Genomic DNA, 52,688 nt, shown 5'->3' on the forward strand with positions numbered 1-52,688 from the left:
ACAAGGTGTGCGAAAGTTAACACCAGTCTTCCTCGTTTACAAGCAAATTTCCCGCGCTTCACCCCAGAAATGTGGGGGATCCTGAGCCTTCAGGGGGAGGGAGGATAGCGCGGACGGCGTAGCCGTCCTTGCACGCGTGAAAGCTGCTGGTAACATGATTTTATGCAACGTCTCCAATCCTTTAAATTCGAACTCATGCCGACCGGCGAACAGGCGCGCAAGATGCGTCAGTTCGCCGGCGCGTGCCGGTTCGTCTATAACAAGGCGCTGGCGTTGCAGAAGGAAAACCACGCGGCGGGCGGAAAATTCATCGGCAAGTTTGCGATGAAGAAGTGCTTCACCGAGTGGCGCAACAGCGCGGAGACGCCGTGGCTTGCCGGTGCACCGCGCCATCCGGTAGACGAGGCGATTCTTGACCTTGATCGCGCGTTCCAAAACTTCTTTGCCAAGCGCGCGGACTTCCCCCAATTCAAGCGCAAGGGCAAGTCGGCGGATAGCTTCCGCTATCCCGATCCCAAGCAAATCAAGCTCGACCGCCAGAACGGCCGCATTTCGTTGCCGAAGCTGGGATGGTTTCGTTACCGCAACAGCCGCTTGGTGCTCGGCGAGGTCCGCAGTGCGACCATTTCGCTGCGCGCGGGAAAATGGTACGTATCCATCCTCACGAAGCGCGAGGTCGAGCAGCCGGTGCCGCACGGTCCGGCCGTCGGTATCGACGTCGGCGTCGCCCGCTTCGCGACGCTGAGCGATGGTACGTTCGTCGCACCGCTCGCCAGCTTCAAGAAGCACGAACATCGCCTAGCGAAATATCAGCGCCGCATGGCGCGCAAGGTCAAAGGTTCATCGAACTGGAAGAAGGCGAAGGCGCGCGTGCAGCGCATCCACGCGCGCATCGCAAACGCCCGTTCGGACTTCCTGCACAAGACATCGAACACGATCAGCAAAAACCACGCAATGATCGCCGTCGAGGACCTGCAGGTGCGCAACATGACGCGATCGGCCGCAGGCACCTCCGACGCGCCGGGGCGCAACGTCCGCGCGAAATCGGGGCTTAACAAGGCAATCCTGAGCCAGGGATGGGGCGAGTTCCGACGCCAACTCGAATACAAGACGGCATGGCGCGGCGGTTTCTTCGTCGCGGTCTCGGCGGTCAACACGAGCCGCACATGCCCGTGTTGCGGCCATATCGCGGCCGAGAATCGCAAGACACAGGCGCTATTTGCCTGTGTCGCCTGCGAATACGAGAACAATGCCGACCACGTCGGCGCGATCAACGTTTTAGAGCGCGGACAGCGCTTGTTTGCCTGTGGAGGGATGGCGCAGTCGGGCCGCCCGTAGAAACAGGAACCCGCCGAAGCAATCGAAGCCATCGCGGCCTAGATGCAGTAGGAATCCTCGTCGTTCACGGCGGGGAGGATGTCAACGGTGCTGCGTAGGTGTTGGCATCGCCAGGTGGCGCTTGGGCGATTGCTACGCCGGCTCGGGATGGAAAACGCGGATGCGCGGCGCGATCTTGTCCTTTAGCTCGCGCGTGGCCATCCGCATGTCGTATTCGCCCTGCAGGTTGGTCCAGTACCGCGGCTCCATCTCGAAGAGGAGCCCTAGGCGCAGTGCGGTATCGGCCGTGATTGGACGGGTGCCATGCACGATCTCGCTAATGCGGCTTGGCGGCACGTCGATATCGGCCGCAAGCCTTCGAGACGTGATGCCCAGCGGCTTCATAAACTCTTCCAGGAGAATCTCGCCCGGATGGATCTCCGGTAGCGATTTAGTCGCTGCTGTTCGCAAGATGTAGTTCGGCGCTATTGATCCACGGCCGCAGGCTGGCCAATCTCAGAGAAATTCGCGATACGCACGTCCCCATCGGGGAAATGCGCCACGATCTCGAGCTCGCCGCCCATCGCGCGAATGTGGCTGCGCAACGTCGAGATGTACATGTCGGTGCGCTGTTCCAGCTTCGCAATACTGGGCTGCTTAACGTTGAGCACGGACGCCAGCGCTTCTTGAGATAGGCCGCGCGCACGACGCAACTCTCCCAATGCCATCTCGGCAATTAAACGCTGGGCTTTGGCGTCCGATCGCGCCCGAGACTCTACGGTCATTTTTGACCGCAACTCAGAGAACTTCTTAGCCATCGCCCTTCTCCTGTCGCAATTCTTCCAAATGTGCGTCGTATAGCGCATCCGCCCGCGGAAGATTCTCCGCATACCATCGGTCGTTGCCAGTCTTGTCGCCGCCCAGCAGCAAGATTGCCGACCGGCGTGGATCGAAAGCGTAGAGAACACGATACGGTCGGCCTTCGTGTTGGATGCGCAGCTCGCGCATATGGCCATGCCTTGAACCTTGGATCCCGCTGGCCAGGCCCGAATTGTTCCAGCAACGCGAGGAATATTCCGTCAAGGGTATAGTGCTTGCTCCCGTCCGCCGCCGCTGATACAAAGCCTCGAGTATTTGGATCTATCGTCCTAGGTTTTGTATCCTCGCGCCGCCCGCAACTTCGGGGCGGCGCGCTAGACGGCCGAATACTCGCCCGACGGCTGGATCTCGAACGGCTGTCCATCGGCGGCCCCAGTCTCCAGTAGGGCCCGCGCTTCACACGCCACCCGCAAGTGGGGGTATTTCTCCGAGATAGCCTCGAGGATGCGAAGGCGCAACGCCTTCCGCGCTTCCCTGATGCCTATGTGCCAGTGATAGAGGTCGATCTCGTACTCGAACACCCGCATTCTCCGCACCAGCGCTTCTACAGCGGCCTCGGCGTCCGATAGCAAGTACGATCGCCCAATGAGCAGCTTTTCCATCTCGAGCTGAGGCACATCGATGGCGATCTGCTGCGACACCTCCATGATGAGAGCGCGCTTGCGCTCGAGTGTCGGAGCGACTTTAGCTGCTCGCTCACGGGCCGTTTCTTTTGCTTTGGCGAATGCAGCCGACGCCTCAACATGCAGAACGCGATAGCGCCAGTAGATGAGCGACGGTCGGCCTGCATCCGTGAGGCGGAAGGCATCATCGGCATCGCCAAGTAGTCTCTGGATGAGTGACTTGTTCCAACCGCGCTCTACCAGTTGGGCGACCGTAAAGTACCGATCAGGAGGAGGTGGTGGGGGAAATAGCGATGGCATCTGGATAGTTTAAGGCGAGACTGCACCGTCTCGGCATCGATAGCTGCGCAAAATGTTCCGCGGGGAGAATACGCCCATCGCTTAGGCCTTTGGGGGCGAGCCGAATTCCGGCAAAAAATTGGCCAACTATTTGCCGGAATCTGCATGCAGCATAGAGATAGTGTATGCCGGCGCGAATATGCCGAGCGCACCGAAACCTGGGCGAAATGGCGCACTAGTCTATCTGACACCGGCCAAATTTGAGCAATCTTTTCGCCGTTGTGAAAACTCGTCCCCAATAGAATCAGTGAGTTAGCATACCAAAATGTTGCCCACGTGGGCAACTTGCTCGAGGCCAGCGCAACCGCGTTCTGCTTGCCTACTGCGGGCGATTCCGGCGAATAATTGGCCAACTATTTGCCGGAATCCTTGGCCTTGGCGGGGCGGGCGCGGCTATCGCTCAGGAGATCCCCCAGCGGTAGTAGCCGCGAGCATTCGCCATGATCGGATTCGAAACCTTGCGGATATCGTCCGGCGGGAAACGCTTGCGAAGCGCTTCCTCAAACAGACCCAGGCCGCCCCCGGTGAGGAGCACGTTGTCGAACGTAGAGGACCTAATGCGGTTCATGAACCCGTCAACCATTTCGTCGACCAGTTCCTTGGCTCGCACATGGAACGGCTGCATGTCGACACTACCTAGTCCAACAACGGACAACTGCTGGCGCGACAGGCACATCTCGGCGGTCCGATAATCAATGTAGGTTCCGAGCGCCTTGGTCATGTAGTCGGCCAGCACGTAGACGATCGATGTCACCCCACCTGGAACTGCGCCGGACTCGTCGTAGACCGGCTTTGTTCCTCTTGAGGCGTACCAATCGAACGTGCGGGCGCCAGGGTCAATCGTAAGGTTGTTGCGGTCGTCCTGAATCTCGCGACTTCGATCTTGTCCTTCGTCCACGGACCAGGCGATCAGACTGCCGACCGGTTGGGGGAGGATGTTGACCTCTTCGACCCTGACCGTCACCTCCCTTCCGTAAGTACCCTGCAGCGAGCTCGGGACCGGGACGGTGAGTGCCTTGTGCTGATACTGATCGAGCAGCTGATCGCGGTGGATCTTAAAGGTCGAAACCGGAAGGCCGAGGACCAGAACCGGGATAGTGCGGCGAAGAACGCCGGTCTTTCGAAACATGTGATAGAGGCCGCCGATCACCTGCGCTTTGTACTCCGGACGGTTGCAGAAATCGTCCGCGACCATCGGTTCCAAGGTGTGGAGATGCGTGTCTGGGCCAACGAGGTAGGTTTGCCCGTCGACGGTAACCCGTACTTCGTCCAGGGTATGTTCCTTGCGATTCAGACGATGCGAATCTCCCCTATGCGCAGCGCCCTCTGACTTGGTGCGTGCGGGGTACATCAGTTCGCCATCGCCCCAGCAAGTCTTCAGGTTTCCAAAGCCAACATCCATCCCTACCGCAAAGCGGTCGGCGTTGTGAGTCGACATACACTGCTCTCCTTAAAAATCGTGTTTCCCGATTCTGGATGCGGTTTGGCTTGCCGCAACTGGCGAATGCGCCGGGAAAACGGCGCTGTATGGAGCTTGCTCCAGGGTCTCGAAGGCGCGAATGAGCAGTGACTTGACGTACTGCGCGCGCTCTCGGCTGCCAGCGTAGCCTGGATACTGTTTCAGCCTGTTATGCAAGGGGCCATCGTTTGGACTAATGCGGATTTCGACGCAAATCGAATCGGTTTTCTTCATGCTTTCTCCTTGTTCGGAGCATGCTCGGAGCATGCTTAAAAATTAAGCAAAAATGGAGTGTCTAATGAAGTACAAACTGCTAATTAAGTGCTCATGTTCGGAGCATGCTCGGAGCAATATTTTTTCCTATCGATGCCACCTGGTCAAAAGCAATTACTCATCAAAAAACAGCACGTTTCGAACTCCACAAGGACTTGAAATGCGCGATCATTGGCGTACGCCCAACGTACGTCGGGCCCCGAATTCAACGTTGCTGAGCGTCATCAGCAGTAGTCCCTAGATCAAGGCATTGCCCTGCGCCCGTTGCGCGCAGCGTGCCTCCCAAAAAGCCAGTTCGTCGTTGGTCGGCACATTCGTGTCCGACTCCTTCGGTGACTGGCTTCTTTTCATTAGCTGGTGCGCCCTGTGGTTGCCAATACTGAGGACACCGGACACGCGATACCGCTTGGCTTAGCGGTCTGTTTTAGCAAATGCATCTGGATGAGACAGAGTTTCTCCGGACACGGACACGCCTAAAGGCACACCGAATACACACACATCCCGATCGCCAGAAGGCGGGGACACTGGTCACGAAGCCCGATGCGATGCGGCTGGATGGCGAGGTCATACGGGGTGGCCGCATGGGAATCACCCAGCGGTTCAGCCGACAACACAGGCCCAAGGCAGCCTGCACAGAATGCCCATCAGAATCCACGGCCAGCGGTAGGGGCGCGTGGGAGTGGTGACGGAGACGTTGCTGCGACGGTCAGGTTGCGTTGCTCCACGCGCTTGGCTCATCGGCGGAATCGCTAAAGGACGGAGCTTTTTGGATTTATTGCTGCACTGGATTGGATGGGGCCGAATGCAATCTGAAATACGAGTGCATTCGGTTGTAGCGCGGCCCGAATTTCATTGTATAAATAGTGAGCTACGCGCCGAAGGCGGCGCAGATGGCGCTGAGGAAGGACGCGCTCCTAAAGGCTTGGGAAGGGAGGTTACTTAGCTATGGATGAAGAGGTTTTTGATGCCAGGGGCCGAGATGATATGCAAAGGCGGCCTCGGGATGTCGTTCCGTTTCTGTACGAGAAGGAGATGGTCCGCTCGTTCGCCGACAACGACGGGCAGCCATGGTTCTCGGTGTTGGATGTGTGCAACGTTCTGGGGCACAGCAATTCACGTGCTGCGGTAGCCGCCCACTGTGAAGACGAAGGGGGGGTAATCCGCGAAGACGTCCTGACGAAGGGTGGCATACAGAAGCTGATGTTCATCAACGAGGCCAACCTTTACCTACTGATCTTCGGCTGCAAGCTTCCTGCCGCCAAGGTGTTCCGGCGGTGGGTGACGAGTGAAGTCTTACCCGCTCTTCGGGCGCGGGGTGTGTACACCATGGACGAAGGCAAAGCACGCCCGCCTTTGCCCGCAGCGAGCCCAGATCTCGAGGAGGCGCTATCCGATTGTCGTTCGCCCGCCAGGATGCGATTCGGTACCGACTTCAAGCGGAGGAGAAGGATCTGCGAATCGCCGAGCTGGAGCACGAGGTCAAGGTGCTTGAGCATCTCGCAAAGTGGCAGGAAAGCACGCGGAAGCTGCGGCATGCGCAGATGAAGCAGGCCGCAGAGCTTCGCGACAAGGGCAATACAGCAGCGCAAATCGGGCACCTGCTAGGCATCGAGGCAGATAAGGTCGACGCGCTTCAACTTGCCAACCAGCCGGCTTAGGAGCGCGTGGCCGATGGGACAGCTCCCTGAAGATCAACTATTGAACGCGACAGACGAAGCGGGGAACGAGCCAGTAGGTCGTCTTCCGTTCGGGAGGCAGGGCGCGACAGTGCGCGGGTTCATCGACCCGCAGGGGGAAAAGTGGTACTGCGCGATCGACGCGGCGAGTGCGCTCAGTTTGACGAATTTTCGGGCGACCATCACGCGTGTTTGTCGCGAGCCTGGTGGAATTGGCCATCGGATCACCGATACCGGTGGCAAGCGCGAGCCTCTCATGTACCTCAGCGAAGGCAATTTGCGAAGGCTGGTTGCGCGGTGCAAGAAGGTTGAGGCAGACGCGTATCTTGACTGGGTACTCGATGACCTGGCGCCGTCCCATCTCGGGCCAGAGGTGCGAAGCTCGGCCGCGCGGGAGAGCGAGCTCGGGGACGTCGAACGTCCTCGGGTAGCCGCCAACGTATGCCTCGCCGTTGTGCGCCATGAGAACAATTCGCTAGCGACCGGGGAGGCGCGAAGCAGTTCTGATCCTGGCGACGTTCGGCTTGTTCCTCTGCCACTCGGCAACGCTGGCGCCTTTGTACGCGGGTTCCGAGATACCGAGGGTGGTCGTTGGTATTGCGCGTCGGATGTTGGGAACTGTCTCGGAATGCAGAACAGCAGGGCGATGGTGGCTCATCATTGCCTTCCGGATGCGGGAATTCTTCGAAAGGAGATCCAGACCAATGGTGGCGGGCGAGTAGTCGTCTTTCTCAGCGAGTACAACCTTCGCCGGCTGATTGTCAGGGCCTGCAAGCCAGAGGCGGAGGCTTTCTTCGACTGGGCCCTGGGTCAATTGGTGCATGAGGGGGAGGAGCCCCGGCGACCAGAGCCTAGCCCTGCGCCGATTCCGGAGCCAGATCCCGCGCCGCGGCCCAAGGCCTGGGGCGCGGGCATGACAGCGTACGAGCAGGAACGACACTGGGAAGGCGTCCAGCTTGCGCCAAGGCCGGGGCGGCAATCGCAAGAGCCGCGTCCGTGGAGTTCAATCCGGCATTGCGAGTTCTAAATGTCGCGTACCCGATTCCGTTATGGCACGGATGCCGCGTCGCTCACGCCTTCGGTTGCGGCACGAATCGCTGCCGTCCGGGCTGGCCGGCCGACCTACGCCGGGAACGGCCTGCCTGCCGGATTCCGCCAGCGCCAGTGAGGTCGAGCGCCCTGCTGGGGCTTCGGCCAAGGTGACTGGCCACGGCGGGCAGCTCGGCGGCGCCGGCGCGAGTGGCGACTGGGATGGGGATGATTAGTTTACTTGCTGCAGCAGTTTCAAGAAAGGTGAGGAGGACGATGACGGGCGAGAAACCTGGAGAACGGCAAACCAAGGCGGTTAAATGGGTGGTGGCACTGTGCACGGTGATTGCAGCTGGCATGTTCCTGGTTGTCATGTACTGGCCCGAGAGGGCTGGAAGACTTGGGCCTCTCACGCTGCTGTTGGTCGGCCTCCTAGCGGCGCTATTCTTAGATCTCCATGAAGGAAAGATCGAGGCGCGGCGTCGCAGCGACCGTTCGAAAGAGGGCTGACCTGTGATCACCATCGACTACGCGGCGATCACAGAGCGATCAGGCTTGCCGCCCTCATTCATCGACGCATTCAAGCTGCTCGCCGCGGGACATTTGAAAAAGATTCGCAGCCCAAATCGGTTGAGCGACAAGCCGGTGTCGTTTGAGACCCAGTATCGGCGTGTCATCAACCTGCTGGCTTCGTTCCGGGAGTTGCGGGAAGACGGCTACAAGTTGACCAGTCCGTGGAACCTGAAGCAGAAGCACATCGAGCATCTTGTGCGCAAATGGGTGCTGGAGCTGAAGCAGGCGCCCGGGACGGTGGAGAACAAGCTGACGTATTTGCGCACAATTGCCGCCTGGATGGGCAAGCACAACCTGGTCGGTAAGCTTGACGACTACATTGAGCGGCGTCCTGATGACTACCGACGCACGTACTTTGCTGAGGTTGAGAAGACGTGGGACGCCAGTGGGGTAGATGTCGATGGGCTGTTGCGGAAGATCGAGCAGTCCGACCGGCACGTCGCGACGCAATTGAGACTTCAGGCCGCCTTCGGCCTTCGCAAAAAGGAGTCCTTCCTGCTGAAGCCGCATCGAGTAACGGCAGATGGGCAGTTGCGGGTGGACGATGGAACGAAGGCAAAGCGGCCACGCAAGGTGCAGCTCGAGACGGAGGCGCAGTACAAGCTGCTCGAAGATGCATGTCGGATGGCCAATAGCATGAGCGGCACCACGATTCCTATCGAGTACAGCCTAGACCAGTGGCGCAATCATTATGACTACGTCTTGAGAGTCCACGGGGTGACAAAGCGCGAGCTGCAGATCACCTCGCACGGCTTACGGCACCAATACCTCAACGGCTTGTACCACCGGGTTACCGGGGAATTCTCCGCGATCCAAGGGGGAACGAAGCCTTTGGACGCCCTGCACCGTGAGGGGATGAAGCGGGTTGTTGAGGCCGCCGGCCACTCCAGGGAATCCAAGAGCAACGCTTACCTGGGCAAGCATGCGCCGGCGCGCCGGCAACCGCCGTCACGAGAGGAGGTCAGGGCTGCGCTGGATAGCTGCGGCCAGGAGAAGAAGGCGGCCGCGGCCAAGCTGGGGATCTCACGGCAGGCGTTGTACCGCATCTTGGCGAAGGCCCCGAGCCATCGATCACCCGCTGGCGACTGATCGTCGCCGATCAACTTGGAGAAGGAAATGCGAGAGGACCGCGAATACTCGGCCGAAGAGGTTGCCGGAATCCTGGCAAAGGGCATCGGCCCAGAGGCGCTGGAGAACTGGCCGCTGACGTCGTTGCCGGAATATGTCATTGGCGTTGCAAGGGCCAAGGCAGCCGTCGAAGGCGGCGACGACTTTGGGCAATTGGACGATGCGCTTCGCCCGCGGCGTGCACTCCGGACCAAATGGGGGATGCTGGTGGTCGATCACTCCCAGGACAATGACGGCGACGGGGCCACCCTGGCGATTCTGGGCTATCTCAAAGCCGACCCCTATCTTGAGTTGCCTCACTTGAGAAAGGAGGCGGAAACAGTCGGGATCTATCTGAGCGACCTAATCAGCGATGCGCTCGTGACGTCGACCGTCCAGAGCCTTTTGGCCCATGGGATCGACTGGGCGGACAACGACGATACGGGACAGGTATTTTGCCTGATTGGCTTCGACGAACCGGGCGATCCGCTGGCGTTCGATGAACTAGGGAAGGCACTCGGTTGTTGGCTGGAGGCCGCAGGGATCGAGCGACTGGTGACGGCTTGTCAGAGACCGGACTACCTGCGCAAGGTCGATTGGTCTTCGGGATTGCCAGTTTCGCAGCTGCTAGTCCATTGAGCTCTCCCAGGCGGCCGCACTACCAACGCTGGTCGCCGCTTCTGTCGCACGGGCGCTTGTGGGAGATACACGGTGCAAGTTTGGCAATCTATCGTAGCCGCGGCCGCCATGGTGACAATTGTCTACGCAGCGCCGTCGAGATAAGCGCTATCCGGATCCGAAACCGGCGGAGGTGCGAAGTGCCTCATCTGAGATATCAACTGCATGCGAGTGCGTGCTCCAAGCCGGTTCAGGATTGCCGAAACATGTTCCTTGACGGTGTTCTCCGTCAACCCCACGTGCCGTGCGATTGCCTTGTTGGACAGTCCGTCGAGCAAATGGAGCAGCACTGTACCCTGGCGGCTCGTGAGGCCGAGATCCTTCGGCTTGATTGGCGGGCTGTTCGGCGCGGCGCCATCGGGCTGTTCATTCGTCGCGTTGGCGGCCTCGCCGGCATGCGCCTCATGCGAACGGAATGGCTTCATCCCAGATAGCAGCTGAGTTCGTGTGCGCGAGCCAAGGCGCTGCAAGATGGCGGAGACGTGTTCCTTGACGGTGTTCACCGTCAAGCCCAGGCGGCGAGCGATAAGCTTATTTGGCAGGCCCTCCAGCACGAGGGCGAGTACGGCCTGTTGACGTTCAGTCAGGTCTTGTCTTGCGGGCCTGCCGGGCGCGCAGTGGGTCTCGAAATCATCGCGCACCTGGGCCGGGTGTTGGTGTTGAGGACCAAGCCCGAGGAGCGTGGCGCGGGTAAGTTCTTGCTGCCACACTTCCCGATGGTCATGGAATCCAGTTAGCGTGTCAGTGGGAAGTCGAGTGGGTTCGGTGGACAGCTGGCGGATGCCTTCGGTGTGCATCGCATTGATCGTCGTCTGGAGCTCCTGGACCTGAGAATATACGTCCGAATACAGCGCCGTCACCGCTTCTCTCCTACTATCCCGGCATTCAGTTCGCCCGCCATCCTCTTCCTCGAAGTGAACCCTACAGCAGCGGCATTTGCATCGCGATATCGCAGCGAGTTCGTGCCGGCTTGGGCATCGCCATGACTCTACACGCGGGCTTCTCGCGAGAGAAGGAACGAACTGGCGGAATAGGAGATCAGGAAGGCGTTCGAATGCCTGGAGTCCGAACGTTAGTGACAGGCAGGGCACAAACCGGCAACTGGGTGGCGCCACCGGGTCACGTGAGTACTTCTTCTCATTTGTCGATCCACGTGCGTGGAGGGCCTCCTGGACACGCGCATTTAAGCCTCTTGCGGCATACAGCGAGAGAGTCTCTGGACCCACCTGAGTTGGGAGTTAGCGATCCGACTTCCGGTCAATCAAGGTTGCCACATGGATGTATTGAAAATACAACAAAAAGGGATCTGCAGGAGCAAAGTCCGGCGATCCGGGATCGCTTTTTTTGATCACGGACTGAGGCAGCTCGAACGTCCCTTATAGGGGTGATCGTCCTTTTCCTGCAGATTGATACGGTTATTAGTCAGCCGAGCCCTTTGTTGGCGCGAGTTGCAGCCCATCCCGGGGGCCCCTTGATTCTCATGCAGTTAACCGGGGTAGCCACCGCCAGCATTCAGGCGGGCTTCCGGGCGGGTGCCGAGAAAACACCGCCGGGCACTTATCCTCTTTGGGGGAGATACCGGACCAATCGCACCGCGAGCATGGGGCGTGGGTCTCGCTCGCATCGCGACCTGACACGCTACGCAGCGGCCCCGTTTGTCCTGCCGCCTCCGCTCCATGCGACGACGGACTGGCTGGAAGGACTGGGGCGGCAAATTGAGATCCTGCAGCCGCGCCTGCGGGAGGCGCTTGTCGTTCAGGCTCAGATAGCGCACCCTGATGCCTGCACCATTGAGCGCATGGCCGGGGCTATGGCCATCCAGGCCGAGGGCGACGACCGCTTCTGGCCCAGCCACACCGACGTTGCCCGTGCTGCTCACGATGCAGCCGGCGCAGCCCTCGCCCATGCTCCGGGCCCGGCGCTATGGGGTCGCAGCGACATCCTCAATATCGCGCATCCCGCAGTGCCAGGAAGACGCATTGTCGGCTTCGACGTCCCCGCAGCGCGAGCCAGGCCGTGGCACAGCGTGAGCTGTGTGCTCGAGCGCCTCATCGGCACAACTCCCGCCGCGGAAGGTGCAAAGGACGAACCGACCGGCGGTGGCGCGTGCGTATCTCCACGCACGAACCAGCGACCGCACGAGAACGATATCGATGCGGCGCTTACCGGCGTGTCCGAGATCGTGCCCGCATTTGCAGGAGGCGGGGCTGGCGGCACGGTTTCTTCCATTATGTTGTCGCCATGGGATGCGAGAGGGGCAGGCATCACCAAGTCCCCATCAGGCCGCCCAACTGATCGAGCGCCTCGGCGCGAAACCAGCTGGCCGACCCATCCGCCAACAGCAACGCGCGATAGTGCGCAAACAAGTCATGCATGATTGAGAGTTCCTTGGAAATTGAGTCAATGTCCGCGTTCCCGGCGAAGTTGCTGCACGCGAGCGCCTAAGCCGGCTAACAGGTCGTCGAAGTCTTGCAGGGTCTCCTCACACAAGCCGTTCTGGCTGGTCATGGCCACCGCGGTTGCGCCGTCGCGCTTGACGTGCGCGACCGCGTCGAGGTAGTCAAGCTCGCCGCTCATGATGAGATTCGCGTATACGAGCGCCAGCGCTTCGAGTACCAGGCCTTCGCTGTCGTGGACGTTACCGAACGATGTAGCCTCGGAGAGCGGGATCTTGATCCTGCTGAGCGTGCGCGGGCGAGCAGCAATCTCACGCTGTGCATTGGCCCAAGCCTGCATGTGCCCGATGCGGTAGTCCATGTCGCGCCCAGTGCGACGTTCAGCGCGTGCGTGGAAGTCCCAGGCCATCGAATCGATCGACGCGACGCGTGGATGGTGCGCAATCCTATCCAGGACCGCGCTTTTTACACCGAACAGATGGACCCGAACATGCGCGGGAAGCACTACGTCGACCGCTCCGAGGATTGCGAGGATTCCGTCAGGGCCTGCAACCTGCCGGCGGCATACCGAGCCGATCCCAACCAGATCGGGCCAATCGAGAAGCGGAAGCCATTCGGCACAGGTTGCATAATCAGCAGGATTCCAGCCTTGCAAGACGGGCATCGGTGGGGGCAGCCCACGACGAGCGGCTTCCGCGTTGCAGCGACCGAGCATTTGAGCGGTGGCCGCCATGCGAAGCAGGCGAAGGGGTCTGTTGCCGGCGATCTCGGGCTCGCAGCAATAGTCCATCGCGGCATACCAAGCCCATGGGTGCGATTCCACGAGGTCGAAGTAGTCTTCAACCGCCCAACGGTAGTCTCCATATCGAACCGCGGCGACGAAGCCTGCGGAGTCGAGGGTGGCATCGAGGCCGGCGAACTGTGTGTGGTCGGGAAGCCGAAAGGACTGGAAATGGCCGGCTCGCTCGTGGCCCCGCGAGTAGACGCGGCTGAAGGCGTTGGCGGAGAACAGCGTTGCATAGCTGCGACTGCGCGCTGCTTCTACCAGGCGTCCTCCGGCGAGGGGAATACCCACGCGGACCTTAACGGCGGGGCGCAGGGCGTGGGGGATGGTGGGTGGCGAGTGTTTCATCGGTTGCGGTCAGTGGATGCGAGTCCCATTCTCTGTCCCGCCATTGCCCGCGCAACCATGCAATTCCGCGATGATCCGTGTCCGTTGGCGCGCGTGGCCCTCTAACATGCGCCACTCCCGTGGTTGGCTAGATCCTTGTCGGCTTGAGGGCGCGCCCATCTCAAGCAGATAACCACGACCAGCACACCAGCGTTGGTGCCTAGCAGTAGCCCGCCAAGAAAGACCAGAAGCTTGACTTCCTCTCCGGGCTAACCCCCGGAGATTCCTCCAGCGAGCGCCTGAAGTCCCAGGCGGGCAATGTTCCGGGCCGCGTTCGTGTCGCGGTCGTGGACCGACCCGCACGAACAGCACGTCCACTGCCTTATTCCAAGGTCGGCCCTACCTTTCGGACTGCTCGCGGATATGACTCCGCAGCACGAGCACGTTTGGGTTGAATACGCTTCGTTGACCTCTGCGAACACCACACATTGCCTGATGGCCTTGTACTTGAGTTGTGTCCGGAACGTGGTCCATGCGGCGTCGTGTACGGACTTCGCCATACTCGTTTTTGCCAGCGCTTTCGCGTTCACGTTGCCTACGAAGATTCCTGCATGTCTTTTGACCAGCGCCGATGTTTCCTTATGGATGGCGTCCTTGCGCTGGTTTGCGATCTTGGCGTGGATTGCCTTCACGCGGCGCTTCTTGTTCGCTCGTTGAGCGATGCCGAGCGCTTGCTCAGACTCGCGATAGAAGCGCTTAGGTTCGAATTTCTCACCGTCGCTGTACGTCGCCAAGGTCTTCAGACCAAGATCGATGCCGATCACGTCCGAGCCATCCGGCACGCGTTTCTCTTCGACCTCCACCTTGACAGCGATGTTGACGTACCAACGCCCGCGCGAGTCCTCGTTGAAGCTGCCCGCGCCAAGCTCATACTTCGACAGGCCATACGAGTCCCACAGGGCCGATCTGAAGACCATTGAAGTGCAGTTGCCCGTTCTTGTACTTGATGCCTTCGCCCTTGAACGGAACCCATCCGAGCGAATACTTCGGCGACTTGCGGTTGCTCACGCGCCAATTGAGTTTCTGGCGCTTGAACTGTTTAAGCCGCGTCGCGAATTCCTTGCACGTCTCTTGAACCGTTCGGGAATCGACGCGCACGCCTTCGCATTTGCTGAAGCCCGCTGTGAGTTTCTGAAGGTCGAACCCTGACAGCCAGACCTTCGGGCGATTGCAGTAACGCTTCAGGCTGCGATACTGGGTTCCATTGCAGAAATTCCAAACCGTGTTCACGTCGCGCGCCATCGCAAGCATCGCCTTCGCGTGCTTGTCCTTGATGCGCAGCTTCAGTGTCTTTACGGTTTCCATTCCCGTATAGTACGCTTGGTCTTCGTGACCAAATATCGGCGCAACGTGTTCAAGAAGGAGCACCTTGACGCAATGCAGGCCATCCTGGCCAGGGTATGCAAGGACTTCGAGGCCGAGTTGGTAGAGTTCAACGGCGAGCACGACCACGTCCATCTGCTGGTGAACTACCCGCCGAAGGTCGCCCTATCAGCGCTCGTCGCATCGCTCAAGGGCGTGTCGAGCAGACTGCTGCGGAAGCAGTTCGGGGACTTCCATCCGTGGCTCAAGCGGCGGGGCGTGCTTTGGTCCCCGTCCTACTTCGCGGCGTCGTGCGGCGGGGCTCCACTGGATATCCTGCGCCAGTACATTGAGCAGCAGCAGACCCCTCACTAACCCCCACATTCCCGGCTTACCCCGGACTGAACTCCGGGGCTTGCACCGGTGCCTTGGTCATCGTTACCACCTTTTCTATATGACCTCGCAGATCTCCCTAGAACAGGGCAGCCTGGCGGGGATCGATTGTTGGCACAGGGGCAACCGGTGTGGCTTTGCTGCGTCCCGTTGCTTGGACAACATCCAGCACCCAGAACGAGTCTGGCTGCGGTGCTTGCGCCGCGTACAAGCGGTCAACGAGGTACCAGCGCAGGTCGACCTGGACTGGCTCTCCGTTCGTTGGGTCCGGCATAGTGGCGAGCATGGGTGCGACAAAGCGCTGGATAAGCATGGGCAGCGCTGGGCCACCTGCAATGGCGGCACCCACCGCTGGCCCGGCATCCAGCAGCGCAGGGTGCGCCATCACAGCCGCAGCAAAGGCGCGCACACTTGCGACCAGTCGCTCTTCGCTGGCATCGAGCTCGTTGTCCTGCTTCGTGCACAAGGCGACTACCGCGCGCTGCGCAGGATCGGCGGCAACAGCCTTTGCAGTGGGCCTCGTCGCCTTGCGAACTTTGCCCCCGACTTTGGCGGCAGGCTTGCGTTTCGCAGGCTTCGGCACGGCGGGGCTTGCGGCTTTGCTCAAGGCCATTCCTTTGAGAGTTGGGTCGGGGGCGCCACACCACTACGCCCCTCGCTTGATCGGGGGCAACACGACGCGTTCCAGCGCCTGGCCTGGCGGGATCCATTCCACAACCGGCGTCGGGAGGCGGGCATAGTGCTGGCGCTTCTCGGTGACCTTCCTGTCGTATTCGGCGTTGCCGACCATCCCGTAGACCTCAATCACCGTTTCCTTGCCGGTGTCGCGCAACACGAAATCCGGGTGCACTGCTGCCTGGTCGACGTGGCGCAATGGCTTTATAAAAGCGCGAGCCTCACGGATCAGCCGGTCCGCCATGGCGAGCTCGTAGCTGGAGTCGCAAGGGATGAACACCGCATTGGTAAGCATTGCTGCGACTTCCACCGCCTTGAGGTATCGCTTGTCGGAATGGCTGACAGCGAGGATGGCGACACAGCGTGCTCCGTGACGCCCGATTCCTGACAGGGCGGTGCCGTGAGCCTGGAGCGTTGCCTTATAAGCCGCCTGCGACAAGTAGTAGCGCCGGTTGTTCTGGCGAAGGACCAAGACTCCCCCGAACTGACTGGGCTCGAGCGACTGGATCTCACCAATGACGACTCCGCGGCGTTTCTCGTCTGCGTTTGACTTGAGCCTGTCCAGGAACGTGTCCAACTCGTGGTTGATCTCGGCGCGCTTGTCTGGTTCATAGCGCCGGATGATGTGAAGAATGTCTGCGGCCGGCTGTCCATTGATCTGGCCATTGCCGAGCTCCGCAGTCAGGCGAGACCAGCAGCTGGCCCAGGTCCGGCGCTCATTTGCCGACCAGCTATTCAGGCCCGCGGCCTCCCAGGCATACTCGAGGAAGGCCAGCAAGCCAGCCGTCCGGCGGCCGGCCCCCCTGGCTTCCCCGGATGGCACCTGCGCTGGCGCCGCCGGCAGGGCGCGTGGCAGTACCGTCAACGCGAGATCCAGGCGGATATCGAGTACGCCGTTCCTGAGCATGAACGGAGCGGTGGCTTCCGCATCTTCGGATCGTCCAGCCCAGGCTCGCCCGAAGGGGCATGCCTTCGTGTGCAGGTGGGCTTGATCCGGCCATCTCGCCAGCAGGTACGAGGTGCCGTGGCGTCGGATCTGCAGCTTCGGTAGGGGCGGTCGGGCGGCACAGCCGCACTCGGCGTAGCCAGCCGTGCGCTTCGCGCGCTCCAGCACCGCGTTATAGCCACCTTCGCTCTCCATCAAATCCGAGAGCGCATAGGCGCGGCCCATGATGTGTACGAAATGGCTCATTTGCGCGGCTCCAGGGGTCTTCCGTCCTAGTAAGGTGGCTGGTAGGGGACGCCGGCGTTAAAGCGGCTTTGCCAATGCCGCAGATAGCGACGTGCGAGATCTGGCCGGTCCCAGATCACCAGGACGTTCTCGCTGTTCCTGCGGGCCGCAGCATCGCTGTAATTGAAGCTACCCGTCTCCACCGTACGACCGTCGACGCACACGAACTTGTCGTGATGGATGGCGTATGTGCTGATGGTTCGCACCGGAATGCCAGCGGTCACCAACGCGCTGAGGGCGGCAGCGGCCTTTCCGCTGCGGTCGTCGACCAGGTTGTTGCGCTGGTCGACCACCACCTGCACATCCACGCCGCGTCGCCTGGCTTCCAGCAGCGCTTTCGTGACCGGTGCTGAGGTGAAGCTGTAGGCCGACACGCGGATCGACTGCTTGGCCGAACCGATGACCTTGAGCACGAGATCCAGCGCGCCGGCGTCAGGGGAAAATGCGGCCTCGATATCGGTCGAGGCTGCGGTGATTGCGGAGGCCGCTTCGGGAAGACTGAAGCTGAACGCGTACCCGATGGCCGGCAGCAGGGCTGCAGTAGCCAGGGCGGCCGCTGCAATGTGGTGTTTGCGCATAGAATTCCTTCGGCATAGCGACGGCTGGAGGGTGTGTCCCATTCTTGCCCTGCGACGCGAGGCGGCCGGCTCAAATGGGAGCCGAAAAGAGACGGGATTCGGCTGACCGTGGACTACTTCCGGGGCGCCTGGAAGTCGTCGTAGTGCTGGTTGCCCATGTCGTGAAAAGTCCAGGACAGCAGGAACACCAGGATCGACAGGATGATGCCCAGCGCCCAGGACTCCATCGCGTAGCCGACATAGGCGCCCACGAGGGCGTACAGAAGTGTGGCGACGCAACTCACGACTCTGCGCGCCCGTTGGCTGGACAGCACCAGGAAGCCCAGCAGGGCTGCTAGGGCGAGGCCGGCATATGGGTTCATTCCTTTCATGATGAAAAAGGTGGCGAGGAACAGGCCGGCGGTCATGCACTCGAAAAACACGAGCGACGACCAGGACTGGTTTGCCTCCTTCTGAATGGTCGCGCGTCGGATATCAGTTTGGCGGATCATTTCGGTCCCTCGCTTGTTTACCCAATATTGAGACGGGAGAGCGCTGCCAGGGCCGCCACCGCGATCAAAGCACCAAGGCCAACTGCAATTCGCACGGTGGCCGGGCAGGCTTCGGTTTCGTTCCAGGTGCAGCGCCGATTCGGCTTCTTGAACAGCTTCATGATGTCTCCTCAGTATCTACTGGTAAGGTACTGCCGCATTTGCCTGGCGCAACTCCCTCGTTCGAAGGGAAGGGCTTGGCTGTCGCCTCACCGGAGGATTTCGATCTCGACCCATTCCGCCTCGCGCATCACGCCTTCGCAAATGCTGCCCTCGACCAGATGGCGGCGTGGATAGCGAAAGGTCCCATCGCCGCGTCCTCGGCCAGGGATCCTTCCGGCGGAAAGATGACCGCATACGACGCATCGAAACCGCGTGACCGGTTCTCCCGGGCGGACAATCCCGCCGTGCGAGGGTGCGGGCCGCCTCAACGGACCGGCTCCAGATGGCGGCCAAAGGTCAAGGTGATCGCTGGCCACCATTGCTTGCCTGCCTTGGCGAACAGGCGGCTCTGTTCGGCACCCCGGATTTGGACGTAGACGATCGGGGCGCCTGTGCGCTGGGAAAGCCAGGCGACACCGGGCCGAGCTGGCAAAGGGGCGGCGCCCGTCCCGATCGCGCCCTCGGGAAACAGCATCACGGCCTGATCCCGATTCAGCCGCTGCGAGAGGGTGCGCATTGAGTACGGGGAGTTGCGATCCAATGGGACCACGTCGCCGAACCCCATGCGCGCGAGCGCCCGCATGCCGGCCATGGCGAACCTAGAATGCCGCGCATAGTCGGGATCGACGCCGAACATGAGCGGTACCGGGCTGGCCAGGGCAACCAGGACGCCGTCCAGCAGACTGACGTGGTTGGCGACCACGATGACGCGGCCACCCCGCAAGCGCGTGACGACACTGTCTTCCAGCTCGACATTGACGCGAAATGCGGCCAAGACGGTGGTGCGAAGTATCTGGCGGAACGCTCTCATAGGTTCGGACTCAGTTGTGGCACGGAGTGTCGTAGCCGCCGGAAGCGAGTGCCCAGCCGTCGTACGAATCCTCCCGTTTGCCGGGGCGCCCGCCAAGGCATGCCATGGCGGGAAGGAACTGGACCGCCTCGCTCTTGCGGACGATGCGTTCCCAGTGCAGTACCACCGCATCCGACGCCCAGGCATCCTCGACCGCATAGAGAGCGATCGGCCCGCCGTTGCCCTCGTTCGTGAGCCGGCGCGCATTCAGACTGGCCAATCGCTTGAGGACCAGCACCATCTCGATGATTTGGCGGCGAGTCTTCTTGGTCGGAACCAGATCGATGGCGACTTGGATCGGATCGACTCCATTGCGCAAGGGCCGGCCGATCATCGCCAGGCTCAGTACGACCTGGAAAGCCGTGAAAGGCGAATGGCACAGTGTCCGCGGTGGCGGCAGGACTGCCATCGTGAGCCGAGACGAGGCCTCGGAGGGGACGCTTGGGTCAGACCAGGCCATCATGCAGATCTGGCGGCGCCACTGCTCGCGCGTCAGAGCCGGGGCCAATTGCCGACTGCTCTCGCCTTGCAGGATTCGGACAACCCGGGCTGTGGTGAGCTCGCCCTTCGCGGTGTTCGCTCGCGCGGATGTGACTGCCAGGTTGCCGGGGGCATAGCCGGCACCGTTGTAGATGCGATCGACCGACCAAGTGGTATCGCTGGCCGACGAATGCTCCAATGTGACGCGCGTCACCGGGCAGTAGGGGAGGTCGATCGTGCGCAGGTAGTCCGGGGTAATGCGGTCATCGAAATGCCGCAGGCGGCGCCAGGCATTGACGCGCAGCTGCAGCCATTTGCGCACGTACCGATCGCCGCGCGGCCGGCTGAGCAGGAACTTCTGACTGCCATACCGGTGGCCTTGGAAGATTTGCGGGGGCAGCGCCTCGGCGGCCTCTCGGACACTCGACGGAAGGTGCAGGCCGTAGCGGGCATAGTCGTAGCCGATATCGAAGCCGAGCTTCGGATCCAGCACGGTGGATTCTATGGTGCAGGAAGACTCCATGATCACGCTCCATTTGCATTGCAGATAGAGCCATCATCGCGCGCGATTTTTTGGTCGCAACTTACAAATCCAGCGGGAAATAGCTTTAGATTCCAGACGTGCCGCGGCGGTGCCGAAAGCGATTGCTTTTCCATTCGTACTCCAACCGCCGGGGTTGCCAATCACCACGATTATCGAGTCAACGAAACTCAGCAGTTTGCCCCATGCTACTCAACCTAAAGGGCGACGTTCTACTGCCGTCGCGGCGGCGGTTCCTGCAACAGAGTGCTGCGGCAGTAGCTAGTCTCGCGCTGCCAGTTCCGGGATGGAGCGGGGACTTCTGGTCCCAGCCGCGCGAGCTATGGCTGGTACGTGCGAAGACACGGACTACGACAGAGGCGGTCAAGACAGTCTACTGGGCGGACGGCAGGCTCATTCCGGAGGGTTACATGGCCGTCTGCCAGCTCCTGCGCGACGTGCAACTCAACCTGGCGGTGCAAATCGACCCGGTAACGCTCGATATCCTCTGCGGCGTGTACGGTTGGCTACGTTACTTCGGCGTTGACGAGCCAGTTACGGTGCTCTCTGGCTACCGGCATCCGCAAACCAATGCGCGCACCGAGCGTGCGGCATTCAACAGCTTGCACATGCATGGGCAAGCTGTGGACATTCGGATTCCAGGTGTGTCGGCGAGCCGGGTCGCCCAGCTCGGACGCTACTTGTCCGCCGGTGGTGTCGGCTACTATCCGGCGAACGGATTCACGCATCTTGACCGTGGGAGGCTACGTGCGTGGGTCGGTTAGCCGGCCAAAATTGAGCAATAAATTGGCCGGATATCGACTTCTGCGCTATATAAATCAAAGGGTTAGCATAGATAAACGGTGCCCACGTGGGCAATTTCGTCGGGGCGGTCGCAGCGAATTGTCCCGGCGAATCAGCAGCACTTGGCCTTTGAGTCGATCAACATCTGTGCAAGAATTCCAGCAAGCCTCCCCGAGAGGCAGAAGGAACGAACGGACATCCGCCTGGCGGTTTCGGATTGGACCTCATTCCGAAGGCGCTCCGCGCCCATCTCCATTTCAATCGCCGTTCCACGGCAATGTCTGGAGATCACGATGCCCGCAATTTTTGACAAGGTTGAACGCAAAGCTATTCAAGCGGCTTCCGAAGGCAACACGTTTCGTCGCACCGATCGAGCTCAAGCCAGTGCCTATGCACGTTGGCCGCTGTTCGAGCCGGCGTTTTGGGGCAGTTTGACCAAGGCAGCGGAACAGCCCGAAGAAGCAGCCCGAGTAAAGGCCCTCGTAGAGCAAATGTTCGAAGCCGGAGCGGATGAATCGCCCACCGTGCTGCGCAACCTCGAAATGCTGTTCAAGCTCGCAACCGCGACCTCGCGTCGCGCACGCGTGCTGCACTGACAGCCACCGCAATCCGAAGTCCCGAAAGGGACTTCCAGAGAGCCACTCTGGAAGTCCCTTTTTCTCTTTTGGATTCTGCCGTCGCCGCCTTCCGCCGGCGACCGTAGGAATTCACAGCCTGTAGTCGTTCGGCGGCTCTTGCCGCAGACAGCGGACTAGTGCGTCTTGGATATTCTCCATCGAGGGCATTGCAGGGGCTCCTATGTCGGTTTGCATTGTTCAGGGTCGGTAGCTCGCCGGGCACCCTCACGTTTCGGTTGCGCTTTCTTCCTTGGCAGTCGTGCTAACGCCTGGAGGTGAGCCTCGAGCGCTGTGACCCCAAGGCGTTCGGCACGCAGCGGCAGGGGGATTCCTCCAACTACTTCGCTCAGGGTGCGATGGAGAAGGAAGGCGAGAACATCCGACTGCGGCCGTCCGAAGTATTGCGATAGACCCCGGAGCACATCGATATCCCGGTTTCCAGTACGGATTCTCAGATTGCCTTGTTCCTCATCCCCTTTTTCTTCCTTGATCAGCGCGGCGACGCGTCTGCATTCTGCCCTTCCGACGTTCAACGAAAAGCGGCGTTTTGCCTCATCGCCAACAGCGGCGGCGGACACTCGGCCAAGGGTGGCCTTTAGCGTCGCGATCTGAACTGGAGTGAGCCGCACTTGAATTGAGTTCCTCTGTTTCTTGACCATTTCTTCACTTCCTTCGCTCGAGCCATCGCCCGAACTTCTTACCCAAGTCCCAACCGGTGGGCACCGGAACTGTGTTTCTGTTTTTTGCCCCAAATTCCCTTCTGCGGTTCGGGGCGTGTACGCCGTTTTTTCGTCACTGTCGCTCTGTCTCGTCACCTCGCTTTTCGGTTATTGGATGTGTTGGCGCAATGCGGCACTCGCGGATTGCGCTGATCAGTAGCGCTGGCCTGACGACTAGACGATAGTTGGCACAACCAGTCGTGCAACATGCTGTTTGGGCGAAGCGAATGCACGGCGCGTGTGACCGCGACGTAGGCGAGGTTGGCTTCCTGCAGGTCCAGATCGTCATCCGCCAGGTCGGGGAAGTCGTCTGCCATGACGACCCGGGACAAGTCATGTCCCTTCGATTTATGGGCTGTTGTCAGTGTCCGATCGGCGGCCTGCCCCGCCGGCGCGAGGGAGCGCCGGATCGCGTGAATGAGGGCGGGAATATCGCCTCCATAGATACCGACCACCTTGATGAGCCGTTTCGTTTCGGGGTCTTCGGCGGCGTCGGCATAGCGCTCCATCTCTGCAAAGGAGCGGAACTGGCGCACGAGCGGGTCGCGGATCTGATCTGGGCACTCGATGAAGAGCCAATAGGCGTCGAGTACCTGGGCGAAGTTGTAGCCATCGATGCCGCCTACGAAGGCTAGGGACTCACCCGCCTGGACACCAGCGGCTGCTTGAGCAAACACCTCGGCATTCGTACGACATAGCCAGGCGTGAGGGCCGTACGGGTGGAAGTCTTGAATCTGGGTATCGGGCCCGCCACCCACGATGACGCGCTGTTCCCCGTAGAACTCCTGCAGCAGCTTCGTGGCGATGTCGGCAATCTGTGGCCCGAAGCGGAAGCTGCGGCTCAGATGGTAGACCCGAGACGCCGTGGCTGGGGCCATGGCGTTGACGCTGCCCCGGTACTGATAGATGCTCTGGTAGGGGTCGCCGACGATGATCTTCGGCTGGCTCTGGTGGCGGAACAGCGAGAACGTGGCCGGGTTGCTGTCCTGTCCTTCGTCCAGCATGACGAAGTCGTAGGGAAGGGTCGGGCGGGAGAGCTGAAATAACTTCAGGTACCCGTCATGCACCATTGGCGCGTCATCCCGCGGGTCTGCCATCCGTTGCCACAGGCTCTTGGCGACCGCAGCGACGTGGGTCCTTCGCTCCGCCGTAAGCGAGAGGTCGCCACCGGCTGGTGCGAGCTGCGGAAACGCGTCGTGGTTAGAGCAGATGTAGCCGTTTACGCACTCGACCACTTCGCGTCCCAGCTTCCAGTCGTCGCCCAGGCCCATAAGCCTCATCGCGTCTCCGACGCGCAGGTTCGCGACCAGCTTGTGGGTGTAGCGACTGCCGAACCGCGGATAGGCCAGGGCGTGCACCGTCTTGCAGGTGGTGTTAGGAGGAAAGGTGTCGCGGGCAGCGATGGCAGCGGCCCGGTTATAGGCCAGATAGAGTCCGCGCTTTCTCGGGTGCGCCGCAGCCTTGAGCCGCAACGTCGTGGTCTTCGCCCCGCCGGCGAAGGCGATCACCATCATCAGGTCGCTATCCAGTGGATCCGCGATGATGGTTTCCTGTTCTTCCGTCAATTGCATCACTTTGATTCCTGGCGGCTCCTCGCGAGTGCGACCGCAAATTCCGATTCATTTTCTGGGTGTTTCTCTTGCACGCCACCCCGAAAACGATGCAGAATTGAACCAGTTACCCCTTTTCAAATCGCCGCAGCAGCGGCAGGTACCGGAAAGGGGGTGAAATGACAGAACTAGCAGTAGGCAGGGGATATATGCGTCTGCTCGGGAAGCTTCAACCCGAGCGCGAGTGCGACGAACCCGTGCATATTGCGCGGATCATTTCGCCCACTTGCCGGACACAAGACGAGCTTGGCCTGATCTATCCCGATGGCGCATTGCAGCGCCGGGATTTGGCCCGCGCACTCCCCGTATTCGACCACCGTGATTTCATCGCGCGTACGTTTTTGCGATATCACGCGCGCTTTTTTGATAGCGAAGGTCGCATCCATCAATTCCATAAGGCCACTCCCGATTCGTTCGTACTTTACGGCACGATCGTCACGGACGGCGCCAATCGTCTCGTCGACTTCTGCGTGCAGTCCGGCAGTCGCCTTGAATACAGCAGACAGCTCATCCGCAGCGTGATCGCCGCCCTGTGCGTTGGCGAGACACAGTAAGGAAAACCAACAATCATGAGAATGCACCTAGACGATCAGGGTGGGGTGGATCTCGCCCTGCCCGAAGAGAGGCCCGAAGCGGCAGGTGTCAGCCCGTCTCGGGGACGCAAGTCCAAGAAGCAGCACAGCCTGTTGATTGCCGGCTTCCGCACCCTGGATATCGAGCTCGCGCTCATTCAGCGGGGCAACACGTTCTTGGTCCGCAAGTGCTGCGTTCAGCCGTATGCGGAACAGGCCCGTACTCCGGTACCGGACAAAGACACGGGTATAGCAGCGCTCGTCAGCGAGTTGGCCACTGCCGGCATCACCGGTCCGTTGGCCCGCATGCGCTGCGCGCGCTTCGGGTTCTAAGGCCTCTTCCCACAACGTCGTGAAGCCCCTCGGGGCTTCCGTTTGCGCCATACAAGCGGCGTAGACGGAAGGTCCGATACCTCCTGGTTTTTGTTGCGGCATCCAGCCGCATTGTCACAAACGCCACCCAGGAGATTCCAAATGGCTCACGAACTACAACTCTCTCTCGACGGCACGGCTTCCATGGCCTACGTCGGTGCAATGCCGTGGCATGGCCTCGGCCAAAAGCTTACCGAGAACGCGACGATCGAGGACTGGCGCCGCGAAGCCAAGCTGGATTGGCACCTGCACCGCAGCACGGTGCAGTTCATGAACGGCCAGATGCACGACTTCCCGGAACATCACGTGCTCTACCGCAGCGACAGCAATGCGCCGCTGGCGGTGGTTTCCGATCGCTACAAGGTCGTCCAGCCGGGCGAGGTCCTGGAGTTCTTCCGCGACCTGGTCGCGCACTCGGGCTTCACGCTTGAGACCGCGGGCAGCCTGAAGGGCGGGCGCCGAATCTGGGCGCTGGCCAGGACGGGATTCGACGCGGAAGTGGTCGACAACGATCCGGTGAAGAACTACCTGCTGCTGGCCACATCTTGCGATGGCTCGCTCGCGACAACCGCGCAATTCACTTCGGTTCGCGTGGTCTGCAACAACACCCTGCACCTGAGCCTGCATGGCGCGCAAGCCGCGCTGGCCAGCGCCTCGGTGATCAAGGTGCGCCACAACACCGAGTTCGATCCGACCGCGGTGCAGGACCAGCTCGGCCTGATCGGCCAGAAGGTCTTCGGAAGTTTCATCGACCGCATGAAGAACTTGTCGCAGAAGCCGGTCTCGGCCGCACAGGCTGACGCCGTGCTGCAGTCCCTGATGAGTTCGATTGCAACCCCGGATGTCACGAAGTCGCGAGGCTACAAGACCGTCATGGGGCTATTCAACGGCGCCGGCAAGGGCGCCGGGTTGGACGGTGTCAGGGGTACGGCATGGGGGCTGCTCAACGCAGTCACCGAGTACCACGATTTCCATATCCGCGCACGCGGTCAGGACAATCGCCTGAACTCCGCTTGGTTCGGCATTGGTGCCAACGCCAAGGAAAAGGCGCTTCAAGCGCTGGAAGCGCTGTAAGTCGTTACCGCCGCCGCCAGCCATCTGGCTGGCGCGGCGCCACACCTGGAGAATTGCCATGAGCCAACATCACTTTGAAACAGTCCACGGGACCAACCGCGTCGACGTTGTTCTCGGCTGGGACCGGCCGCTGCACCACTTCTTTCTGTGGGTGGAGCGTCTGAACGTTCCCTGCAATGCGCCGCCGGCACCAGAGTTGGCCTTTGCCGACATGGATGAGGGTTCGGATCCGTGCGATGGGTCTGAAGATCGATCGGAGGACTTCATCTATCACAACCTGGACGACACCGCCTCGATGGGTGCCGGCCTCTCTTACTTCCGCAAGAAGCTCGCCGCACTGGGCGTGACCGTGCCGGAGACCATGTTCACCCAGGTCCTGCGCGACAAGGCGCTCAACATCGGCAACCGCCATGTGGTCTATCAAGCCGATGGCTCTTTCGAAGGGTAGACGGTGTGACTGGTCTTCCCACGACTTTGAAAGCTCGGCACTGCGCCGCGTTTTCGGACTGCTGAGGCAGTCCAAAGATGCACGGCATCTCAGTATTTTTTTCATCGCCGCTGGAGCGGCACTTTAAGCCCACGAGGGAACCACATCCTCAAGGGATGGGTTCACCTCTAAATCAGGAGAGCCCAACATGCAAGTTCCTGCAATACTCGAAGTCACTCCTGTCCCCCAGGAGACACCAGAAAGCCTCGCATCCCCGACCCTGCCGATGAGTCGCATACGGCCGGGGCGCTACAACCCACGCCGGCATTTCGATCCGAAAACGATGGCGGAACTCGTCGCTGGCATTCGTGCCGCGGGCGGCGTTATGCAGCCGATTGTCATCCGGCCAGTGGAAGACGGGTACTACGAAATCATTGCCGGCGAGCGGCGCTATCGCGCCGCCATGGAAGTCTATGGCATGGAATACAACATGCCGATCATGGTCAAGGATGTCGACGATGAGACGGCCGAGGCGATGGCGATCATTGAAAACGTCGCCCGCGACGACATGGCGCCGTCTGAAGAGGCGGTCGCTGCCGCCAGGATGGTCGGCAAACTCAAAGGCGACCGGGAGGAGGCCGCGCGCATATTCGGCTGGTCCCGCGCGCTGCTCGACAAACGCCTGGCACTCATGAACTGTAGCAATGAGGTGCTCAATGCCCTCAATGAGCGCAAGATCCAGCTGGGTCACGCCGAGCTGCTCGCCGCCCTTGCCAAGGACAAGCAGGACAAGTTCCTGCCTGTCATCGTCTCCGAGTCGAAGACGGTTGCCGAGTTGAAGAAGGCAATTGAGACAGTGTCCTGCAGCCTGGCGAGCGCCATTTTCGACCAGACGGAGTGTGCAACGTGCCCGCACAATTCTGCGCTGCAGACGGAGATGTTCGGCGAATCCATCGCCACCGGTAACTGCACGAATCGCACGTGCTTCAACACCAAGAGCGAGGCGCAGCTGGCTACGATCGAGCAAGGCCTCAAGGATGAATTTCCGGCGGTTCGGATCGTGCGGACAGGCGACAAGTTCACCCGGATCCAACTGGTCGTTGGCGGGGCAACCGGGGTTGGTGAGGAGCAGGCCAAGGCCTGCCATGCTTGCCAGAATTTCGGTGCTGCCGTCAGCGGCCTGCCGGACTCGATGGGCAAGATCTACCGGGGTCAATGCTTCGACACGGCCTGCAACTCGCGCAAGGTAGCCGCGCGGATCGCAGCCGAGAAAGCCGCGGCGGTTCCTCCGCCGGCATCGAAGAAGGGCGGTAAGACGGGAACGGCAGCGGCGGCATCTGGCGCCGGCACTACCGCTGGCGCGACGCCGACGGAGAAGCCAGTCACGGCCGTCAGCGAGACCGACAAGGTGAAGAACTACCGCGTTGCCTTGTGGCGGAAGTTTCTGCGGCGCGAGGCTGCATCCGATCCTGCAGTGGCAAACCAGTACCTGCTTGCCATCGCGCTGGCGGGACAGGCGCGGACTATCGAGGGGACGCTGTTGCGCAAGTTGTACGAGCGCATCGTTCCCGACGAAACGTGCAGTGCCACTGATCTCGACAAGGCGCTCGACACCGCGGCCGCACTCACCGAAGTGCAACGGCAAAACCTGACCGTCGCGCTCACTGTCGCGGCCATAGAGGGGCTGGATGTGCCATCGCTGGTGCGCCTTTGCAAATACCAGAAGCTCGATCTGCGTCGGTACTGGAAGCTCTCCAAGGACTTCCTGGACCTACTGACGAAGTCGGAGATGAAGGTCGTTGCCAACGAGATCGGCCTGCTGGCCGCGCTCGGTGATAGCACCGCGAAAGTCTTCAACAAGCCGAAGCCCGAGCTGATCGAAGCCCTCCTGAAGGTGGAGAAGTTCGAGTACGAAGGCAAGGTACCGCGCGTGCTGCTGTTCTAAGGCACCGCTTTCCCCCAATTCTGAGAAAGGAAAATTCCATGTTCCAACAACTTGCAACCCTGCTTGGGTCGTGTGAGAAGCTTGTCCTGACGCTCGCCCTTAAGGGCGAACAGATGACGGTCTTCGTCGCGCCAACCGTCAAGGGTGGTACCGAGGCGGGTCTGAGCCTGCCGCTGGTCGTGACGGCCACGCCGGCAGAGCTGGATGCCGGATTCCTTGACGCGCTTGCCGGGTATACGACGTCACGCCGCTCGCTCAGCGAGCAAGTGGAGGCGACGACTGCTGTGCTTGATGCCGCCAAGACCGCGCAAACGCAGAAGGCCTCGAAGGCGATCGCCAACGCTGGCAAATCGAAGTCCAAGCCGCAGCTCCCGAATGAGGAGAGTGAAGGCGAAGATGAAGAAGAGTCCGCCGACACTTCCGAGGCGGAAGCGCCGGCAACTGCAGCTCCCGCCGGCGGCGGACATCCTCCGGAGTCCGAGGGAACGGACCTCGCCGCATTGCTCGACGATTAATAGGAGGCACACCATGGCCATCGAAGTGACGCGCCTTGTGCGCGAGTTCCTCTACAACGGCATGACGTTCGTCGATCCCGGCCCCGCGTTCAGTCCCGACGATGTGCGGGACCTGTACTCGGCGCAGTACCCGGAGCTGACCACCGCCAAGGTGGACGGCCCCGAGCACAAGGGGGAGACGGCAACTTACACCTTCGTCCGCGCTGCGGGCGCCAAGGGGTAGCCATGCGCCATCGGGACTTGATGAAAGCCCTGGCGGATCCCGACAGAGCATTCGATCAGCCGCCCGGGGCGATTTTTTTACAATCGAAGGAGATGCAAGCATGCTGCTCAGCCCTCGGCAAACTAGTGGCGGCGTCGATGGAGGCGTCGCCGCAATCCCGCAATTTCAGCGGCCTGCCGCTGCCGCAGATCGACCTGCCAATGGTTTTCTGACGCTGCCGGAAGTCTCGGCGGACGTCGCGGTCAGGGGCCAGGTACGTTTCCATACCCCCGAAGCCGTGACGGCGCTGGCGCGCGCGCAGTTTGATGCCGCGCCGCTTCGGGCGCGGGACATCAAGGCACCCAGCGGGATCGCCGATGCCTACGCGCAGGCGCTCTTCAAATGGTTCGGCCGGCAGCATCGGCCGTTCAAGTACCTCAATCTGACGTTCTCCATGATGGACGCGGATACCGTCCGGTCGGAGATTTCGCATCAATACGAGGCAGAGTCCTTTACTGGCGACGCCCCGCTGTACCTCGCGGTCAGCAGCGATGGTGAAGGGATCTTCGAACTGCACGCCCGCGCCGAGAAGTTCACGCGCGCGCACCCGCAACTGTTGGCCACCGCCTTGCGTCTCGTCCAAGCGGCGTCATGGCAGACCACGTGGATACGGACCCCGAGCGAGCTGCTCCATCACTTTTCCTATTTTCACTGGGATGGTGACGAGATGGCTTCCGATGACGACGCGCTGGAGCACCTGACCGAATGCCATGGCGGGGACAGCGAGACGCTGCAGGACTATCTGCCGTCGGTGGCGCGGGAAGAGCTGCGGCCTGCAGCCCTTTGCCTACCGACGAAAGGAGCGGGCCGACGCCCATCCCGTAGGAGTCTTGGACTCGACGTTGCAACACTGGAAATGCTGACCTGTCGGCGAGGTGTAGGGCGATTGTGCCGGGAGCTAATCCGGCTGCGCGACCTGGTTCGCCGCGGCCGCGAGCGGCACCTCTTCGACTACGCCTATCGGGGCAACCCGGTGTACTCCGCGGCGGCCATGGTCTGGCAGAACGACGACCGGATCCAGCAACTCTTCGACGACATCTACACGTTCGACTGGGAAGGCGGCGAAGCGACGATGCATATGGGCTTCATCCCGATTGCCCAAAAAGCGTCGGCCATCCGCCGCCAGTACGCCGATTGGCAACTTGCCCTTCAAACGCTGGCCAGCATTGATCGGGTGCTTGGCCACCTCACAATTTCGGATCCACTATGACAAAAATCGCAATGGGATCTGCCGGCGTGGAGATCAGTCTCACCAATGCCGTGCTTCTCTATAGCCAACAGGACGGACGCATTTCGTACGGAACCATCCACCCGATCCTGGCCGCCCCCAAGGGCGACAGGCCTACGATCGGCGCGGGTGTGCCGCTTGACCGGTTCGGCCTCGTGCAGTGCCTGCAATCTCTCGCCGAGAACGCGATCCCACAGGCGGAGTTTCTGCCTGCGACCGTGTTGTCCATTGGAGCGCATGCAGTGACCTGGTGGTGCCCGCCGTGCACGCGTCGCGTGTTCTTCCAGTGCAAGGAGCTTGGCAATCGCAGCAGCATCGTGCCGCACCCCGGGCTTGTGTTTCAGGCCGCTGTCGACGGATTCCGCGTGTTCGCCCTGCGGGACGAAGGCAGGCCGACGCCGAAGACGAAGCTCTACGAGCCTCCCTACTTCAACACCTGGGACGCCGGAGAGATCTGCGTCGGCTCCGCAAAGGTCCCTGCGAGGATCGGCGTGAGCGCGATTCGTGGCTGGGAGGATGCATTTTTCAACTCGGCCTTCACGCATCCCAACCACGGCGGCAAACGGGTTGCCTACAAGCGCGGCGTGTTCGCGTTCTGGAGAGACATGCTGGACGGCGCGTTCGGGAAGGCATACCCAAAGGACGTCCTCGTTCCCTTCAAACACACTCTCGGCGATCTGATCGCCAACGAGCTCACATAACCATGAACCCTTTCGATTCCACATTGCAACGCTCCTTCCCGACCGTCATGGTCCCAACGAGGGAGCCCGTCGCAGAGATGACAACAGCAGGCGAGCGCTTGCTTGTCGCGAGCAACGGCGTATTCATCGAGATCTTTCGGCCCTGGATCCGGCTCATCCGCCGCATCAGCAGCTACGCCGTCTCAACGGCCATCCCCTATGGGGTTGTCGAGGAGGTGACCGAACTGCTGTGCGGCCGAGTTCCGCCAGAGCTGATCGGCGCCTTTGCCGAGCAGGCGAGGGCGGCGCGTCCCAATGAAACTGGTGGGTGGATTGTCTGGAACCCCGGGACCAAGGTGTTTCGCTTGGTGCCGGTGGTCGTGCTGTCGCATGACAGCGCCAGCCTCCGCTACGACCGGCCGCAACTCCCCGACGGCGAAGTCCTGGTGGCCGATTGCCACTCGCACGGGCGTTTCGCCGCTGGCTTCTCAACGACCGATGACCAAGACGATCGCTTTGACGTGAAGTTTGCGGTTGTGCTTGGCCGCTGTCATACCCGAAGCATGGATGTCGCCTTGCGTCTCTGCGCGAAGGGGATCTTCGAGCGTTCCCGCAACATTCCGGTGTCCTGGTTGGATGCCGTTGGAGAAGCCAATGACTTTGCTGCAGCATAGGATTCCGCCGTGCATGATCAATGGGGCGTGGAAGGTGGTCGTGGTCGGTGCCGGCGGCACGGGCAGCGCCCTGCTGCCGAACCTGGCGCGACTGCACCATGCCATGCTCGAGCTCGGCCATCCCGGTGGCATTGACTGCACCGTCTACGACGACGACACCGTGAGCGAAACCAATGTCGGCCGCCAGGGTTTCTACCCGGCGGACGTTGGCGGCTACAAGGCGCTGTTGCTGGTCAACCGGCTCAACGTCCTCATGGGCACACGATGGGTCGCGGTACCCCGCAAACTGGACGCCGCCGAGGCAGTGCACGCCGATCTGGTGATCGGGTGCGTCGATACCCGTGCAGCGCGAAAAGCGATTCTGTCGGCGAGCGGCCAGGGCGGGGGAGCCTATTACCTCGACTGCGGCAACGAAACGGATCGTGGCCAGGTCATCCTGGGGGAAATCAGGCAACCTCACCCGGGGCGCCTGCCCCACGTTGGGGACCTGTTCCCGGATCTGGTCGACCCGGCTGGCGACAAGGAAGACACCGCGCCGTCTTGCTCGATGGCCGACGCACTGCGCAAGCAGTCATTGGTCATCAACCAGGCGATTGGTGTTCAAGCCTTCAACCTGCTGTGGACGTTCTATCGCACCGGCGCACTCCCGTATTCGGGGGTGTTCGTCAACCTGGCGACCGGCCGGACCAATCCGCTGGCGCTGGACCCGGCGGCTTGGGCGAGATTTGGGTACGTTGACCAAGTTCCGCGCCCGAGCAAAAAGGAAAGCAGCAAGCAGCGCAAGTCGCCGCGCAGCCGCACCGGTGCGGCGCAGGCAACCGCAGTTTGAACACAGCAATGCAGTAACCCGCGCCACGGCCTGTGGCGTGTTCCCTCAAGTCCCATCGGGCGAATGTCCATGCCCGATGGCATGGCTTCGCCCGTCCTCTATCAAGGTGAAACCATGAACAAGCTCTTTGCAACCCTTGCCGCAATCGCCATGCTGAGCGGCTGCGCCGTCGAGCACACGTCCTCCAATGTCTACCGAGGCATGGAGGCGTTGCACGGCGGCCAGGTCGAGCACGCGTCGGTCGTACGGGTGCGTGCTGTCATCATCCAGGGTAGCGTGACGCCGGGCTATGGCGCGTTCTCGGGTCTTGCCGGCATTGCCGGTGCGATCGTGGGCTCCGTCGTTGGCTCGCAGGCCATCGGTGGTGGCCGTGGCAGGTATGTCGCTGCGGCCATCGCCGGCCCAGTTGCGGGTATCGTTGCGCAGCAGGTTGCTGAACGCGCGTCGAACCCCAGCCGGCAGGGCTACGAAATTGTCGTTCGCACGGATCTGGGGCGACTTGTGGCCATCACGCAGGATGCAGATCAACCGTTTGCCCCTGGCGATCGGGTGATGCTCGTGTCCAGCGGCGGCGCCATGCGCGTAACCCGCTAGCAATCCTCGGGCCTCGCCCAACGCAATCAGACGCTCCCCACCATTGGGGTGTTTCCTCAAGGGGCAATCGACCCATCAATCAACAGAAATCTTAACCCGTGCGGGAAAAGCTCCCGTACGGGGAGCGCTTCTCGCGATCATAGGAGAAACGAAATGGGCAATCGTTCGATGACTTACATCATCCTGGCAAGGGGTGTGAGGCTAACGGACGACGTATCTCGATATCTGAAGGATAGCGTGGTGTTGTCCGATGAACGCGGACGACTTTTCGTCTATGAGAGCAATTTCATACCGATATGGGCCCGCGATGCACTGGGCCTCGCGTGCACGCTGGATTTGGAGAAAGCGGTTGCAATTCAGCGGTTCCTTGGCACGCTTCCACGCGACGCGCTCTACATGAAGCGCGAAGGCACAGAGTGTGGCACTCGGGGCCGTTCAATGACGAGCCTGACGTGGAGGAAATCGACGCAGCGTATGCGGAAGCGCTGTCCGAAAATGGTAGCGATGAGACCTCAGGGCCGTCGACCCTCGCAAATGATGTTGAGGCGGGCTAACCGTTAGCCCATCAATCTGAAACCCACGCCCGCCGTGCTCCCCCTTGTGGGGCGCCGGCGGGCTTTCTATTTCCGGGGATTGCCGTGAATGGCAACGGCCGATACCGCGCTGTAGGCCTATCGTAAGAGTTGCTAGACCAGCTCGGATTTTTTCAGATCAGAGTTCCCCTGTTCGAGCCACTGCACCCGCTCCATGCCTGTCCTGAGAGCAGTCGGCACCGGTCGCCCGTCGATGCCGCCGGCATTGCTTGACGCCCGATATGTGTCGTAGGCGACGCGGATATGGGAGGGGCTTCTTCTGTTTGGTGGCGTGCGGGATGGGGAGCCGAGGCGGTGACGGTATAGTTCACGGAACGATAGGAAGGCCGAGTTCGGCCAGGAAGCGTCGTTGGCCCGTGCGGTCACCCGATCGTTCGAACGTCGGCTTCAGCCACGTCAGCGGACTTTGAGGCGAAACCTCGCCTTTTCAGCCGACCGGGCGAATAACCAAAGAATTGCCTGAACGCATGGGCGTAAGCGCCTTCGCCGGAGTAACCTAGGGCAACGGCAATATCGAGGAGGCGTCGATACCCCTGGCGATGCAGTTCCAGCGCTTTGGTCATGCGGGCATGAATTCTCCATTGCTGGAACGACCGCCCCGTTAATCTCAAGAAGGCGCGCTGCAGGGTTTTCTCGCTAGCGCCTGCCTGTGTTGCCCATTCCGCCAGTGTGCGGGTATCCGCAGGGTCTTTCTCCAGCGCGCGACAGATGAGCGCGATACGCGGATCGTCCGGAATCGGCACGCCAGCTGCCTCACGAGGGGCCTCGCAGATTTCTTCCACGATGACGAGGGTTTTCCAGTGGCGCACTTCGGGCCGGATAGCGAGTTCGGCCCAACGCCCGGCATCGAGTATTAATTCCCTGAGCAGTGGGCTGACGAAGGTTACCGAGAACGCCGGCTCGGAAAGCAGGCTCGCATCGATATACACGCTGTGATAGCGGTAGGGACGCTCCATAAGCACGGCGTGTGGCATCTGCGGCGGAATCCATGCCGCCTGGCTAGGACCCAGGCGCACCAGGTGATGCTCGGTCTCGAGCAGAGTGGCGCCGTGTTCCGGGTAGAGCAACTGGCCACACGCGTGAGTATGGAGTGAAGTTTCCCCCGACTTGCCTTCACGCACCACCGCACGCAACAGCTCCCCATCCATCGCGACGGGCAGAGTGAGCGGGACGGACTTCATATGTCGGTTCCTCGCCGAAAACTGACTGATTTCAGGCGGCGCCGCATGGACGCGATCCATATAGTTCCTGCGATGTAACGGAGGAATGTCATGATAGAGAGTACCCGCCGTCAGCTTATGGCAGCTATGGCATTGACTGGCCTCGCATGGAGCGTGACGGGCTTCACACAACGGTTTCCGGAGAAGCTTATCACCATCGTGGTCGCCTATCCACCAGGCAGCGATACCGATGTCATGGCACGCTTGTACGGCGAAAAGCTCGCTTCGCGGCTAAGGCAGCCGGTGCTTGTCGTCAATCGCGCGGGTGCTTCGGGCATGGTCGGTAGTAGCTATGTGGCGCACGCGGCGGCCGATGGCTATACGTTGCTATTTGCGCCGTCGACGTTCGCGACGGCCCCGCTGGTGTTGAAACGGGCGGACAGCGTTGGCTACAACCCGGTCACGGATTTCGCGTCCGTCATTCAGACGAGCACGTCGTCCATGCTCCTGGTTGCCAATCCTTCTGCAGGTTTCAAGAATCTGGCCGACGTGCTGCAAGCGTCAAAGCAAGGCAAAGCCTTGACGTATGGCACTTCTGGCTCGGGATCGCCCATGCATATCCTTGGCGAATGGCTCAATCGGGCGACGGGGGCCAAGCTGCAACATGTACCGTACAAAGGGGTCGTGCCATCGGTTACCGACGTCGTCGCCGGGCACATTCCCGTCGCGTTCGTCACTGTCGGCGTCGCACGCGAGTATCTCAGGGCGGGTAAGCTGGCAGCCATCGCGGTTGCCGATCCGGGCCGTTCGCCCTTCCTGCCCGACGTGCCCACCATCGCGGAGTCCGGCTATCCCGAGGTGCGGCTGAGAGCCTGGAATGCGTCCTTCGCCCCTGCGGGCACACCGGCGCCAGTAGTGCGGTTGCTCAATGAGCAGTTGGCCGAGGTACTGCGCTTGCCCGACGTGATCGAGAAGCTGGCCGGGCTATCTGCGGTGCCCGCCGGAGGGCTGCCCGAGAGTCTGGGAACCCAGGTTGCGTCGGACTACGACCAGCTGGGCCAGCGTATACGAGAACTGCGGATTCAGGCGGATTAAACTGCGAGGGAATGACCGTGACGCTCCGATCTGTCCAGACAGCCTCCCACTGGGGCGTCTACAACGTAATTACCAACGAGCACGGCGCGATCGTCGATACTGTGCCATTCGCCGCTGATCCAAATCCTGCGACCTTTGTCGGCGGCCTGCCTGAGATCGTGCGTGGACGTTTGCGCATCGACCAGCCCTACATCCGGTCTGGCTACTTGCGCACGCGCAAAGGGGGAGGCCGTGGCAGCGATTCGTTTGTGCCTGCTAGCTGGGAACAGGCGCTGAGCCTCGCCGCCGCAGCACTCGCCGGTGTCAAGGCGGAGCATGGGAACGAGGCCATCTACGGCGGGTCTTACGGATGGGCAAGCGCCGGGCGGCTGCATCACGGCCCCAGCGTGCTGAAGCGCTTTCTGGGTTTACATGGCGGGTATGTGGACAAGCGCGGCAATCATAGTTTTGGCGCGGCGCTGGGCATCATGCCGTATGTCCTGGGGCGCAGCGACATTACCCAACTGGTGCCCTCATGGCCAGAAGTGGCCGCTTCGACGCAACTGATGGTGATGTTCGGGGGAGCCGCCCTGAAGAACACCCAGCTTGACCCCGGCGGTGCTGTCGTCCATGACAACCCGGACTGGTATCAGAAGGTAAGCGGCGGGCGTCCCCTGTTCGTCAGCATCAGCCCATCCCGTGCCGACCTGCCGGCCGGGCTGCGGGGAGACTGGATACCGATACGGCCGCAAACCGATACCGCCATGATGCTGGGCATCGCCCACACTCTGGCGACGGAAGGTTTGCACGACCGCGACTTCCTGGCCCGCTATTGCGAAGGCTACCGCTACTTCGAGGACTATCTGCTGGGACGAGGCGGCGGAGGCCCACGCAATGCGGAATGGGCTGAGGGCATCACCGGAGTTCCCGCAGCCCAGATTCGAGCGCTTGCCAGGAGAATGGCCGCCAGCCGCACCATGATCAATCTGAGCTGGTCGGTGCAGCGCTCGGATCATGGCGAGCAGCCGGTATGGATGGTGATTACGCTGGCCGCCATGCTTGGCCAGATAGGACTGCCAGGAGGCGGCTTCAGCATAGGCTTCGGCGCGGTGAACGGCATGATGGCGCCGCGCGTCGAGGGCATGCCCAGGCCAACGCTTCCGCTTGGGCCAAATGCAGTCAAGACCTATGTGCCGGTTGGTCGGGTAGCGGACATGTTGCTGCATCCAGGACAGCAGATTGAGTGTTTCGGGCAGACGATCACTCTACCGAAGATCAAGCTGCTTTATTCCGTCGGCGGCAATCCGTTCCACCACAATGCGAATCTCAACCGATTTCTGCAGGCTTGGCAGACCCCCGATACCGTGATTGTCCATGAACCCTGGTGGAATCCGGCGGCCAAGCATGCCGACATCGTGTTGCCGGCCACTACGACAATGGAACGCAACGATATTCTTGCTCACGAGAATTCGCCGTATTGGCTCGCCATGCGCCAGGTTATCCCCCATGTAGGGAGCGCAAGAAACGATCTTGACATCCTTGCCGAACTGGCCAGCAAGCTTGGCTTCGGTCAATCGTATACAGAGGGGAGGGATGAATCGGGCTGGCTGCGGCATATGTATGGCGTGGCTGCGGGCAAAGCCCGGAATGCTGGCTTTTCCCCCCCTGACTTCGATACATTCTGGGCCGCCGGGCAGTTTGTTTTTCCCCAGCCGGATGTCGGGCCCGTGCTGTTGGAGGCATTCCGTTGTGATCCGGTACGCCATCCTCTCGCGACACCCTCCGGCAAGATCGAACTCTACTCGCGCACCATCGAGCAGTTCGGCTATGACGATTGCCCGCCCCATCCTGCCTGGCTGGAACCCGAAGAATGGTTGGGTGGTTCGCAGGCGGCGAAGTTTCCGCTGCATCTGTTGTCCAATCAGCCCGCCACGCGCCTGCACAGCCAGCTTGACCCCGCCCTGCCCAGCAGGATGAGCAAGATCGCCTCGCGTGAGCCGATCGCTATCCATTCCGTCGACGCGGCGGCGCGAGGCATCTGCGCGGGCGACGTCGTGAGAATCTTCAACGAGCGCGGGGCTTTCCTGGCGGGCGCTGTGATTGCGGACTACCTCCTGCCCGGAGTGCTTCAAATTGCCACTGGTGCCTGGTATGACCCGCTGCATGCCGGTCAGCCCGGCACGCTCGAGAAACACGGCAATCCGAATGTCGTGACCTTGGACAAAGGGACTTCCCGCCTGACGCAAGGCTCGGTGGCGCAAACGGCTCTGGTCGATATCGAGAAATACGCCGACCCGCCCCCGGTCAGTGCATTTGACACGCCTGAAATAGAAAACTGTTCCTGGGAATGAGACGGCCTCTATGCCGTCCGCGGGGACCGGTTTCCTCCCAAGCAAGGCGAGCAGCTTTGCCGCGCTTGGCCCGGGAATCGCCTTGTTGGGAACCAGCATCAGCGCAACGAGGCTGGGGCGAGGACATGTCAAAGGCGCCGTGCATTTGCTTGTCGATGAACCGCCCCAGCTTCGTCGGCGCCGGGCGTGGAAAACGGTGCAGGACTTCACGCTCTATCGAACAGGCCTTCTCCGCGGCGTAGCTCCCTAGCGTCATCGCCATGCAAGCGCGAAGGGGCGCTACTAGCTCCTTCAGACGTTCAAAGAATCAATCCCGAATGTCCGTGAAGGGAAGTGGCCGACCGGCTTCTCATCCCTCGCCGCCCGCTTCCGGCAAGTTTCAGGCATTCGCAATAGCAAGCGGCGACAACCGTTAAGGGTCGGCTTGAGCCCTTCGTTCACCCCGGAAATTGGCATCCTTAAAAAGAGTTTGGCGAACTATCAGGCGTGCCGCCCCCCCGGCACGAAGCCCAGAGCGTCTTCGCGCTCCCGCGAGCGGGTGGCTGGGGCAAACTCCTTGGCCGCGCGGGCGACGGTAGATGCCAACGGGCCAGTGGATTTATCGGGATTGCATAAGGCAACAGGTCGTCGTATCGACAGACCAGCCGATCAGAGAGGAACCGAAGCTGTCCCCCTGGAGGGTACGGAATTTTTATGAGAAGATTGTGCGCCACAAGCGCAGCGAGAGGACATCAGGCTCTGTAATGCGCCCGGGTTTTTCCATATTTGCCAGGATCCAACCATAGGCGATGCATTTTCTCGAACAGAGTGCAGTGCCGTGACACTGATCGAGAACTCAACCGGTCGCTGGAAGGAAATGCATATGTCTAGCCTTCCAAAGCTTAGAATGCCCCGTTGGCGGGTCGTTGGCGGGACCCTCGCCTGGCGCCGAACAAGGAAAAGCGGTAAATTATGCTCGCGTCTCCCAACCCATGGGGCAACCGGCTGGCTCGCCATCCCGCTTAGCGGAAACTCTTTTGCAAAATCCAACGGACGAGAAGGTCGCGGAACCGGCAGCGGACGGCAGTTCTTCCTCCAAGAATTTGTCACGTCACAATGACGCAGCATCCAGCATCAATCCTTCTCGAATCGACGCAAGGCGCTCGCGGCAGGACTGAATATCGTCTGGACTGCGAAAGTGTGACGGTCGCATCTGGCGGCCTCGTGGTCGATGGCGTGGACATACGGCGCCTGCTGGCTCTCAGTTGGGCGCCGGAATTTGTGTCCTTCGATGCTTGGGGCCAACGCCACCGCTACAAAGTCGGCCCCATGGCACTCGTACGCCCGCGGCGCGCATTGTTCCAATTCGCTTAGTGCGCCAGCATCACCCTGGTGCGCTGCCATAAGCACCGCCCATGCTAGATACAAGAGGCCGACCATGAGAGAGCAGGCGGCCAAAGCCCAATAACAGCGGACACCATGGTGGGGCGCCCTTCACCGTCTTGGCGGTGCTTGCACGCTCTCGGGCGCTTTCAAGATTCAAGCTTATTGTTGCGCCACGTATCCACGCTGCGAACCCCCTCGGAGGTGGGGGTACCGAGGATAAGCGCCTGGTGCCGAATACCTTCTTTCGACTGGCCGCTGTTGCGCTATGTCGCGTAGGACGTGCGCCTTAGCCCCGTCGCCCGACTGCTTTGAGGACGGACTGTCCGCGATGGGTGAGACGAGGGCTTGCTTGGCCTGAGGAGCCTTTCTCAATCGTGACGAGTTGGTGCCCTACCAGCGCGTCAATTGCCATGGGGTCCAAGTAAAAAGGGTCAGGAGAATCCTTGACCAAGATCAGTGTGGCGATTTCATGAGGACTCAGCATATTCGCCTCCCGCGTGTTCTTATGTTTGCCGGGTTCGTCGGGGGAAGCTATGGTACTTGCGTCGGATCAGACTCCTCAATATATGACAGGTAACAGTTTGTGTCGCTTGATTGGCGCCAAAACGCAGGCGAAGTTCCGGACTGGCAGGCGAACTTTGCCGCAGCATCTATGGCGGTTCAGGGGAAGACTTACGCGCCGAACTAAATCGCAGCCGCCGCACACACGCATGTGCAGTTGGGTAGCCAACGTGCGCTAGCTTGCCATCTTCTCACCATGGACTGAGCCACCAACGCTTTCGTGGCCGAAGAGGATCGCAGTGCAGACCGCAGCATATTCGAACGCGATTCCCCTCTCCCAGCGCCCTCCCTGTCGACCAGATCGTGTCGAGCAACCTGCCTGGCCGCCCTAACTCCTCGGCAATAACATCATCGAGGCATTCAGGCAGCACTGTTGCCTGCTTGTGTTCCGGACCTGCCGGAGGCCTTGTGAGTATCTAAGGCCTTACCAGATCCGACCGCACAGACAATCGCGCTGCATTGCAGCGCGTGACATTCAAGGTGCTCATATCAGTTTTTGAGGGCTTTAATACAGATCTGCAGGGGACCTGTCTGCACCACTTATGCGCCGCCGCACAGGACCGGACCGATGCCCCCGCCTCGCTCTGGCTTTTTTCGTCCGCCCCCCTTGAGATCAGTCTTCGCTGGCTGTCGCGACAATGCGCCTTCCTCGCAACTTCTGGACGATTGGCCCGACTGGCCTCCAGCCCCTTGTCCTTGTTACGAGGTGATGAAATCGCTTTGGGTCCGTGGACTACTTGCGGCCATAAGCGTCCTAGTGTTTACCCGATTTGTATTATCGAATGTATGCACCAATAATCCTGCCCTCAGCCGGCACCATATTGGCGCATCGACGCTCCAGGGCCATGTTGAAGAACAACAAAAGAGGAGGGCCACATGTTTCGATTCGAGTATGGGACGACCAATGTCTACGCGCTGCTTGGCTTCGCGGACGCCGAGGAAATTCCGTTAAAGGCGGAAATCGTGAAGGACATGACGGTATGTATGAGAGCCGCGGGCATGACCTTGTCCGACGCTGCAGCCATGCTCGAGACGCTTCAGTCGGATCTCGCCCTGGTTCTCTGCGGTAAATTTCAAGACATTCGAGCAGACGAGTTGCGCGGTTGGCTCGCGCGCCTTACCTCCCGGTTGTGGTGATTGCAGCGCCATCACCCAAAAGAGAGTTGTCCGGCCAAGCCGGTATCTAGCCATTCGGTGCCCCAAACAGTCGAATGACACAGAACGGAAAAATAACCGCGCTAGCCTGTCGCGGCAGCGTTATTTGTTGGCGCCATGTGCATACGTGGTGGTAGTGGTGGTAGTGGTCGAAAGCCGAACACAGAATCGGCGGGACGGTCGGAAGATAGGGGTCATACAAACTTTGACAGAGACAAGCCGGATGACGAAACGAATTGCATTGGTGACTGGTGGTATGGGAGGTTTGGGGGAGGCTGTCAGCGTTAGGCTGCACGACGCCGCCTACGACGTGGTCGTGACTCACACGCCAGGGAACCCGAATGTGCACAACTGGCTAGCCACCATGGAAGCTGCCGGCCGCAATTTCCGTGCGTACGCGCTAGACGTTGCGGACTACGATGCCTGCCAGACAACGATGGCAAAGATTCTTGCCGAGGTCGGCCAGGTCGACATCTTGGTTAATAACGCCGGCATCACCCGCGACATGGCCTTCAAGAAGATGGATAAGGTCAACTGGGACGCCGTGGTTCGCACCAACCTGGATTCGGTGTTCAACGTGACCAAGCCTCTGTGTGAAGGCATGGTGGAGCGGGGCTGGGGGCGCATCATCAATATCTCGTCCATCAATGGTTCGAAGGGCGCGTTCGGGCAAACCAACTATGCGGCCGCGAAGGCGGGCATGCACGGGTTCACGAAGTCGCTCGCGCTGGAGGTGGCTCGCAAGGGGGTGACGGTCAACACGATCTCTCCGGGTTACTTGGCGACCAAGATGGTCACCGCCGTGCCGCAGGAGATCATGGATACAAAGATCCTGCCTCAGATTCCGGTGGGGCGCCTTGGCAAACCGGAGGAAGTGGCAACCCTGGTTGCCTATCTGTGCTCCGAGGATGCGGCCTATGTGACCGGATCCAATATTGCGATCAACGGCGGGCAGCACATGCAATGACCGACGGGGCGGAACATGGTTCTGCCCCCTTTGCGACTCCGTATCGCGGGAGCACATAGAGGTCTACTTCACACGCGATTCACCATCAGTGCCCGCCTTTTAAGTGAAGACGACTGAGTGTCCAAACGCGTGTCGGTAGAGCGAAAAATCATTCACCATCGGAGAGCAGCGTGATCTTTACTCAGGAACAAATCTTGTCGGTACAACGATCCAACCTCGAATCCCTGTGCAGCCTGACATCCAAGGCCATCGAAGGCTTTGAGAAGCTCGTTGAGCTGAATATACAAGTCGCGAAAACGGCTCTGACGGAAAATCTGGACGGCGCTAAGCGCGCGCTCTCCGCCAAGGAGCCGCGGGATCTGCTTGAGGTCCACGCGTCGCTGGTGCAGCCGGCTGGCGAGAAGGCTATGGCTTACGCCCGCCACCTCTATGAGATCACATCGGAAGCGCAGAGAGAGTTCGCCAAAGTGGCAAGGGCTATGTTGACTGAGGGCTCACAGAACCTGCGAGAGACTGTCGACAACCTCGCCAAGAATGCGCCGGCCGGCACGGAATCGGCCGTGGCGATCGTGAAGTCGGCGATTACCGCCGCCGACAATGCCTACGAGTCGGTCGAGAAGGCCGCGGCACAAGCCGTGGAATTTGCTGAATCCAATATCCAGGCCGCCGCTACTGTGGCAACGAATGCCGCACAGCAAGTCGGCGTGACGGCTCGTACCGCCTCGAAGAAGACTTCGACTTCCGCCTAATCCTGCTGCAGCGATCCTCTGAAGCCCGGCCTGCCTCGGTCGGGCTGACTTCCTCTTGCCGGGCGCGTGAAACCGGCGATGCGTCAGCGCACGGCCTTCCCGGATTCATAGTTGAACTCGTAGAAGCCCATAGCAGGGGCGACGCTACCTGGCCGTTGGGTATTCAAGTATTGGACCTCGGAACAGGAGCAGGCGATCATTCATGCGGTCAGCGGCGGCCGTCCCCTTGTCGGTCAAGCGGACCTCCCGACATTCGCTGCCGGGTCTCCAGTCTCCCCCTCAGCGGCGGCGGCAAGGACGCGACCGCATGCGACGGTCTAGCGCATCATGACGATCCCGCCAAGGATGGCCAAGACAACCACCAGGACAATAACCAAGTGTATACATCCCTTTCGCGTGTGCGGCAGGTCGTCGATGCCATTCGATTAGATGACCGCGAGATGACCGCGGCCATTTTAGCGCAGAAACATTGTCTCGAAGAGCTGGTATGATGCATTTTGGCAAGACTTCTAGTGTACGGGCGGATGGTGAAATCGAAGGTCAGGGCCACAGTAGTTTGCGCTCGCGGCGACCGTGTGCTGCTTGTTTCTAAGGACGGAAACAAATGGGCTCTGCCTGGTGGTCGCCCGAGCAAGGACGAGACATTCGCTGATGCAGCAGGCAGAGAACTGGAGGAAGAGACGACCCTGGTCGCCAAGGGGCTTGGCTTCTTGTTTCAGGTAGTCGGCGCGACGACGGTGCATCACGTTTTTAGAGCAAACATCGGCAAGACTGCCGCTCCGAAGCCGAGCAAGGAAATTGAGCGTTGCCAGTGGTTCTCGCTTGCGGAGATCGATGAGATCGTCGTCAATCCCACAACACGCCATATCGTTGAGTCGTTTTTTGCGGTACGCCGACGCTGAATGCTTGGAACGCCCGTGGCAGAATAAAGCGGCCGTGCCCATGAGAAATCACTGCCTTCTGGATTCCGTCGGCACTACGATGTGAGTGACTTCGTCAGGAAGAAAGCTCCTATACGCTAGCGAAAGCGCAATGGTCCGCTTTGGCCGAACTTCGGTCGTTCGCAGAGCAGTGTGCGAATGACCGTGAAGGGTCCGGGAAGAGCCGTCTGCTACCGTGGCGGCTGGCGTGCGTCCCGGCTCGCTACTTCCCATAATCGATATGGTTTGCATAATCGGCCATTTCGGTCATTTCGGCCGTTCGCTTCAGTCGCAGCGCTCAGGTGCTTTGGCCGAGAAGCGGATATCGGTAGCCCTCCGGCCAACGACACTGCCCATCCTTAGGGCACACGTTGTGCCCAGCTGCGCGTGGTGGAGACGGGCTACCGCTGATTCATCAGCACCGCGCTCAGATATTGTCATTGCGGATTGTGAAATTTACCTCACATTCACCTTGCGCGCTGGTACGCGTCGCCTAAACTGAACGAGCGGGTGACATTCAGACTGCGACTTAGTTCCCCACGCCGATGCGCAAGCTATGTGTAACGTAATCACTGAGTGGATTGGAGAGGAAATCTATGAAGAAGACTCTGTTCCCGGTCATCGCGGCGATATTGATGGCTATCCCGGCAACATCAGCGTTTGCCCATAAAGATACCCCTGGAATCATCGGTGAGCACGACATGACTGGAACCGTGAAACAGATTGACCACAAGAAAGGGACGTTGACACTCCAGACCAAGGGCGGCCCCACTCTGCACTTGCATTTTCCAGCGGACGACCTCAAGGACGTCAAAAATGGGGATGCCATAACCGTTCATCTTGGCTTCACCAAGGGCGGAGATGGGAATAAGTAGTCATTCTTTTTCCTAGGGTATCCTCACTTCGAGAGTCGCCAAAATGCGTGCGGCGAAATTTCCATTTCGGCGACCCTCTATCATACATAGCACGAAGAAACACTTGGCTTTCAGGCCTCGCCGCCAGACAGTTCGCGCAGATGACGGAAAAGAATAATCAATGAAAGACATTATTAATTAGCGACCGTGCCATGGAGTCTCCGCAGTTAATGGTGGACTAAACATGATAAATGCCGTCAAAAACAAACTCATCGGTAGTTTGATAATTGCGGTGGTCACTCAGGTGTTATTCAGTTCGCCCTCTTACGCCCACGGCGTCGTCGGCAAGCGCTTCTTGCCCGCCACCATCACGGTGGACGATCCGTTTGTGGCCGATGAGATGAGCTTCGTGGTTGGGCACCGCAAGCTTCCACTGGACGAAAAAAGCAACGCGACTTCAGGTGGCGGCGAAGCGGGGCAACCTGCCGGTACGCCGGGGGTTCATACCACGACGTTTTCCACCGAACTCAGTAAGCGCATTACCCCCGACTTTGGCATCTCGCTCGGCGCCACCTATCAACGCGTCAGGCCCAGCGACGATACTGTCGCCCAACATGGTTTCGCCAATCTTGGGCTTGGACTCAAGTACCAGTTGATCAAGAATGCGGAGCATGAAGGGATTCTTTCCCTGGGGCTTGATGCCGACCTCGGTGGTACCGGCAGCCACCGGGTCGGCGCTGAATCCTTCTCTACCATTTCCCCGGCGATCTTCTACGGCAAGGGCTTTGGCGATCTGCCGGACGCGATGAAATATTTGCGGCCGCTGGCAATCACCGGCATTCTCTCGCCAGAGTTGCCCACGCTGCGCTCAGAACCTGACAGGCTGAACTGGGGCTTCACAGTACAGTACAGCCTGCAGTATCTGCAGTCCTACGTAAAGGACGTCGGACTCGGCGCCCCATTCGACCGCCTCATCGCGCTGGTCGAGGTCCCGGTGAAAACCTGCATCAGCAAAGATTGTTCCGGTCAGACGACCGGCACGGTGAATCCCGGTTTCATGTGGTTTGGCAAATATATGCAGGTCGGCCTGGAAGCGGCGATTCCGGTCAATAGGCGGGTGGGGCCACGACATCGGGGTATTCATTCAGCTTCACCTGTTTCTGGACGATATGTTTCCCAAGGGCTATGGGAAGCCATTCCTGCCATGACACGAAGGTACAGGCGATGAGAGCCCGGTTGGCTGCCGCTGCACTGTGGGGTCTGCTCTGGTCCCAAACGGTTGCGGCACATGCCTTTCCGGAGCGGGCGGAACCCCGCGTGGGGGCGGTCACAGAGAGTTTGCCCAGCCATGTTCGCATCTGGTTCGATGCGGATCTCGAGCCCGCCTTCAGCACCTTGCGCGTGCTCGACGCGCAGGGGCGACAGGTCAACCGGGACTCCGGGCAGGTCAATGCTGAGCACGCTCGTCTGCTCGAGGCACGCCTGCCACCGCTGGCTCCAGGCGCCTACCACGTGTTCTGGCGCGTGATCGCCCGTGATGGCCACGCGACGGAAGGAGACTACTCTTTTACAGTTGGGCGATAGACCACCATGGACCACACGATGATGGCAACAAACGTTGGCAGCATCGTGGTCACCGCGGCCGATCTGCTCGCGCTGACCACGTGTATCGGCGTCCTCGGCTTCCGCATCTGGGTTGTCGCATTCAAGGACAGGACGTCGTATCCTTCGCCCGATTTCCTGATGCCGTTATGGTGGACGCTTGGCATCTGCCTGGCAGTGCTCACCCTCAGCAGCATCGGCGAACTGCTGCGGCGCGCCCTGGAGATGAGCGGCCGCCCAATTGGAGAACTCGCGCCAATGCTGCCTGCTGTACTATCCAAGACCCACTTTGGGCGCGTCTGGCTGCTCCGTCTTATCGCACTAGCGGTGTTGTGGCTGGGCTGGCGACAAAGGCGTGGCCTCGATTCACCAGGCGTCTCGGCTGCGATGTTGGCGGCAGCCTGCCTGATTGCAGCCAGCAGAAGCTTGTCCGGCCACGCGGCGGACTGGGGTGACATCACGATCCCCGAACTGGTGGACTGGATGCATCTTCTGGCCGTATCCCTCTGGGGCGGCAGCCTGATCGCCCTTACCGTCACTGGATTTCACACCCTTACCGAACGCGCCGATGAGCGGCGCCAGGTCGTGGCTGCCATGGTGAGCCGCTGGTCGGCGCTCGCTGGCGCGGCGCTGGCCGTGGTCATCCTGACCGGTATTTACAACGCCTGGCTTGAAGTGCAGAGTTTCGAGGCGTTGTTGACAACGGCGTATGGACGCCTTCTGCTGGTCAAGCTGTCGCTGGTCCTGATCATCGTCACGCTGGGCGCTGCCAATCGCTATCTTAGCCTCCCTTCGTTGCACGCCTGGGCGACCGGCGCGGCCAGCATCGACAAGCCATCGAGCCTATTGGCGACGATCCTGTCTTTCCTTACCCTGGAGTGGAGTCGGCAGAGAACGCACCGCCCACTGAAGCGATTTGTGCGCAGGGCGATGTTGGAAGGAATCTTCATCATTGGGGCGATAATCTGCGTGGCCGTGCTCGTCGGCCAGATGCCCGCCCGGCATGTCAATCGCATGCCGGCCGGTCACCCCATGCATACCAGCGGCGTGGCTCCTCGCGTGCTGATTTGCCGGTCATCCCACGCCGATGGTGTAGCCGACCCATACCTGCGCGCCGCGGCGCTATGTCGCACCCGCCTGCGGCGGGCCGGCACATAAAATGAAGGCGCTCTCGGCGCGGGAGGCCCCAATATGGGGAGCGCACTGGGCGCGAGCTACAAAGACGATAATAAGGTTGTCCTGTGAATAGAAATCACATTGCACTAGCCGCCTCGGCAGCGCTGATGGGTCCTGGTCTTGCCGGCGCGCAGGTCGCCGCTCCCGAGCCGCTGCAAGAGGTAGTGGTCTCGGCCAAGTCCGACCGCAGCGAGACGCCGGGCACGCCGCCAAATACGCCGTCGCCGGCCTACGGCATCAGCAGCGCCCGGATGGCGGACTTCAATGTGGTGAACCCGGAGGACGCGCTGAAATACGCGCCAAACCTCGCGGTGCGCAAGCGCTTCATTGGGGATATCAATTCGATCATCTCGGTGCGCAGCACCAGCTCGCGCCAGTCGGCGCGAGGCCTAGTCTATGCGGACGGGCTGCTCCTGTCCAACCTGCTAGGTTCGGATTTCACCTTCCCGCCGCGCTGGTCGCTGGTCAACGCCGCCGAGATCGAGCGCATCGACGTGCTGTATGGCCCGTACTCTGCACTGTATCCGGGCAATTCGCTAGGCGCGACGGTATTGATTTCCACGCGCACCCCTGAAAAATTCGAGGGCGATGCCAGCGTCCAGCTATTTACCCAGCGTTTCGGCCTGTATGGAACGCACGAGAATTTCAACGGGTTTCACGCCAATGCCTACGTGGGTGACCGCGTCGGCGCGTTCTCCTACCTTGTGAGCGTGGATCGGCAAGGCAGCACGAGCCAGCCGCTGAGCTTCTATACCGCGGCGCGCTCGACCACCCGCGCCGGCTCCGCCGACAAGCCGGTCACCGGTGCGTTCTTCGACAAGGACCAGACAGGCGCCGACCGGGTCGTGATGGGAGTGAACAGCGAGGGTGTCACGCACACCATCCAGGACCAGCTCAAGGTCAAGCTCGGCTACGACATTACCAAGACCCTGCAGGCCCAGTTCACCGCCGCCTACTGGCAGCAGAACCGCTCCAGCACCACTGGCAGTTACCTGCGCGATGCCGCTGGCAACGTGGTATCGAACGGCAATGTGAATATCGGCGGCAATCGCTATGTGATCCCTGCCAATGCCTTTGCACCCAGCAACGGCGAGGACGCGCGCTGGCTCTACGGCCTGTCGCTGCGCACGCGCAACCAGACTGGCTGGAACTTCTCCGGTACAGCCTCCCTGTTTGACGTGAGCAAGGACATCAGCCGCACCGCCAATACCGCCGGCACCGGGCCGGGCACGGTGACCTTCGGCGATGGCACCGGCTGGCGCACCTTAGACCTGAAGGCCGATCACCGCCCCGAAAATCTGCCGGGCGGGCACTGGTTCACCTTCGGCTATCACTATGACAACTACCGGCTGAGCAATACGACCTACAACACCTCGGACTGGCAGGCGGCCACCCTTACTGCCTTCAACAATGCCTTTGCCGGCAAGACCGAGACGCAGGCGCTCTATGCGCAGGACGCCTGGTATTTTGCCGAGGACTGGAAGCTGATCCCCGGCGTGCGCTACGAACACTGGCGCGCCTACGATGGCAGCCGCAGCCAGCCCGGCGTGAACCTGGGGTACCCGGAACGCAGCAAATCCAACTGGTCGCCCAAGCTGGCGCTGGAGAAGGCGTTTGGCCAGGACTGGCTGGCCCGTCTCTCGCTGGGCCAGGCCTATCGTTACCCGACCGTCAGCGAGCTGTTCCAGGGCAGAATCACCGGCACCTCGCTGATCAACAACGATCCGAACCTGAAGCCCGAGCGCTCGTTCTCCAAGGACCTGACCTTCGAACGCACGCTGGACGCATCGCATTTGCGCTTGTCGCTGTACGAGGACGACATCCACGACGCGCTGGTGAGCCAGACCAATACCACCGTGTTCCCGACCGTGACCAGTTTCCAGAACGTCGATCGCGTGCGTACCCGCGGCATCGAACTGGCCTACGACGCGCGCGACCTTTTCATCAGCGGCTTCGACTTGGCCGCCAGCGGCGCCTACAACCATTCGAAGACGCTGGAGAATGCCAAAAACCCGACCTCGGTGGGCAAGTATTTCTACCGGATCCCGCAATGGCGCGCCAACCTGGTTGGCACCTATCGCATCACGCCGGCCTGGGCGGGCACGCTGGCCATGACCTATTCCGGGCGGCAGTACAATACGCTCGACAATTCGGACGTCAATCCCGACACCTTCGGCGGCACCAGCAGCTTCCTGACCTTCGACGTCAAGCTGACCTACCGGCCCGCCAGGAATGTGCGTCTAGGGCTTGGCATCGATAACGTGACCGACCAGCGCTATTACGTCTATCACCCGTATCCGGGCCGGACATTCTACGCCGAGGCGAAGGTCTCCTTTTAAGCGCCTGACGAGAGCGATAACAACCATGAAAGGCTCCCGCCTCATCCTCGCCGGTCTGATGGCCTTCGCCACAATGGCGGGCACGGCCCAGACCCAGACCCACGCCCACACCCACACCCATACCCCTACCCCTACCCAAAAGATGAGCGAACTCGGCAGCGGCGCTGCGTTCGATCGGGACGGGCGGCTGTGGGTTGCCTACAAGGATGGCCCCTATGTTGCGCTGCAATCGTCGGCCAACTTCGGCCGCAGCTTCGGCCCGGTGCAGCACGTCAACAGCGCGCCGGAGCTGGTCGCGGCAGATAACGACAGCCGGCCCAAGGTGGCAATCGGACGCGACGGCGAGATCTTCGTCACCTGGACCCAGCCGCTGGCCAAGCCCTACACTGGATTTATCCGTTTCGCCCGCTCCACCGATGGCGGCAAGTCCTTCGCCGCGCCGCTGACGGTACACGCCAACCGCGACGAGATTACGCATCGCTTCGATGCCATCGCGGTGGACCGCGCAGGCCGGATATTCGTGAGCTGGATCGACAAGCGTGACGTGGTAGCCGCCGAGGCGCGCAAGCAGCCATACGCGGGAGCTGCCATCTACTACGCGGTTTCGACGGACCATGGCACGACGTTCCAGGGCGACTACAAGATTGCGGACCAGTCGTGCGAATGCTGCCGCATCGCCATGTCGGCCACTCCCGACGGCAAGATGCTGGCACTGTGGCGCCACGTGTTCCCGCCCAACGCGCGCGACCATGCGCTGGCTTTGCTGGGCGCCGACGGCACCGCCACAGGCTTCCAGCGCGCCACCTTCGACGACTGGCGCATCGATGCGTGCCCGCATCACGGCCCGGGCGCCTCGGTGGCGCCGGACGGCACCTTGCACCTGGTCTGGTTCAATGTGCGCGAGGGCAAGCCGACGGTTTCGGTAGGTCGCTGGAAAGACGGCAAGTTGCTGGCGCCGCGCCCGCTCGACGATCCGCGTGCGCAGCATGCCGACATCGTCGCACTGGACGACAATGAGATCGCGGTGGCGTGGAAGTCGTTCGACGGGCAGCAGACCCGCTTGTCCGCCATGCTCTCGCACGACGGCGGCAAGACCTGGCAAACGCGGCAGGTGGCCCGCACCGATCGCGACTCCGACCAACCGCATCTGCTGCAGCACGCAGGCCGCGCCTACGTTTTGTGGCGTACCGAAGCCGAAGGCTTCCAGGTTTTCCCGCTGGCAAAGGAGGCCGCATGAAGCTCTCCCGCCGCAAGTTGCTGGCCGCCGCCGCCGCTCTACTGGTCACGGGCACCGCAAATGCAAGCGGCCCGCAGGCCGAACGCGTGGCCGTATTCGATTCCGCCACCGCCGCGCAACTGACCGCCGGCCACAAGGGCAAGCCCTTCGTGCTGCTGGTCTGGTCGCTCGACTGCGTCTATTGCAAGCGCAATTTCGAGGCGATCGGCAAGCTGCAGGCGCGCTATCCGGCGCTGCGCATCGTCACGCTGGCGATGGACAGCCCCGAAGCGCTGCTACAGGTGCGGCAGCTCCTCCAGCGCGTCAACCTGACACGCAATGCCTGGCTGTTCGGCCGCGAGCCGCAAGAACGCCTGCGCTACGCGGTCGACCCTGACTGGATGGGCGAGATGCCACGTACCTATTTCTATCGCGCCGACGGGCAGCGGCAAGGTGTGTCCGGCGTGATCAGTCCGTCGGATTGGAGCAAGCACCTGCGCTGGGCCGGTATCGCAAGCTGAGTTTGCACGGGCGGTGCAGGCGTGCCCAAAGGGCTCGATTTCGAGACAGCGAACGGCCGCACCGACGAGCGGGCATCCTGGCTCTGCCAGCAGAAGGTCCACTGAGTGCCAACTCGGCCGTCGCTCCGCATTCTGCGGTGGGCTATCAGCTTGACTCCAACCAGCCCACAATGCGGCGTTGAACGTTGAACCAAAGAAAAGAGCCACGCCCGGGTAGGGCGTGGCTTGGTACATCAGAGGTTGCTGCAGTCGACATAAGGGCAGGCGCGGAAGCGGGAGCCTATCGTCGATCACGGATGAGCTCCGCTATGCTGCCGTGGGCGTATCGAGTTCGCGTAGGACCTCGGGATGCGCTTTGGCGACCTTGAGCAAGGTGCTCGCTGCGCCAGTGGGTTTCCGTCGCCCTTGCTCCCATCCCTGCAACGTGCGTTTGGACACGCCAAGCAGTTGCGCAAATCGGGCTTGTGACAGCCCAGTTCGGTGGCGCGCTTCGGCAGCCTCGGGCACGGCGAACTGCCCTAGCGCAGTGCCTTCACCTGCGGTCATTTCGCGAACAGATTGCAGTAGCTCCGCAGCCAGATCACGCTTGGCGTCGCGTTCTTCAATTTCGGTATTGGTCACAGGCATTTCTCAATCTCCATCTTGATCTCCCGAAGAACGTGCCCCGGGATGGAATCGGCTTTCGACTTCGCATAAATGAGCAGGAGCCAGATTTCCCCATTCGCTAGCCGATTGAAATAGATTATGCGAACGCCACTGCTCTTTCCGGAGCCTTGGCGTGCCCAGCGGACTTTTCGCACTCCGCCGGAGTCTCTCACCACATCGCCGATCTCCGGATTGGCGGCTATTGATCTTTCCGTAAATCATGACATCACCACAACGTTGCCTGAACCCAGCACGCGGCGATGATCGAAGGCCGGTG

The 52,688-nt window shown here is 60.9% G+C and carries 54 protein-coding genes and 2 pseudogenes; 35 read left to right on the forward strand and 21 right to left on the reverse strand.

Annotated features, from left to right (window positions below; all coding sequences use genetic code 11):
• Positions 1–162: 162 nt before the first annotated feature.
• On the forward strand, positions 163–1,338 hold the full coding sequence (locus ACGLHR_RS27065; protein WP_400097253.1) for an RNA-guided endonuclease InsQ/TnpB family protein: 1,176 nt from the start codon (positions 163–165) through the stop codon (positions 1,336–1,338).
• A gap of 132 nt (positions 1,339–1,470) precedes the next feature.
• On the opposite strand, the gene ACGLHR_RS27070 is transcribed toward ACGLHR_RS27065, so the two are convergent.
• The 6 genes and pseudogenes from ACGLHR_RS27070 to ACGLHR_RS27095 all read right to left on the reverse strand — a co-directional run bounded on the left by ACGLHR_RS27070 (position 1,471) and on the right by ACGLHR_RS27095 (position 4,851).
• Positions 1,471–1,788, reverse strand: coding sequence for a HigA family addiction module antitoxin (locus ACGLHR_RS27070; RefSeq protein WP_400097255.1), 318 nt, complete (start codon positions 1,786–1,788; stop codon positions 1,471–1,473).
• Positions 1,789–1,802: 14 nt separating this feature from the next.
• Positions 1,803–2,135, reverse strand: coding sequence for an XRE family transcriptional regulator (locus ACGLHR_RS27075; protein ID WP_400097257.1), 333 nt, complete (start codon positions 2,133–2,135; stop codon positions 1,803–1,805).
• Positions 2,128–2,358: pseudogene (locus tag ACGLHR_RS27080) on the reverse strand (type II toxin-antitoxin system RelE/ParE family toxin); the annotation flags it as partial. The pseudogene ACGLHR_RS27080 and the gene ACGLHR_RS27075, both read right to left, overlap by 8 nt.
• Positions 2,359–2,510: 152 nt before the next feature.
• On the reverse strand, positions 2,511–3,119 hold the full coding sequence (locus ACGLHR_RS27085) for a hypothetical protein (RefSeq protein ID WP_400097259.1): 609 nt from the start codon (positions 3,117–3,119) through the stop codon (positions 2,511–2,513).
• Positions 3,120–3,558: 439 nt separating this feature from the next.
• Complete coding sequence (locus tag ACGLHR_RS27090; protein WP_400097261.1) at positions 3,559–4,596, reverse strand: hypothetical protein; 1,038 nt, start codon at positions 4,594–4,596, stop codon at positions 3,559–3,561.
• Positions 4,597–4,608: 12 nt separating this feature from the next.
• Positions 4,609–4,851, reverse strand: a complete 243-nt coding sequence (locus tag ACGLHR_RS27095) for a hypothetical protein (protein ID WP_253932507.1) — start codon at positions 4,849–4,851, stop codon at positions 4,609–4,611.
• A 1,071-nt stretch (positions 4,852–5,922) separates the two neighbouring features.
• Here ACGLHR_RS27095 and ACGLHR_RS27100 point away from each other — a divergent pair.
• From ACGLHR_RS27100 to ACGLHR_RS27125, 6 genes and pseudogenes are all read left to right on the forward strand, one after another.
• Positions 5,923–6,177, forward strand: a pseudogene (locus ACGLHR_RS27100) (Bro-N domain-containing protein); the annotation flags it as partial.
• 107 nt (positions 6,178–6,284) lie between these two features.
• Complete coding sequence (locus ACGLHR_RS27105) at positions 6,285–6,548, forward strand: hypothetical protein (protein WP_400097349.1); 264 nt, start codon at positions 6,285–6,287, stop codon at positions 6,546–6,548.
• A gap of 13 nt (positions 6,549–6,561) precedes the next feature.
• The gene (locus ACGLHR_RS27110) at positions 6,562–7,593 is read left to right on the forward strand and encodes a BRO family protein (RefSeq protein WP_400097263.1); all 1,032 of its coding nucleotides are present in this window, start codon (positions 6,562–6,564) and stop codon (positions 7,591–7,593) included.
• A gap of 278 nt (positions 7,594–7,871) precedes the next feature.
• Entirely contained in the window at positions 7,872–8,105 is a 234-nt protein-coding gene (locus tag ACGLHR_RS27115) for a hypothetical protein (protein WP_400097264.1), read from the forward strand.
• A 3-nt stretch (positions 8,106–8,108) separates the two neighbouring features.
• Entirely contained in the window at positions 8,109–9,257 is a 1,149-nt protein-coding gene (locus ACGLHR_RS27120; RefSeq protein WP_400097266.1) for an integrase domain-containing protein, read from the forward strand.
• Positions 9,258–9,284: 27 nt separating this feature from the next.
• Complete coding sequence (locus ACGLHR_RS27125) at positions 9,285–9,914, forward strand: hypothetical protein (protein WP_400097268.1); 630 nt, start codon at positions 9,285–9,287, stop codon at positions 9,912–9,914.
• A gap of 122 nt (positions 9,915–10,036) precedes the next feature.
• Here the strand turns inward: ACGLHR_RS27125 and ACGLHR_RS27130 are convergent, their stop codons facing one another.
• The 4 genes from ACGLHR_RS27130 to ACGLHR_RS27145 form a co-directional block, all read right to left on the reverse strand.
• On the reverse strand, positions 10,037–10,813 hold the full coding sequence (locus tag ACGLHR_RS27130; protein ID WP_400097270.1) for a response regulator transcription factor: 777 nt from the start codon (positions 10,811–10,813) through the stop codon (positions 10,037–10,039).
• A gap of 1,540 nt (positions 10,814–12,353) precedes the next feature.
• A complete protein-coding gene (locus ACGLHR_RS27135) occupies positions 12,354–13,481 on the reverse strand; it encodes a hypothetical protein (RefSeq protein ID WP_400097272.1) in 1,128 nt (375 codons plus the stop codon).
• Positions 13,482–13,729: 248 nt separating this feature from the next.
• Complete coding sequence (locus tag ACGLHR_RS27140; RefSeq protein WP_400097274.1) at positions 13,730–14,437, reverse strand: RNA-guided endonuclease InsQ/TnpB family protein; 708 nt, start codon at positions 14,435–14,437, stop codon at positions 13,730–13,732.
• A complete protein-coding gene (locus tag ACGLHR_RS27145; protein ID WP_400097276.1) occupies positions 14,388–14,825 on the reverse strand; it encodes a hypothetical protein in 438 nt (145 codons plus the stop codon). The genes ACGLHR_RS27140 and ACGLHR_RS27145 overlap by 50 nt, the downstream gene beginning before the upstream one ends.
• On the opposite strand from ACGLHR_RS27145, the gene tnpA reads away from it, so the two are divergent.
• On the forward strand, positions 14,781–15,197 hold the full coding sequence (gene tnpA / locus ACGLHR_RS27150) for an IS200/IS605 family transposase (RefSeq protein ID WP_400097278.1): 417 nt from the start codon (positions 14,781–14,783) through the stop codon (positions 15,195–15,197). The two genes, ACGLHR_RS27145 and tnpA, sit on opposite strands and share 45 nt — an antisense overlap.
• A 97-nt stretch (positions 15,198–15,294) precedes the next feature.
• Here the strand turns inward: tnpA and ACGLHR_RS27155 are convergent, their stop codons facing one another.
• The 7 genes from ACGLHR_RS27155 to ACGLHR_RS27185 all read right to left on the reverse strand — a co-directional run bounded on the left by ACGLHR_RS27155 (position 15,295) and on the right by ACGLHR_RS27185 (position 20,244).
• Positions 15,295–15,822, reverse strand: a complete 528-nt coding sequence (locus tag ACGLHR_RS27155) for a hypothetical protein (protein ID WP_400097280.1) — start codon at positions 15,820–15,822, stop codon at positions 15,295–15,297.
• Positions 15,823–15,861: 39 nt separating this feature from the next.
• Positions 15,862–17,061 (reverse strand): DUF1173 family protein, encoded by a 1,200-nt coding sequence (locus ACGLHR_RS27160; protein ID WP_400097282.1) that lies wholly within the window; start codon positions 17,059–17,061, stop codon positions 15,862–15,864.
• Positions 17,062–17,108: 47 nt separating this feature from the next.
• Complete coding sequence (locus ACGLHR_RS27165) at positions 17,109–17,699, reverse strand: phospholipase D family protein (RefSeq protein ID WP_400097284.1); 591 nt, start codon at positions 17,697–17,699, stop codon at positions 17,109–17,111.
• Positions 17,700–17,812: 113 nt separating this feature from the next.
• Positions 17,813–18,190 (reverse strand): hypothetical protein, encoded by a 378-nt coding sequence (locus ACGLHR_RS27170; RefSeq protein ID WP_400097286.1) that lies wholly within the window; start codon positions 18,188–18,190, stop codon positions 17,813–17,815.
• A gap of 17 nt (positions 18,191–18,207) precedes the next feature.
• The gene (locus ACGLHR_RS27175; RefSeq protein ID WP_400097288.1) at positions 18,208–18,351 is read right to left on the reverse strand and encodes a hypothetical protein; all 144 of its coding nucleotides are present in this window, start codon (positions 18,349–18,351) and stop codon (positions 18,208–18,210) included.
• Between the two features lie 305 nt (positions 18,352–18,656).
• Complete coding sequence (locus tag ACGLHR_RS27180) at positions 18,657–19,202, reverse strand: 1-acyl-sn-glycerol-3-phosphate acyltransferase (RefSeq protein ID WP_400097290.1); 546 nt, start codon at positions 19,200–19,202, stop codon at positions 18,657–18,659.
• A gap of 10 nt (positions 19,203–19,212) precedes the next feature.
• Entirely contained in the window at positions 19,213–20,244 is a 1,032-nt protein-coding gene (locus ACGLHR_RS27185) for a hypothetical protein (RefSeq protein WP_400097292.1), read from the reverse strand.
• A gap of 203 nt (positions 20,245–20,447) precedes the next feature.
• Here ACGLHR_RS27185 and ACGLHR_RS27190 point away from each other — a divergent pair, with 203 nt between their 5' ends.
• On the forward strand, positions 20,448–21,026 hold the full coding sequence (locus ACGLHR_RS27190; RefSeq protein ID WP_400097293.1) for a YcbK family protein: 579 nt from the start codon (positions 20,448–20,450) through the stop codon (positions 21,024–21,026).
• Positions 21,027–21,338: 312 nt separating this feature from the next.
• Entirely contained in the window at positions 21,339–21,641 is a 303-nt protein-coding gene (locus ACGLHR_RS27195; RefSeq protein ID WP_400097295.1) for a hypothetical protein, read from the forward strand.
• 200 nt (positions 21,642–21,841) lie between these two features.
• On the opposite strand, the gene ACGLHR_RS27200 is transcribed toward ACGLHR_RS27195, so the two are convergent.
• Positions 21,842–22,321, reverse strand: a complete 480-nt coding sequence (locus tag ACGLHR_RS27200; protein ID WP_400097297.1) for a hypothetical protein — start codon at positions 22,319–22,321, stop codon at positions 21,842–21,844.
• Positions 22,322–22,473: 152 nt separating this feature from the next.
• The gene (locus ACGLHR_RS27205) at positions 22,474–23,952 is read right to left on the reverse strand and encodes a UvrD-helicase domain-containing protein (RefSeq protein WP_400097299.1); all 1,479 of its coding nucleotides are present in this window, start codon (positions 23,950–23,952) and stop codon (positions 22,474–22,476) included.
• A gap of 158 nt (positions 23,953–24,110) precedes the next feature.
• Between ACGLHR_RS27205 and ACGLHR_RS27210 the strand changes: the two genes are divergently transcribed.
• The 12 genes from ACGLHR_RS27210 (at position 24,111) to ACGLHR_RS27265 (ending at position 33,163) form a co-directional block, all read left to right on the forward strand.
• On the forward strand, positions 24,111–24,545 hold the full coding sequence (locus ACGLHR_RS27210) for a hypothetical protein (RefSeq protein ID WP_400097300.1): 435 nt from the start codon (positions 24,111–24,113) through the stop codon (positions 24,543–24,545).
• Between the two features lie 15 nt (positions 24,546–24,560).
• Positions 24,561–24,896: a hypothetical protein gene (locus ACGLHR_RS27215; RefSeq protein WP_400097302.1), complete on the forward strand. Its 336-nt coding sequence runs from the start codon at positions 24,561–24,563 to the stop codon at positions 24,894–24,896.
• Between the two features lie 141 nt (positions 24,897–25,037).
• Positions 25,038–26,009 (forward strand): DUF932 domain-containing protein, encoded by a 972-nt coding sequence (locus tag ACGLHR_RS27220; protein WP_400097304.1) that lies wholly within the window; start codon positions 25,038–25,040, stop codon positions 26,007–26,009.
• A gap of 58 nt (positions 26,010–26,067) precedes the next feature.
• A complete protein-coding gene (locus tag ACGLHR_RS27225) occupies positions 26,068–26,457 on the forward strand; it encodes a hypothetical protein (RefSeq protein WP_400097306.1) in 390 nt (129 codons plus the stop codon).
• 187 nt (positions 26,458–26,644) lie between these two features.
• Entirely contained in the window at positions 26,645–28,381 is a 1,737-nt protein-coding gene (locus tag ACGLHR_RS27230; RefSeq protein WP_400097308.1) for a PRTRC system ParB family protein, read from the forward strand.
• A gap of 38 nt (positions 28,382–28,419) precedes the next feature.
• Positions 28,420–28,896 (forward strand): PRTRC system protein E, encoded by a 477-nt coding sequence (locus tag ACGLHR_RS27235; protein ID WP_400097310.1) that lies wholly within the window; start codon positions 28,420–28,422, stop codon positions 28,894–28,896.
• Positions 28,897–28,909: 13 nt separating this feature from the next.
• Complete coding sequence (locus tag ACGLHR_RS27240) at positions 28,910–29,119, forward strand: PRTRC system protein C (RefSeq protein WP_253932986.1); 210 nt, start codon at positions 28,910–28,912, stop codon at positions 29,117–29,119.
• A gap of 100 nt (positions 29,120–29,219) precedes the next feature.
• On the forward strand, positions 29,220–30,368 hold the full coding sequence (locus ACGLHR_RS27245) for a PRTRC system protein F (protein WP_400097312.1): 1,149 nt from the start codon (positions 29,220–29,222) through the stop codon (positions 30,366–30,368).
• Positions 30,365–31,087, forward strand: a complete 723-nt coding sequence (locus tag ACGLHR_RS27250) for a PRTRC system protein B (RefSeq protein ID WP_400097313.1) — start codon at positions 30,365–30,367, stop codon at positions 31,085–31,087. The genes ACGLHR_RS27245 and ACGLHR_RS27250 overlap by 4 nt, the downstream gene beginning before the upstream one ends.
• Positions 31,088–31,089: 2 nt before the next feature.
• Positions 31,090–31,740 carry a PRTRC system protein A gene (locus ACGLHR_RS27255; protein WP_400097315.1) on the forward strand — a complete coding sequence of 217 codons (651 nt, stop codon included), beginning with the start codon at positions 31,090–31,092 and terminating at the stop codon, positions 31,738–31,740.
• The gene (locus ACGLHR_RS27260) at positions 31,721–32,569 is read left to right on the forward strand and encodes a PRTRC system ThiF family protein (RefSeq protein ID WP_400097317.1); all 849 of its coding nucleotides are present in this window, start codon (positions 31,721–31,723) and stop codon (positions 32,567–32,569) included. The genes ACGLHR_RS27255 and ACGLHR_RS27260 overlap by 20 nt, the downstream gene beginning before the upstream one ends.
• Positions 32,570–32,638: 69 nt before the next feature.
• Positions 32,639–33,163 (forward strand): hypothetical protein, encoded by a 525-nt coding sequence (locus ACGLHR_RS27265; RefSeq protein WP_400097319.1) that lies wholly within the window; start codon positions 32,639–32,641, stop codon positions 33,161–33,163.
• A gap of 955 nt (positions 33,164–34,118) precedes the next feature.
• On the opposite strand, the gene ACGLHR_RS27270 is transcribed toward ACGLHR_RS27265, so the two are convergent.
• The gene (locus ACGLHR_RS27270; RefSeq protein ID WP_400097320.1) at positions 34,119–34,997 is read right to left on the reverse strand and encodes a helix-turn-helix domain-containing protein; all 879 of its coding nucleotides are present in this window, start codon (positions 34,995–34,997) and stop codon (positions 34,119–34,121) included.
• Between the two features lie 30 nt (positions 34,998–35,027).
• On the opposite strand from ACGLHR_RS27270, the gene ACGLHR_RS27275 reads away from it, so the two are divergent.
• The 13 genes from ACGLHR_RS27275 (at position 35,028) to ACGLHR_RS27335 (ending at position 51,766) form a co-directional block, all read left to right on the forward strand.
• Positions 35,028–36,011 (forward strand): Bug family tripartite tricarboxylate transporter substrate binding protein, encoded by a 984-nt coding sequence (locus ACGLHR_RS27275; RefSeq protein ID WP_400097322.1) that lies wholly within the window; start codon positions 35,028–35,030, stop codon positions 36,009–36,011.
• A gap of 11 nt (positions 36,012–36,022) precedes the next feature.
• Positions 36,023–38,341, forward strand: coding sequence for a molybdopterin-dependent oxidoreductase (locus ACGLHR_RS27280; protein ID WP_400097324.1), 2,319 nt, complete (start codon positions 36,023–36,025; stop codon positions 38,339–38,341).
• A 2,802-nt stretch (positions 38,342–41,143) separates the two neighbouring features.
• Entirely contained in the window at positions 41,144–41,404 is a 261-nt protein-coding gene (locus tag ACGLHR_RS27285; protein ID WP_400097326.1) for an XRE family transcriptional regulator, read from the forward strand.
• A gap of 241 nt (positions 41,405–41,645) precedes the next feature.
• On the forward strand, positions 41,646–42,389 hold the full coding sequence (gene phbB, locus ACGLHR_RS27290; RefSeq protein ID WP_400097328.1) for an acetoacetyl-CoA reductase: 744 nt from the start codon (positions 41,646–41,648) through the stop codon (positions 42,387–42,389).
• Between the two features lie 170 nt (positions 42,390–42,559).
• Positions 42,560–43,138: a phasin family protein gene (locus ACGLHR_RS27295; protein ID WP_400097330.1), complete on the forward strand. Its 579-nt coding sequence runs from the start codon at positions 42,560–42,562 to the stop codon at positions 43,136–43,138.
• A gap of 524 nt (positions 43,139–43,662) precedes the next feature.
• The gene (locus tag ACGLHR_RS27300) at positions 43,663–44,040 is read left to right on the forward strand and encodes an NUDIX hydrolase (RefSeq protein WP_400097332.1); all 378 of its coding nucleotides are present in this window, start codon (positions 43,663–43,665) and stop codon (positions 44,038–44,040) included.
• Positions 44,041–44,654: 614 nt separating this feature from the next.
• A complete protein-coding gene (locus tag ACGLHR_RS27305) occupies positions 44,655–44,933 on the forward strand; it encodes a hypothetical protein (protein WP_400097334.1) in 279 nt (92 codons plus the stop codon).
• Positions 44,934–45,156: 223 nt separating this feature from the next.
• Positions 45,157–46,140, forward strand: a complete 984-nt coding sequence (locus ACGLHR_RS27310) for a hypothetical protein (protein ID WP_400097336.1) — start codon at positions 45,157–45,159, stop codon at positions 46,138–46,140.
• A complete protein-coding gene (locus ACGLHR_RS27315; protein WP_400097338.1) occupies positions 46,137–46,496 on the forward strand; it encodes a copper resistance protein CopC in 360 nt (119 codons plus the stop codon). The genes ACGLHR_RS27310 and ACGLHR_RS27315 overlap by 4 nt, the downstream gene beginning before the upstream one ends.
• Positions 46,497–46,502: 6 nt before the next feature.
• Positions 46,503–47,672: a copper resistance D family protein gene (locus tag ACGLHR_RS27320; RefSeq protein WP_400097340.1), complete on the forward strand. Its 1,170-nt coding sequence runs from the start codon at positions 46,503–46,505 to the stop codon at positions 47,670–47,672.
• A gap of 125 nt (positions 47,673–47,797) precedes the next feature.
• Entirely contained in the window at positions 47,798–50,029 is a 2,232-nt protein-coding gene (locus tag ACGLHR_RS27325; protein ID WP_400097347.1) for a TonB-dependent receptor, read from the forward strand.
• A 25-nt stretch (positions 50,030–50,054) separates the two neighbouring features.
• Positions 50,055–51,266, forward strand: coding sequence for a sialidase family protein (locus ACGLHR_RS27330; protein ID WP_400097342.1), 1,212 nt, complete (start codon positions 50,055–50,057; stop codon positions 51,264–51,266).
• The gene (locus ACGLHR_RS27335) at positions 51,263–51,766 is read left to right on the forward strand and encodes a TlpA family protein disulfide reductase (RefSeq protein WP_400097344.1); all 504 of its coding nucleotides are present in this window, start codon (positions 51,263–51,265) and stop codon (positions 51,764–51,766) included. Before ACGLHR_RS27330 ends, ACGLHR_RS27335 begins: the two co-directional genes overlap by 4 nt.
• Before the next feature lie 306 nt (positions 51,767–52,072).
• Here ACGLHR_RS27335 and ACGLHR_RS27340 read toward each other — a convergent pair whose 3' ends face one another.
• A complete protein-coding gene (locus ACGLHR_RS27340) occupies positions 52,073–52,393 on the reverse strand; it encodes a helix-turn-helix domain-containing protein (protein WP_400097345.1) in 321 nt (106 codons plus the stop codon).
• Positions 52,394–52,688: the final 295 nt, after the last annotated feature.

Origin of the sequence: Cupriavidus sp. CuC1, assembly GCF_044627735.1 — a bacterium.
Classification (GTDB): domain Bacteria; phylum Pseudomonadota; class Gammaproteobacteria; order Burkholderiales; family Burkholderiaceae; genus Cupriavidus; species Cupriavidus ulmosensis.

Coding starts and splice junctions, on each gene's coding strand:
- ACGLHR_RS27065 (WP_400097253.1), top strand. CDS start 163: ATGCAACGTCTCCAATCCTTTAAATTCGAACTCATGCCGACCGGCGAA.
- ACGLHR_RS27075 (WP_400097257.1), bottom strand. CDS start 2,135: ATGGCTAAGAAGTTCTCTGAGTTGCGGTCAAAAATGACCGTAGAGTCT.
- ACGLHR_RS27085 (WP_400097259.1), bottom strand. CDS start 3,119: ATGCCATCGCTATTTCCCCCACCACCTCCTCCTGATCGGTACTTTACG.
- ACGLHR_RS27090 (WP_400097261.1), bottom strand. CDS start 4,596: ATGTCGACTCACAACGCCGACCGCTTTGCGGTAGGGATGGATGTTGGC.
- ACGLHR_RS27095 (WP_253932507.1), bottom strand. CDS start 4,851: ATGAAGAAAACCGATTCGATTTGCGTCGAAATCCGCATTAGTCCAAAC.
- ACGLHR_RS27110 (WP_400097263.1), top strand. CDS start 6,562: ATGGGACAGCTCCCTGAAGATCAACTATTGAACGCGACAGACGAAGCG.
- ACGLHR_RS27115 (WP_400097264.1), top strand. CDS start 7,872: ATGACGGGCGAGAAACCTGGAGAACGGCAAACCAAGGCGGTTAAATGG.
- ACGLHR_RS27125 (WP_400097268.1), top strand. CDS start 9,285: ATGCGAGAGGACCGCGAATACTCGGCCGAAGAGGTTGCCGGAATCCTG.
- ACGLHR_RS27135 (WP_400097272.1), bottom strand. CDS start 13,481: ATGAAACACTCGCCACCCACCATCCCCCACGCCCTGCGCCCCGCCGTT.
- ACGLHR_RS27140 (WP_400097274.1), bottom strand. CDS start 14,437: ATGGTCTTCAGATCGGCCCTGTGGGACTCGTATGGCCTGTCGAAGTAT.
- ACGLHR_RS27145 (WP_400097276.1), bottom strand. CDS start 14,825: ATGGAAACCGTAAAGACACTGAAGCTGCGCATCAAGGACAAGCACGCG.
- ACGLHR_RS27160 (WP_400097282.1), bottom strand. CDS start 17,061: ATGGGCCGCGCCTATGCGCTCTCGGATTTGATGGAGAGCGAAGGTGGC.
- ACGLHR_RS27165 (WP_400097284.1), bottom strand. CDS start 17,699: ATGCGCAAACACCACATTGCAGCGGCCGCCCTGGCTACTGCAGCCCTG.
- ACGLHR_RS27170 (WP_400097286.1), bottom strand. CDS start 18,190: ATGATCCGCCAAACTGATATCCGACGCGCGACCATTCAGAAGGAGGCA.
- ACGLHR_RS27175 (WP_400097288.1), bottom strand. CDS start 18,351: ATGAAGCTGTTCAAGAAGCCGAATCGGCGCTGCACCTGGAACGAAACC.
- ACGLHR_RS27180 (WP_400097290.1), bottom strand. CDS start 19,202: ATGAGAGCGTTCCGCCAGATACTTCGCACCACCGTCTTGGCCGCATTT.
- ACGLHR_RS27185 (WP_400097292.1), bottom strand. CDS start 20,244: ATGGAGTCTTCCTGCACCATAGAATCCACCGTGCTGGATCCGAAGCTC.
- ACGLHR_RS27190 (WP_400097293.1), top strand. CDS start 20,448: ATGCTACTCAACCTAAAGGGCGACGTTCTACTGCCGTCGCGGCGGCGG.
- ACGLHR_RS27195 (WP_400097295.1), top strand. CDS start 21,339: ATGCCCGCAATTTTTGACAAGGTTGAACGCAAAGCTATTCAAGCGGCT.
- ACGLHR_RS27200 (WP_400097297.1), bottom strand. CDS start 22,321: ATGGTCAAGAAACAGAGGAACTCAATTCAAGTGCGGCTCACTCCAGTT.
- ACGLHR_RS27205 (WP_400097299.1), bottom strand. CDS start 23,952: ATGCAATTGACGGAAGAACAGGAAACCATCATCGCGGATCCACTGGAT.
- ACGLHR_RS27210 (WP_400097300.1), top strand. CDS start 24,111: ATGACAGAACTAGCAGTAGGCAGGGGATATATGCGTCTGCTCGGGAAG.
- ACGLHR_RS27215 (WP_400097302.1), top strand. CDS start 24,561: ATGAGAATGCACCTAGACGATCAGGGTGGGGTGGATCTCGCCCTGCCC.
- ACGLHR_RS27220 (WP_400097304.1), top strand. CDS start 25,038: ATGGCTCACGAACTACAACTCTCTCTCGACGGCACGGCTTCCATGGCC.
- ACGLHR_RS27225 (WP_400097306.1), top strand. CDS start 26,068: ATGAGCCAACATCACTTTGAAACAGTCCACGGGACCAACCGCGTCGAC.
- ACGLHR_RS27230 (WP_400097308.1), top strand. CDS start 26,645: ATGCAAGTTCCTGCAATACTCGAAGTCACTCCTGTCCCCCAGGAGACA.
- ACGLHR_RS27235 (WP_400097310.1), top strand. CDS start 28,420: ATGTTCCAACAACTTGCAACCCTGCTTGGGTCGTGTGAGAAGCTTGTC.
- ACGLHR_RS27240 (WP_253932986.1), top strand. CDS start 28,910: ATGGCCATCGAAGTGACGCGCCTTGTGCGCGAGTTCCTCTACAACGGC.
- ACGLHR_RS27245 (WP_400097312.1), top strand. CDS start 29,220: ATGCTGCTCAGCCCTCGGCAAACTAGTGGCGGCGTCGATGGAGGCGTC.
- ACGLHR_RS27250 (WP_400097313.1), top strand. CDS start 30,365: ATGACAAAAATCGCAATGGGATCTGCCGGCGTGGAGATCAGTCTCACC.
- ACGLHR_RS27255 (WP_400097315.1), top strand. CDS start 31,090: ATGAACCCTTTCGATTCCACATTGCAACGCTCCTTCCCGACCGTCATG.
- ACGLHR_RS27260 (WP_400097317.1), top strand. CDS start 31,721: ATGACTTTGCTGCAGCATAGGATTCCGCCGTGCATGATCAATGGGGCG.
- ACGLHR_RS27265 (WP_400097319.1), top strand. CDS start 32,639: ATGCCCGATGGCATGGCTTCGCCCGTCCTCTATCAAGGTGAAACCATG.
- ACGLHR_RS27270 (WP_400097320.1), bottom strand. CDS start 34,997: ATGGATCGCGTCCATGCGGCGCCGCCTGAAATCAGTCAGTTTTCGGCG.
- ACGLHR_RS27275 (WP_400097322.1), top strand. CDS start 35,028: ATGATAGAGAGTACCCGCCGTCAGCTTATGGCAGCTATGGCATTGACT.
- ACGLHR_RS27280 (WP_400097324.1), top strand. CDS start 36,023: ATGACCGTGACGCTCCGATCTGTCCAGACAGCCTCCCACTGGGGCGTC.
- ACGLHR_RS27285 (WP_400097326.1), top strand. CDS start 41,144: ATGTTTCGATTCGAGTATGGGACGACCAATGTCTACGCGCTGCTTGGC.
- phbB (WP_400097328.1), top strand. CDS start 41,646: ATGACGAAACGAATTGCATTGGTGACTGGTGGTATGGGAGGTTTGGGG.
- ACGLHR_RS27300 (WP_400097332.1), top strand. CDS start 43,663: ATGGTGAAATCGAAGGTCAGGGCCACAGTAGTTTGCGCTCGCGGCGAC.
- ACGLHR_RS27305 (WP_400097334.1), top strand. CDS start 44,655: ATGAAGAAGACTCTGTTCCCGGTCATCGCGGCGATATTGATGGCTATC.
- ACGLHR_RS27310 (WP_400097336.1), top strand. CDS start 45,157: ATGATAAATGCCGTCAAAAACAAACTCATCGGTAGTTTGATAATTGCG.
- ACGLHR_RS27315 (WP_400097338.1), top strand. CDS start 46,137: ATGAGAGCCCGGTTGGCTGCCGCTGCACTGTGGGGTCTGCTCTGGTCC.
- ACGLHR_RS27320 (WP_400097340.1), top strand. CDS start 46,503: ATGGACCACACGATGATGGCAACAAACGTTGGCAGCATCGTGGTCACC.
- ACGLHR_RS27325 (WP_400097347.1), top strand. CDS start 47,798: ATGGGTCCTGGTCTTGCCGGCGCGCAGGTCGCCGCTCCCGAGCCGCTG.
- ACGLHR_RS27330 (WP_400097342.1), top strand. CDS start 50,055: ATGAAAGGCTCCCGCCTCATCCTCGCCGGTCTGATGGCCTTCGCCACA.
- ACGLHR_RS27335 (WP_400097344.1), top strand. CDS start 51,263: ATGAAGCTCTCCCGCCGCAAGTTGCTGGCCGCCGCCGCCGCTCTACTG.
- ACGLHR_RS27340 (WP_400097345.1), bottom strand. CDS start 52,393: ATGCCTGTGACCAATACCGAAATTGAAGAACGCGACGCCAAGCGTGAT.